Annotated in this window: 58 protein-coding genes, 1 pseudogene and 1 other annotated feature (1 of these 60 only partly in view); of the genes and pseudogenes, 26 read left to right on the top strand and 33 right to left on the bottom strand. The window is 63.3% G+C overall.

All coding sequences use genetic code 11. The features are described 5' to 3' along the window. From Q392_RS01695 to Q392_RS01665, 7 genes are all read left to right on the top strand, one after another. Positions 1-927 carry the 3' portion of a tyrosine-type recombinase/integrase gene (locus Q392_RS01695; RefSeq protein ID WP_157007717.1) on the top strand. Its footprint begins 288 nt before the window's first position, so 927 of the gene's 1,215 nt are visible here — the last part of the coding sequence; its start codon lies off the left edge, out of view; the stop codon is at positions 925-927. Positions 928-1,006: 79 nt separating this feature from the next. Then, positions 1,007-2,005, top strand: coding sequence for an AAA family ATPase (locus Q392_RS01690; protein ID WP_038200865.1), 999 nt, complete (start codon positions 1,007-1,009; stop codon positions 2,003-2,005). Positions 2,006-2,196: 191 nt separating this feature from the next. Continuing rightward, positions 2,197-4,524, top strand: a complete 2,328-nt coding sequence (locus Q392_RS01685) for a S8 family peptidase (protein WP_245610620.1) — start codon at positions 2,197-2,199, stop codon at positions 4,522-4,524. Between the two features lie 129 nt (positions 4,525-4,653). Next, on the top strand, positions 4,654-5,841 hold the full coding sequence (locus Q392_RS01680; protein ID WP_038200632.1) for a phospholipase D-like domain-containing protein: 1,188 nt from the start codon (positions 4,654-4,656) through the stop codon (positions 5,839-5,841). A 55-nt stretch (positions 5,842-5,896) separates the two neighbouring features. Next, positions 5,897-7,179, top strand: a protein-coding gene (locus Q392_RS01670) for an IS3 family transposase (protein WP_245610619.1) whose coding sequence is annotated in 2 segments (ribosomal slippage) — positions 5,897-6,233 and positions 6,233-7,179 — 1,284 coding nt in all. Because the reading frame shifts where the segments join, the coding sequence is not laid out codon by codon here. Between the two features lie 64 nt (positions 7,180-7,243). Continuing rightward, the gene (locus Q392_RS32590; protein WP_157007714.1) at positions 7,244-7,411 is read left to right on the top strand and encodes a phospholipase; all 168 of its coding nucleotides are present in this window, start codon (positions 7,244-7,246) and stop codon (positions 7,409-7,411) included. A 182-nt stretch (positions 7,412-7,593) separates the two neighbouring features. Beyond that, positions 7,594-8,172, top strand: a complete 579-nt coding sequence (locus tag Q392_RS01665) for a hypothetical protein (protein WP_057598641.1) — start codon at positions 7,594-7,596, stop codon at positions 8,170-8,172. Positions 8,173-8,241: 69 nt separating this feature from the next. Here the strand turns inward: Q392_RS01665 and Q392_RS31655 are convergent, their stop codons facing one another. The 3 genes from Q392_RS31655 to Q392_RS31645 form a co-directional block, all read right to left on the bottom strand. Next, on the bottom strand, positions 8,242-9,198 hold the full coding sequence (locus Q392_RS31655) for a deoxynucleoside kinase (RefSeq protein WP_084216779.1): 957 nt from the start codon (positions 9,196-9,198) through the stop codon (positions 8,242-8,244). Between the two features lie 4 nt (positions 9,199-9,202). Further along, on the bottom strand, positions 9,203-11,383 hold the full coding sequence (locus Q392_RS31650) for a metallophosphoesterase (protein WP_169748274.1): 2,181 nt from the start codon (positions 11,381-11,383) through the stop codon (positions 9,203-9,205). A gap of 46 nt (positions 11,384-11,429) precedes the next feature. Continuing rightward, positions 11,430-12,661, bottom strand: a protein-coding gene (locus Q392_RS31645; RefSeq protein ID WP_412179492.1) for an IS3 family transposase whose coding sequence is annotated in 2 segments (ribosomal slippage) — positions 11,430-12,370 and positions 12,370-12,661 — 1,233 coding nt in all. Because the reading frame shifts where the segments join, the coding sequence is not laid out codon by codon here. Continuing rightward, positions 12,267-12,383, bottom strand: a sequence feature (AL1L pseudoknot). Its footprint overlaps the gene before it by 117 nt. Before the next feature lie 20 nt (positions 12,662-12,681). On the opposite strand from Q392_RS31645, the gene Q392_RS32585 reads away from it, so the two are divergent. Continuing rightward, a complete protein-coding gene (locus Q392_RS32585; RefSeq protein ID WP_157007708.1) occupies positions 12,682-12,918 on the top strand; it encodes a hypothetical protein in 237 nt (78 codons plus the stop codon). A gap of 3 nt (positions 12,919-12,921) precedes the next feature. Continuing rightward, positions 12,922-13,806: an exonuclease domain-containing protein gene (locus Q392_RS01650; RefSeq protein WP_038200613.1), complete on the top strand. Its 885-nt coding sequence runs from the start codon at positions 12,922-12,924 to the stop codon at positions 13,804-13,806. Positions 13,807-14,038: 232 nt separating this feature from the next. On the opposite strand, the gene Q392_RS01645 is transcribed toward Q392_RS01650, so the two are convergent. Next, entirely contained in the window at positions 14,039-14,392 is a 354-nt protein-coding gene (locus Q392_RS01645) for a hypothetical protein (protein ID WP_038200611.1), read from the bottom strand. A 487-nt stretch (positions 14,393-14,879) separates the two neighbouring features. On the opposite strand from Q392_RS01645, the gene Q392_RS01640 reads away from it, so the two are divergent. Both Q392_RS01640 and Q392_RS01635 read left to right on the top strand, forming a co-directional pair. Then, entirely contained in the window at positions 14,880-16,058 is a 1,179-nt protein-coding gene (locus tag Q392_RS01640; protein ID WP_038200609.1) for a hypothetical protein, read from the top strand. 136 nt (positions 16,059-16,194) lie between these two features. Next, positions 16,195-17,229 (top strand): tyrosine-type recombinase/integrase, encoded by a 1,035-nt coding sequence (locus Q392_RS01635; protein ID WP_038200607.1) that lies wholly within the window; start codon positions 16,195-16,197, stop codon positions 17,227-17,229. 161 nt (positions 17,230-17,390) lie between these two features. On the opposite strand, the gene Q392_RS32580 is transcribed toward Q392_RS01635, so the two are convergent. The 13 genes from Q392_RS32580 to Q392_RS31130 form a co-directional block, all read right to left on the bottom strand. Then, positions 17,391-18,638, bottom strand: coding sequence for a hypothetical protein (locus Q392_RS32580; protein WP_211260191.1), 1,248 nt, complete (start codon positions 18,636-18,638; stop codon positions 17,391-17,393). Positions 18,639-18,686: 48 nt separating this feature from the next. Continuing rightward, complete coding sequence (locus Q392_RS31140; RefSeq protein ID WP_051952680.1) at positions 18,687-19,211, bottom strand: single-stranded DNA-binding protein; 525 nt, start codon at positions 19,209-19,211, stop codon at positions 18,687-18,689. 88 nt (positions 19,212-19,299) lie between these two features. Further along, the gene (gene virB11, locus Q392_RS01620; protein ID WP_038200604.1) at positions 19,300-20,370 is read right to left on the bottom strand and encodes a P-type DNA transfer ATPase VirB11; all 1,071 of its coding nucleotides are present in this window, start codon (positions 20,368-20,370) and stop codon (positions 19,300-19,302) included. Between the two features lie 2 nt (positions 20,371-20,372). Then, positions 20,373-21,614, bottom strand: a complete 1,242-nt coding sequence (locus tag Q392_RS31135; protein WP_051952678.1) for a TrbI/VirB10 family protein — start codon at positions 21,612-21,614, stop codon at positions 20,373-20,375. Between the two features lie 9 nt (positions 21,615-21,623). Continuing rightward, positions 21,624-22,451 (bottom strand): TrbG/VirB9 family P-type conjugative transfer protein, encoded by an 828-nt coding sequence (locus Q392_RS01610; protein WP_082322179.1) that lies wholly within the window; start codon positions 22,449-22,451, stop codon positions 21,624-21,626. Beyond that, the gene (locus Q392_RS01605; protein ID WP_038200601.1) at positions 22,448-23,269 is read right to left on the bottom strand and encodes a VirB8 family type IV secretion system protein; all 822 of its coding nucleotides are present in this window, start codon (positions 23,267-23,269) and stop codon (positions 22,448-22,450) included. The genes Q392_RS01610 and Q392_RS01605 overlap by 4 nt, the downstream gene beginning before the upstream one ends. Positions 23,270-23,411: 142 nt before the next feature. Then, positions 23,412-24,365, bottom strand: a complete 954-nt coding sequence (locus Q392_RS01600) for a TrbL/VirB6 family protein (protein WP_038200599.1) — start codon at positions 24,363-24,365, stop codon at positions 23,412-23,414. Between the two features lie 17 nt (positions 24,366-24,382). Continuing rightward, positions 24,383-24,643 carry a hypothetical protein gene (locus tag Q392_RS01595; protein WP_038200597.1) on the bottom strand — a complete coding sequence of 87 codons (261 nt, stop codon included), beginning with the start codon at positions 24,641-24,643 and terminating at the stop codon, positions 24,383-24,385. Positions 24,644-24,645: 2 nt separating this feature from the next. Next, positions 24,646-25,368 carry a type IV secretion system protein gene (locus tag Q392_RS01590; protein ID WP_169748273.1) on the bottom strand — a complete coding sequence of 241 codons (723 nt, stop codon included), beginning with the start codon at positions 25,366-25,368 and terminating at the stop codon, positions 24,646-24,648. A gap of 56 nt (positions 25,369-25,424) precedes the next feature. Then, positions 25,425-27,953, bottom strand: coding sequence for a VirB4 family type IV secretion/conjugal transfer ATPase (locus Q392_RS01585; RefSeq protein WP_038200594.1), 2,529 nt, complete (start codon positions 27,951-27,953; stop codon positions 25,425-25,427). A 12-nt stretch (positions 27,954-27,965) separates the two neighbouring features. Next, on the bottom strand, positions 27,966-28,316 hold the full coding sequence (locus Q392_RS01580; RefSeq protein WP_038200593.1) for a hypothetical protein: 351 nt from the start codon (positions 28,314-28,316) through the stop codon (positions 27,966-27,968). A gap of 24 nt (positions 28,317-28,340) precedes the next feature. Beyond that, a complete protein-coding gene (locus tag Q392_RS01575; RefSeq protein WP_038200589.1) occupies positions 28,341-28,763 on the bottom strand; it encodes a TMEM199/VMA12 family protein in 423 nt (140 codons plus the stop codon). Positions 28,764-28,806: 43 nt separating this feature from the next. Next, on the bottom strand, positions 28,807-29,451 hold the full coding sequence (locus Q392_RS31130) for a lytic transglycosylase domain-containing protein (RefSeq protein ID WP_057598279.1): 645 nt from the start codon (positions 29,449-29,451) through the stop codon (positions 28,807-28,809). A gap of 200 nt (positions 29,452-29,651) precedes the next feature. On the opposite strand from Q392_RS31130, the gene Q392_RS01565 reads away from it, so the two are divergent. Continuing rightward, a complete protein-coding gene (locus Q392_RS01565; protein WP_082322181.1) occupies positions 29,652-30,521 on the top strand; it encodes a helix-turn-helix domain-containing protein in 870 nt (289 codons plus the stop codon). Positions 30,522-30,894: 373 nt separating this feature from the next. Here Q392_RS01565 and Q392_RS01560 read toward each other — a convergent pair whose 3' ends face one another. The 9 genes from Q392_RS01560 to Q392_RS33335 all read right to left on the bottom strand — a co-directional run bounded on the left by Q392_RS01560 (position 30,895) and on the right by Q392_RS33335 (position 40,300). Further along, positions 30,895-31,599, bottom strand: coding sequence for an SDR family oxidoreductase (locus Q392_RS01560; protein WP_038200584.1), 705 nt, complete (start codon positions 31,597-31,599; stop codon positions 30,895-30,897). Then, on the bottom strand, positions 31,596-31,925 hold the full coding sequence (locus tag Q392_RS01555) for a dihydroneopterin aldolase (RefSeq protein WP_038200583.1): 330 nt from the start codon (positions 31,923-31,925) through the stop codon (positions 31,596-31,598). The genes Q392_RS01560 and Q392_RS01555 overlap by 4 nt, the downstream gene beginning before the upstream one ends. Positions 31,926-31,990: 65 nt before the next feature. Next, a complete protein-coding gene (locus tag Q392_RS01550) occupies positions 31,991-33,355 on the bottom strand; it encodes a sensor histidine kinase (protein WP_169748272.1) in 1,365 nt (454 codons plus the stop codon). 128 nt (positions 33,356-33,483) lie between these two features. Beyond that, a complete protein-coding gene (locus tag Q392_RS01545; RefSeq protein WP_057595512.1) occupies positions 33,484-34,014 on the bottom strand; it encodes a putative pterin-binding protein in 531 nt (176 codons plus the stop codon). Further along, entirely contained in the window at positions 34,011-34,466 is a 456-nt protein-coding gene (locus Q392_RS31635; RefSeq protein WP_169748271.1) for a response regulator, read from the bottom strand. Before Q392_RS31635 ends, Q392_RS01545 begins: the two co-directional genes overlap by 4 nt. Positions 34,467-34,485: 19 nt before the next feature. Then, positions 34,486-35,178, bottom strand: coding sequence for a sensor histidine kinase (locus Q392_RS33340; protein ID WP_057607221.1), 693 nt, complete (start codon positions 35,176-35,178; stop codon positions 34,486-34,488). A gap of 21 nt (positions 35,179-35,199) precedes the next feature. Then, positions 35,200-38,232 (bottom strand): MobF family relaxase, encoded by a 3,033-nt coding sequence (mobF, locus tag Q392_RS01530; RefSeq protein WP_057598707.1) that lies wholly within the window; start codon positions 38,230-38,232, stop codon positions 35,200-35,202. 12 nt (positions 38,233-38,244) lie between these two features. Continuing rightward, a complete protein-coding gene (locus Q392_RS01525) occupies positions 38,245-39,882 on the bottom strand; it encodes a type IV secretion system DNA-binding domain-containing protein (RefSeq protein ID WP_051952667.1) in 1,638 nt (545 codons plus the stop codon). Positions 39,883-39,898: 16 nt separating this feature from the next. Next, positions 39,899-40,300, bottom strand: coding sequence for a hypothetical protein (locus tag Q392_RS33335; RefSeq protein ID WP_038200578.1), 402 nt, complete (start codon positions 40,298-40,300; stop codon positions 39,899-39,901). A 379-nt stretch (positions 40,301-40,679) separates the two neighbouring features. On the opposite strand from Q392_RS33335, the gene Q392_RS32575 reads away from it, so the two are divergent. From Q392_RS32575 to Q392_RS01510, 3 genes are read left to right on the top strand one after another with little or no spacing between them, the layout of a single operon-like run. Continuing rightward, complete coding sequence (locus tag Q392_RS32575; RefSeq protein WP_157007702.1) at positions 40,680-41,123, top strand: hypothetical protein; 444 nt, start codon at positions 40,680-40,682, stop codon at positions 41,121-41,123. Then, a complete protein-coding gene (stbB, locus tag Q392_RS01515) occupies positions 41,120-41,887 on the top strand; it encodes a StbB family protein (protein WP_051952666.1) in 768 nt (255 codons plus the stop codon). The genes Q392_RS32575 and stbB overlap by 4 nt, the downstream gene beginning before the upstream one ends. After that, entirely contained in the window at positions 41,884-42,351 is a 468-nt protein-coding gene (locus Q392_RS01510) for a hypothetical protein (protein ID WP_038200577.1), read from the top strand. The genes stbB and Q392_RS01510 overlap by 4 nt, the downstream gene beginning before the upstream one ends. Positions 42,352-42,396: 45 nt before the next feature. Here Q392_RS01510 and Q392_RS01505 read toward each other — a convergent pair whose 3' ends face one another. Next, positions 42,397-44,430 carry a ParB/RepB/Spo0J family partition protein gene (locus tag Q392_RS01505; RefSeq protein WP_084216777.1) on the bottom strand — a complete coding sequence of 678 codons (2,034 nt, stop codon included), beginning with the start codon at positions 44,428-44,430 and terminating at the stop codon, positions 42,397-42,399. A 673-nt stretch (positions 44,431-45,103) separates the two neighbouring features. Here Q392_RS01505 and Q392_RS33755 point away from each other — a divergent pair. After that, positions 45,104-46,450: a phospholipase D family protein gene (locus Q392_RS33755; protein WP_051952662.1), complete on the top strand. Its 1,347-nt coding sequence runs from the start codon at positions 45,104-45,106 to the stop codon at positions 46,448-46,450. A gap of 105 nt (positions 46,451-46,555) precedes the next feature. After that, complete coding sequence (locus Q392_RS01495) at positions 46,556-46,807, top strand: hypothetical protein (protein WP_038200575.1); 252 nt, start codon at positions 46,556-46,558, stop codon at positions 46,805-46,807. Positions 46,808-47,165: 358 nt separating this feature from the next. Here Q392_RS01495 and Q392_RS01490 read toward each other — a convergent pair whose 3' ends face one another. Beyond that, positions 47,166-47,513 (bottom strand): DUF2958 domain-containing protein, encoded by a 348-nt coding sequence (locus Q392_RS01490; protein ID WP_038200573.1) that lies wholly within the window; start codon positions 47,511-47,513, stop codon positions 47,166-47,168. Positions 47,514-47,766: 253 nt separating this feature from the next. Here Q392_RS01490 and Q392_RS32570 point away from each other — a divergent pair, with 253 nt between their 5' ends. The 3 genes from Q392_RS32570 (at position 47,767) to Q392_RS01480 (ending at position 48,826) form a co-directional block, all read left to right on the top strand. Continuing rightward, a complete protein-coding gene (locus tag Q392_RS32570; protein WP_157007700.1) occupies positions 47,767-47,934 on the top strand; it encodes a hypothetical protein in 168 nt (55 codons plus the stop codon). A 221-nt stretch (positions 47,935-48,155) separates the two neighbouring features. Continuing rightward, positions 48,156-48,452: a hypothetical protein gene (locus Q392_RS01485; protein ID WP_038200571.1), complete on the top strand. Its 297-nt coding sequence runs from the start codon at positions 48,156-48,158 to the stop codon at positions 48,450-48,452. 17 nt (positions 48,453-48,469) lie between these two features. Beyond that, positions 48,470-48,826: a hypothetical protein gene (locus Q392_RS01480; protein ID WP_038200850.1), complete on the top strand. Its 357-nt coding sequence runs from the start codon at positions 48,470-48,472 to the stop codon at positions 48,824-48,826. A 364-nt stretch (positions 48,827-49,190) separates the two neighbouring features. Here the strand turns inward: Q392_RS01480 and Q392_RS01470 are convergent, their stop codons facing one another. From Q392_RS01470 to Q392_RS32565, 3 genes are all read right to left on the bottom strand, one after another. After that, on the bottom strand, positions 49,191-50,129 hold the full coding sequence (locus Q392_RS01470) for an ArdC family protein (protein ID WP_038200568.1): 939 nt from the start codon (positions 50,127-50,129) through the stop codon (positions 49,191-49,193). 576 nt (positions 50,130-50,705) lie between these two features. Further along, positions 50,706-51,299 carry a RadC family protein gene (gene radC / locus Q392_RS01465; RefSeq protein WP_051952657.1) on the bottom strand — a complete coding sequence of 198 codons (594 nt, stop codon included), beginning with the start codon at positions 51,297-51,299 and terminating at the stop codon, positions 50,706-50,708. Between the two features lie 399 nt (positions 51,300-51,698). After that, entirely contained in the window at positions 51,699-51,905 is a 207-nt protein-coding gene (locus Q392_RS32565) for a hypothetical protein (RefSeq protein ID WP_157007698.1), read from the bottom strand. Between the two features lie 188 nt (positions 51,906-52,093). Here Q392_RS32565 and Q392_RS01460 point away from each other — a divergent pair, with 188 nt between their 5' ends. Together Q392_RS01460 and Q392_RS01455 are read left to right on the top strand one after the other, a co-directional pair. Then, a complete protein-coding gene (locus Q392_RS01460; RefSeq protein ID WP_038200565.1) occupies positions 52,094-52,303 on the top strand; it encodes a hypothetical protein in 210 nt (69 codons plus the stop codon). Between the two features lie 124 nt (positions 52,304-52,427). After that, positions 52,428-52,910 carry a hypothetical protein gene (locus tag Q392_RS01455; protein ID WP_157007695.1) on the top strand — a complete coding sequence of 161 codons (483 nt, stop codon included), beginning with the start codon at positions 52,428-52,430 and terminating at the stop codon, positions 52,908-52,910. A gap of 59 nt (positions 52,911-52,969) precedes the next feature. Here Q392_RS01455 and Q392_RS32560 read toward each other — a convergent pair whose 3' ends face one another. Further along, positions 52,970-53,110 carry a hypothetical protein gene (locus Q392_RS32560; protein ID WP_157007692.1) on the bottom strand — a complete coding sequence of 47 codons (141 nt, stop codon included), beginning with the start codon at positions 53,108-53,110 and terminating at the stop codon, positions 52,970-52,972. A gap of 90 nt (positions 53,111-53,200) precedes the next feature. On the opposite strand from Q392_RS32560, the gene Q392_RS32555 reads away from it, so the two are divergent. The 4 genes and pseudogenes from Q392_RS32555 (at position 53,201) to Q392_RS01440 (ending at position 55,514) form a co-directional block, all read left to right on the top strand. Further along, a complete protein-coding gene (locus tag Q392_RS32555; protein ID WP_157007690.1) occupies positions 53,201-53,437 on the top strand; it encodes a hypothetical protein in 237 nt (78 codons plus the stop codon). Positions 53,438-53,791: 354 nt separating this feature from the next. Continuing rightward, a pseudogene (locus Q392_RS01450) lies at positions 53,792-54,307 on the top strand (IS1595 family transposase); the annotation flags it as partial. Positions 54,308-54,603: 296 nt separating this feature from the next. Then, positions 54,604-55,185: a hypothetical protein gene (locus tag Q392_RS01445; protein ID WP_157007687.1), complete on the top strand. Its 582-nt coding sequence runs from the start codon at positions 54,604-54,606 to the stop codon at positions 55,183-55,185. 38 nt (positions 55,186-55,223) lie between these two features. Next, the gene (locus Q392_RS01440) at positions 55,224-55,514 is read left to right on the top strand and encodes a hypothetical protein (RefSeq protein WP_038200560.1); all 291 of its coding nucleotides are present in this window, start codon (positions 55,224-55,226) and stop codon (positions 55,512-55,514) included. Positions 55,515-55,838: 324 nt separating this feature from the next. Here the strand turns inward: Q392_RS01440 and Q392_RS33330 are convergent. Further along, positions 55,839-56,091: hypothetical protein (locus Q392_RS33330; RefSeq protein WP_169748270.1), on the bottom strand; the 253-nt coding region annotated here is incomplete at its 5' end.

Raw genomic sequence — 56,091 nt, 5'->3', positions numbered from 1 at the left:
GCCGCTGATGCGCACGCCGGTGTTGACGGCACGAAGGCCCACAAGAGGTCCGTCGCGAAAGCGCTCAAGAAAGCGCCAAGGAAATCCGCGGCGCTGGTGTTCGACCTGCCGCCCGAGATCGACGCGCTGCTGGTCGCCCAGGGCTACAAGGGCAAATGCGGCGCCTACGCCCTGGCCACCCTGGAGCACCGCGTGGCGGTGCTGTCCAAGGCGCACCAGAACCTCAATGTGGACAACCCGTGCAACCACACCCAGGTGCGCGAGCTGATGAAAAGCGTGCGCAGCGGCCATGCCAAGCGCGGCGTCAAGCCCGACAAGAAGGACGCTCTCACCAAGGAGCCGCTGCAGGCGGTGCTGGCCACCTGCGACGACTCGCCGCGCGGCCTGCGCGATCGCGCCCTCCTCCTCTTTGGCTGGGCCAGCGGCGGGCGCCGGCGCTCGGAGATCGCCGGGGCCACCATGGAGAACCTGCGTAGCGCCGGCGCGCGCGGCTACCTCTACACGCTGGGGCACTCCAAGACCAACCAGGAAGGCGAGCTGCGGGCCGAGGACGACAAGCCGATCGCGGGCATGGCGGCGGCCGCGCTCGCACAGTGGCTGGAGCTCAGCGGCATCACCGAGGGGCCGATCTTTAGGCGCATCCTCAAAGGCGGGCGCATCCTGGAAGATGGCCTGGATCCGACGGCGGTGCGCAAGATCGTGCAGCAGCGCTGCCTGCAGGCGGGGCTGTCGGGGGACTTCTCGGCGCATTCGCTGAGGTCCGGCTTCGTCACCGAGGCCGGCCGCCGGCGCATGGACACGGCCGACGCCATGGCCATGACCGGGCACCGCAACTTCGAGACCTTCATGGGGTACTACCGGGCCGAGGATCCGCTGAATCGGGAGGCGAGCCGGATGCTCGATGTCGACCCGGTGGCTGACTCCTAAGACGGGGCGGCGAAAGAATCGTCAATGGCTGGAATGCTCACTGCGGCCCGTGGCGGCAGACTGAGCCACAATGTGCTCTATGGCAACTGGTGACCAACTCAAGGCTCTCGTGCGCTCCCATGCGCAGGGTGACGATCGCCATTTCTATTCGGTGGCGATGCAAATGGCCGCCCGCGAAGCGAAGCAGGGTCACGGCAAGCTCGCGGAAGAACTGCGGGAGTTGATCGACGCTGCCAAGGAACGCCAAGTGACACCGGGCGGCGGCGCCATCCCAATCGCTCGCCCGCGCGGCGAACTCGCCGGCTTGTTGACGGCGTCCTATCCCACCCGAAAGCTGACCGACATGGTGCTGGCGCAGCCGGTTGAGGAAAGCCTGCAGCGCGTACTCAAGGAGCAACGCCATCTGTCCAAATTGCGCAGCCACGGGTTGCATCCAAGACGCAAGCTCTTGTTGGTGGGGCCTTCTGGCACCGGCAAGACCATGACGGCGTCGGCCTTGGCGGGGGAGCTCGGGATTCCATTGTTTGTCGTTCGACTCGATGCGTTGATCACGAAGTTCATGGGCGAAACGGCGGCGAAGCTTCGCCAAGTGTTCGACGCTGCCTCCTCTACTCGAGGCGTCTATTTCTTCGATGAATTCGATGCGATTGGCAGCCATCGCGGAACCGCAAACGACGTTGGCGAGATTCGACGAATCTTGAACAGCTTCCTGCTGATGATTGAGCAGGACGAGTCGAATAGCTTGATTGTTGCCGCGACCAATCACCCCGGGATACTGGACGATGCCTTGTTTCGTCGCTTCGACGATGTCATTGAATACCACGTACCGAATCCAAAAGAGATCCAGGCGCTCCTTCGCATGCGACTGGCGCCCTACCTAAAGTCGTCCAAATCCATCAGAGAATTGGCCGCTGCGGCCGATGGCCTGAGTCATGCGGAGATCGCACGCGCGATGAACGATGCGATCAAAGAGACGGTCATGCATGACTTGGATGAGGTGTCGCCCGACATGCTTGGGGCGCTCCTCCTTTCGAGGCAAAACGTCCGACAACGCTCCGCGGCGGCTCCCGTGAAATGACCTATCTGAGTTGAATGGCCACACAAGAACCACAAAGGCGCCCTCACCTCTTTCCAAACGAGACCCGCACTACCGAAGGCTATACGGCAAAAGGTGCCGGAGGGGGAGGTCAACCCAACATTCCCGCCCTTCCACGCGTGGAGCACGCTCAGGGTCTGCGAGCACAACTGGCGCATGTCGCCGATGCACAAGTGCAACTCGTCGCGCAGCAGCAAGCAGCAGCGGTGCAGTTGGCGGTAGGCGTTCAGATCGAGTTTGAGAGCCAGGCCGGTGTTGAGCTTGCCGCAGAGAGTCTCGCGAGAGACCAGCAGGGCATTGAACTGATGAATGTCCGTGCATACGACGACCGGGTGATGGCAACCGTCTTCGTGCCGCCGGGCAAGCTCGAGCACTTCGAGAAGCTGCTGACAGCCTACGAAGAGCAGCGCACTGATTCGGCTGGACGCCCACGCGACAACCGATCCCTGATCGATGCGATTCATGCTGTACGTGTCGCTACTTTCGAGTCACTCTGGACGGACACCGCGGAGGCGCTTCCAGCTGCTGTGCAGGACGTGATTTGGTGGGAGGCGTGGCTCCCCGCCGGGGAGCATCGACTCCAGGTCGTCGACGATTTCCGAGCAGTCTGCGAAATGGCAGGCCTGATGGTTAGCGAGCAGATTCTGCATTTCCCGGAGCGCTCGGTGGTCCAAATCCAGGCCAGCCGGGAGCAGCTTTTGCATTCGCCGCTGGTACTCAACATGCTGGCGGAACTGCGCCGTGCCAAGACGACCGCCGAGTTCTTCACCGAACTGGCACATGAAGAGCAGGCGGAGTGGCTTGCCAACTTGCAGGAACGATTGACTGCGGCGCAAGATGCCAATGTTTACGTCACCTTGCTCGATACCGGCGTCAATCATGGTCACCCGCTGCTGGCGCCATTCGTCACCAACGAGGATCGCCATACAGTCAACCCGGCCTGGGGGCCGGACGACGGACACGGTCATGGGACCGAGCTTGCGGGACTTGCATTGTTGGGGGACCTTTCTGGGGCCCTGCAGGACGCGGGGCCAGTCGTCGTCGGCCATCGACTCGAGTCGGTCAAGGTGCTCAGGGGCGAGAACGACAACGAGGGCGAGTCCTACGGCGCGATTACCGCAGAGGCGACTGCGCGCGTGGAAATCTCCGATCCGGGTCGGAAGCGCGTGTTCTCCATGGCGGTTTCATCAACCGACGGACGTGACAAGGGAAGACCTTCTTCATGGTCTTCAGAGATCGATCGGCTGGCCTGTGACTATGACGGACAAGGTGAAATTCCTCGGCTGTTCGTGGTGTGTGCCGGGAACACCGCTGATCCGGCCGCCTGGGCGGCGTATCCAGACTCTCTTTCGGAGAGCCTGGTGCATGATCCGGGGCAGGCGTGGAATGCGCTGACGGTCGGGGCCTACACGCAACTCACGACCATGTCGGAGCCGCATGCGGGCCAGTATGAGCCGATCGCCACCGCCGGTGGCTTGAGCCCCTACACCTCAACATCTAACGGATGGGACAAGGGATGGCCGTTCAAGCCCGACCTTGTCATGGAGGGTGGCAACCTGGCAAAGGATGGCACGGGCTTCGTCTCCCGCATGGACAGCCTGTGCCTGCTCACCACCGGACATCAGCCGCATGAGCAGCTCTTCTCATTGACCTGGGCAACGAGCGCGGCTTCCGCCTTGGCTGCCGGCATGGCTGCGAAGATTCAAGCGGCGTATCCGCAGCTCTGGCCAGAAACGGTACGAGCAATCATGGTTCACTCGGCGCGGTGGACGCAGCCCATGCTGGACGCCTACTTGCCTGGTGGAGTTCGCAATCAGACAAGTATTCGGCGCCTGCTAAGGCATTGCGGCTACGGTGTCCCCAGCCTCGAGCGAGCGCTGTACAGCGCCAGCAACTCGCTCACTCTCATTGTCCAAGACGGCTTGCAGCCGTTCGAGAAGACTGGCTCAGGGGTGAAAACGCGGGAGATGCATCTTCACGCGCTGCCTTGGCCGATCGACCAACTGCAGGCGCTTGGCGAGACCGATGTGACGTTGCGGGTGACGCTCTCGTATTTCATCGAACCTAATCCAGGGGAGCGCGGCGGAATCGACAAATATGCCTATCAGTCTCACGCGCTGCGCTTTGCGGTTCGTAGGCCGCTGGAAACCGAGGCCGCTTTCCGCGGCCGAATCAATGCGCAAGCGGCACAGGAAGAGCACGGCTTGCCTTCCGCGACTGCGCCCGATGACCGCTGGGCGGTGGGTGAGCGGTCGCGGGCTCGAGGCTCGTTGATCTCCGACAGTTGGACAGGGTCTGCAGCAGAACTGGCAAATCGGGGGCAGCTCGCTGTCTTCCCCGCGATGGGCTGGTGGCGCAATCGCCCTGCGCATCAGCGCTACGGTCGTGCGGCGAGGTACTCACTGATCGTCTCGATCGAAGCGCCCCCCGTCGAGCAAGACCTGTACGCAGCGGTTGCTCAACAGATCGGCGTCCCGGTGGAAGTGGTCGTTGGGCACTGACGCGGCACCGTATGCGGATGGTCGAGGCTAGCGGCCCGATGACGAGTCTGTGCGAGCTCTGGGCGATTGCCTTGTGCGAGGACGCCCTGCTCAAGTGATCGATCCAATCTGCCAATGGAGAGTTGTGGGATGAAGCTTGTCGCTGGACTGGCGAACAAAGTCACATTGGAATCGCTCCATCGGCAGCACACGCCGGCCGCCGATGAAATTTTTATAGCTGTCGCATACGCCGACAACTACTTTCGTGAGTTCCTGGACCTCGCCACCGCACACGGCGTGCGGCTGCGCTTCTACGGGCGCTATGACACGTCGTTGCCGGTTGCCTTGCCTGTCGTCGAATGGTTCTTGGACAACAACTGGCGCAAGACCGTCACGGGCAGCCTGGTGCCAGATTTCTACCACCCGAAGGTCATCTGGTGGAAAGGTCGAGGGGCGTACATCGGCTCCGCAAACCTGAGCCACAGGGCTTGGCATCAGAACATCGAGATCGGAACCTTCATTGACGAGGTCGACCTCCAAGCATCAGGGATGCTGGAAGACCTCGAACTGATTTTCAATGAGATCGCTGCTCGGGCGTATCCCATCGACAGTGATCTGCGAAACAAGATGAAGGCGTTGGCGGGCGCCATCAAGAAGAATCGTGACGCCCAGAGCGAATTCGAGAATGAGTTCGAAAAGCATCGCTGGAAGCCCAAGGGAAAGCCATTTGAGTCCGGCAAGAACTCTGATCAAGACAAGCGGTTGATCAGCTTGCAGCGAAAGCGTGCGTCGGCCATCGTCTGCATGCGCCGGCTCGGGACTCTATTGGAGGCGAATCGCCCCTTCTGGATGCCTGCAAGCACTCCGTTGGTGCTGCAGGTCGACCAGTTTCTCTACGCCTACGGCGAGCAGTTCCCACCGAACAAGAGGCGCGCACCGACTGAAGTCATGGCAGCCAACGGCATCCGACATGAGGCTGCGCTGGCCGAGGCAGTCGCGTGGTGGGTGGCTGGCAACTACCGCTATCAGAAACTCCAGCGCCAAGTCGACCAGATCTACCAACTTGTCAGCACTACTTTCGCGAGGCATCGCGTTGCGAACCTGACGAAAGCGGAATTCATCGCAGCGTTCACTGAGATTCACGCCGTCGGCGAACGGGCGCGCAATCGCTCGAATGAGGACCTTGGGTTCAAGGGTCTGAAACCCAAGCAGCCAGAGCGCCTCACGCGACATGCGGAGCTGATCTGGAACACCAGATCCGAAGGTGGCAAGAGCGTCCTGCAATTGCTCGAGTTTGTGCTCTGGCTGGACGGTGCAGCTCCGCTGGATGTGAGATAGCCCCCTGATTCCCCGGTCCCGTCCTATCGCTTATCTTTGAGATAGGAATAGGACTATGAATACGACTAGGCATACGGAGTCGGTGGAGGTGATTTTGAAAGACCAGCGCCGCAGGCGCTGGTCCCTCCCTGAAAAGGCAGCGCTGGTGCGGCGCACCTACGAGCCTGGGATGAGCGTGTCGCTCGTGGCTCGACAGGAAGGCGTAGCGGCCAGCTTGTTGTTCCAGTGGCGCAAGCTCGAGCGGCAAGGCGCTTTGACTGCCGTGTCCGCTGGCGAAGCAGTGGTTCCGGCGTCTGAGCTGGCGGCTGCCCGTGCGGAAATCGCCAAGCTGCAGCGCGTGCTCGGCAAGAAGACCTTGGAGAACGAAATCCTCAAGGAAGCCGTGGAGTACGCCGCCGAAAAAAAGTGGATTGCGCGCTCGCCCTTGTTGCCCGGGGAAGACCAGTGAAGACGGTCTGCCGGACGATGGGGTTGGCGCGCTCGCATGTGTGTGAGGTGCTGGGACGCGGCGACGACTGGACGGACGGTCGAACGCATCGCACACCGAAAGGCGATGCAAGCTTGCTGGCCGAGCTGCGCCACGAGATTGCCGAGTTGCCAAGCTATGGCTATCGGCGCGCCTGCGCCCTGGTGAACCGCCAGCGCGACGCCAGGGGCGAGGCGCGGGTCAATCCCAAGCGCGTGTATCGCGTGATGGCGCACGCGGGCTTGCTATTGCCCAAGGCACCACGACGACGCCAGTCGGCCCGCACGCATGAGGGTCAGGTGTCCGTGACAAACAGCGACCTGCGCTGGTGCTCCGACGGCTTGGAAATCAAGTGCGACTCGGGCCAGACGGTGACGGCCACCTTCGCCAAGGACTGCTGCGACCGCGAGGTGATGGCCTGGCGTGCCTGGGAAGGCAAGGGACTGCCGGGCGAGCCGGTGCGCGAGATGCTCATCGAAGCGGTGGAGCGGCGCTTCGGGACCGTGGAAGCCGTCCCCGCGGGCCACCGGCTGGAGTTCCTGAGCGACAACGGCGGCGCCTACATCGCGGCGGACACGCGCGCACTGGCACGCTCGCTGGGCTTGCAGCCCATCAACACACCCGTATGCAGCCCACAGAGCAACGGCATGGCCGAGAGCTTCGTCAACACCTTCAAGCGCGACTACGTGGCGCGCATGGACCTGCGTGACGCACAGACGGTGCTGGCGCAGTTGCCGGCCGCCTTCGAGCACTTCAACGAGGTGCATCCGCACTCGTCGCTGAAAATGCGATCACCTCGGGAGTTCAGGCGGCAGCAGGCCGCCCAGGTGCGCCAAGAGTCAGTGATGGACCAGGCGCTTTATTGCGAATAGGACGGGCCCGGAAGTACGGGGGCAACATCAGGATGAGCGCATTCATCTGGGGGCTCGAAGTGCGATGTACTACATCGAGCAGATTCGGGAGAACACGCTGAGCGACATCCTGGGATGGGTACGACCCGATCAAGTCCCGCCGGTGAATGGCCGAACGTACAAGGAATTGAAAATGCTCGGATTCGATCTCGAGGGCGGCATTCTCGATGAGATAGAAGACGACGGACCTTGAAGCGTCCCGCACCGTGCTGGCGTGTTAATTTTCAACCTGAAGAGATCCTGTGCGTAAGTCATCAATAGGCAGGGTAGCCTGCAGTCTGGCCGACGTTCAAATGCCGACTCTGGGCTTCTACGAATATTTCAAGCAGCGGGCGAGTCGAGCGACGCCCGAGCGCAACGATCGGGAACTCGCACATGAGCAACCTACCGGGGCCTATTGAGCCGTGGCCCGTCAACGTGAGCCAAACGGCCAGGCTGTTTGGAATGAGCAACGCGTACGCGCAGGCCGCGGACGTCCTCACACAGGCGCTAGTGGCGGGTGACTACGATGCCGATTTCCACAATACTCGAGTCGTCCTGCATCTCTGCCATCACGCGCTGGAGCTGTTCTTAAAGGGCGCTATTCAGGTGCGATCTGGTTTACAGGCTCGTAGTAGCCATCGGCTCGACCGACTTTTGAAGGAGTATCGACTCCTGTATCCCGAAGAACATTTCGTGTTCGACACGCCTTTCGGTCGCGAACTTCTGGACTCAGACGGTGGCCTCTTCCCCGAAACGCTCACTCCGATTCAGGAACTGCATGACCAACGATACAGGTATCCGACCGATAGAGCAGGTCGGCCGTTCTTCGACGCGGAGCCTTTCGATGTCGCGAAGTATGCCGAAGCCATCCAGGAATTTCGCTTCCAGATCAACATCCGTGCGGCAGCAATCGACATGAGCTTCAGCGATGAGTTCTGGGTGAAATTTGGCCGCAGGGGACCGAGCAAATAGATGTTCTTGGCTGATCGCATTCAACGCTATCCTTTGGGCAGCGCAGCATCAAGATGCTGGGCGCTCGATTCAGCGTAGACCTGTCAGGTCGGCAATGTCGTCCACTACCGAGTCGACATCTCGGCCTTCGGTTCTGACAAGTCGCGAATTCCGATTGCGGTCGCTAAGTTCTGCAAATGACATCCGCACGCGGCGAAGCCAAGCTTCGGTCGGTACCTCTCGGTCACCGCGCGCAATCATGCGCGCTCGTAGCGTCACCTCATCCGCATCCAGATAGATGGTGACCCGCTGCTGTCGAGAACCAAGGCGACTCTCCAACGCAGCTAGTGTTGTGAGCAACTCCACATACGCATCGCGGGAGAGGAGTTCATCTTCCCGCATCAAGTGGGCATACACACGCACTTCCGCTGCTGGATCTTGATCCATAAGTAGCGTACTGGAATCATTGGACCGCTCCACAAAGTCCGCGATCTGCGCCAGAAACCAGCGTTGGCTTGCACGAGCATCAAACGAGGGTGATCGGGCGTAGACACCTTTCAGGTAGGGATTGCCAGCGACATCTTCCACATAGGTGGAGACACCGGCGGTTGCTAGTCGCTTAACGACTGACGACTTTCCGCTTCCCGATGGCCCCGCGATACATACCACACGGCCCGTCGCTTGATGATTGCGAACGGGAAATCGAAGCCAGTTGTCGCTCAACGTTGTGAGGTATGTCTCATCCAAGCTCAAGTCCAGTTCATTGGAGAGCTTCAGGAGATATGCCAGGATGCCGCCAACCTCGAGCTTCGCTCGAGCGATATGTTCGGCAGGGTCTTCTCCAAGCCAGGCCGACCGCTGTGCTTTCTTGATTTGATTGGCCAACTCCCCGACCTCACCGCACAGTGCCAAGGAAGCGAAGACGGAGCGAGCGAGATCATGTCCTGTCGCGGCGCTGGCGAATTCAAATCCGTGTTGTCGGTCGAATGCGGCCTGGATGCGTTGAAGTTGATCTAGAGTGACGGCGGCTTCAGAATCATTGGTCATTCGGTCAGCTCCCAGCTTGCGACTCGGGGAAGAAATTGGAGAGGCCGGCAAGTGCCCGGTCTACGGCTCGCTTGACCTGGCCGCGCCAGGCATGATGCTGTTGTTGGTCGGCCTTGCTATCCAAAACAGCATCGAAGTAGCCCTTGTTCGCGGCAAGTATTTGCTCCAAGGCATCGGCCAATGTTTCCAGAGAAGGACTCGAATGGTGCCGAATAAATTGCCGCAACGTATCAAGGACATAGCCAAGCCCTCGAATCGACACTGGAGCCCGCATCGGGTCACCATGTTCTTCAGGAACGAGGTTGTTGAGGAGAGATATCCACTGCGCCTTGAAGTCCGTTCGATTGGGAATGTCGGCCCAAACAAGTGCGTATACCATCGACCAAAGGGACGTCTCGTTTGCGTCAAAGATTCGATCCATCTCCGGAACAGCGACAAAGGTCGGGGCGCGCCCTGAGTGAGCAAGCGGACTGATGGTCGTTATCCTTCCAATCATCACTGGAGATTTTGCGCCGAGGCTACGCTGAACGCAGGCTTGCATCGCCGCGATCTCTGCGATGTTGACGGGCCACCAATAGGCCATCTCCTGGTGCCGAAAGTATGCGATAGCGTCTAGATACCGAGTTCGTTCTTCCGCCCGGACTACGAACTGGACAAGGCAAAATGAGGGCCAGCGTCCGCCCCGCGATTGGTCCTCAATCGGATTCAACAACGCAATCACTGCGCGTGCATTGGTATCGCCATTGCGAAGTGCGGCGACGGCGTTTTTCAGTTGGTCAACGTCACCGCCATACTTGTAGATTCGTTCACCATGTGTGAAATGCAACCGGTCCTGCCCGACCTTGGAGCCCTTCAGCTGCCACCAATCGACGATGCCCTTGAGCCACTCTTGTCGATTCGTGACTCCTGAGACTTCGGGATAGCTGGGCGGCAATTCGGCGGCGTCGCTCGGATTGTTCACTGTGCATACGATGGAGACTCGATCGCTCGAGCCCAGACCCCTGAAGGTGGCTTGAATCCTTTCGTAAGTCTCTCGAACGCTTTCGCCGTTGATCTGAACGGGCGCCGTTGAACCCGCATTCTTGGCTCCAGTCCATAGCTCGAACTCAGTCGTTGGAAATTCCTTCTCTCGAAGAACCCGTCCTGGGCTTAGGCCTGGAATATTCGCAATTCGAACTCGAGGCGCCGTTGGAAGATCAAGATCGAGTTCAACCAGGCGGCAAGCGTGGGTAGAGGATGAACCCATGCCGATGGTGCCTCCAGAAATCACCACAACCTCGTGAGACGTCTGCGAGGTCTGCAGCGCGATCGCATCGCGATATACATGGTCCACGTGCTTGTGCCCGTGCAGGAGAATGTCTACCTTGTGGTCCGCTAGGAATGAGCGCAGCAGCCCAAGGTTGACAAATGACTCATATGGCTTGACTTCCTCTTCGTCGGAGACCGGCAATAGCTGATGGTGGACAACAACGATCTTTCGGATCCCACCCGGGATCTTGGCCTCCAATGCCTTCGCGTCCAAGTGCCTGACGATCTCTGACAGATTGCCGAATTGCCAAGGCGTAATGCGAGGCATGTCGCGCAGCCTTAGCTGCCTAATAGCCTTTGCAGCAGGTCCATCGGTGTGGCCGTCCACCTTTGTCGCCCAGGCGCTCCATTGGTCATCGGTAACGTACGAGGTAGACGCTAGGCTTCCACAGTAGTTTGCCGAATTGACGGGAATAATTGCCCATCGGAGCCCCTGATCGACGACAACGTGCTTGAGCAAACTGTCGATTCCCGCAAGCGACTTGTCGACTCCATCGAGCATCGGAGTTGTATAGGCCTGTGAGCGCACATGCTGGACAAAGTTTTTGTACCTTTCGTCAGAGCTTGGCGGGGTCGTCCACGCCACATCGTGGTTTCCGGGCACCACGATGATGTTTGATGGTTCTGGGAGCGCACTGCCTAGCCTGCCGAGAACTGTGCTGAGCATCTGAAAGCCGGCTTCCTCGTTCGCCAGCGAGACGTCGCCACTTACAACCACCGCATCAAGAGTTTGACGCTGGCTGGCAAGATGCTTCCCAAGCAAATCGAGCGAGTGCTGCAACTTCTTGATACGAGACATGCGCTCGCTCAACGGAATGAGATCTTCCTTGTAGTCACCCAAAATCTGGCTCTTGTTCTCCTCGGGACCTAGGTGCAAATCGGAATGAATCGCCCCGGGATTCGCGGAGGCTGTTTGGTTTAAGTCAGGCCACCACCTCGGTGTTCTGACTGGCGAGTTGCCGGTAGTAGTTTGCCTCGGCTTCTGCTGGCGGGATATACCCGATGGATTCGAGCAGGCGATGGTGGTTGAACCACGACACCCATTCAAGCGTTGCGAGTTCCACTGCCTCCTTCGTTTTCCAGGGTGCTCGGCGATGAATGAGCTCGGCCTTGTAGAGCCCGTTGATGGTCTCGGCCAAGGCGTTGTCATAGCTGTCGCCCTTGCTGCCCACTGACGGCTCGATGCCCGCTTCTGCCAGGCGTTCGGTGTAGCGGATGCTGACGTACTGCGAGCCCCTGTCGGAATGGCAGACCAGGCTTCCATCGCGTTCGGGCTGCCGGGCATACAGAGCCTGCTCCAGTGCATCGAGCACGAAGTCGGTTCGCATCGAACTGCTCACCCGCCAGCCGACGATGCGCCTGGCAAACACATCGATGACGAAGGCCACGTACAGCCAGCCCTGCCAGGTCGAGACGTACGTGAAATCGCTGACCCACAAGTGGTTGGGCCGCTCGGCGCGAAATTGCCGATTGACCCGGTCCAGCGGGCATGGCGCCTTGGCATCGCCGACGGTGGTGCGCACGGCCTTGCCGCGCATCACACCACGAAGGCCTAGCCTGCGCATCAATCGCTCGACCGTGCAGCGGGCCACGACAACACCTTCGCGTGCCAGTTGCCGCCACACCTTGTCGGCGCCGTAGACCTGCATGTTGGCCTGCCAGACACGTTCAATCTGTGGCATCAGCATCTCGTCACGATGCGCCCGGGCGCAGCGCTTGTGGGGCTCGCGCAGCAGCGCTGCGTGTCTTCGGTATGCCGACGGGGCGACCTGCAAGACCTTGCAGAGCGGCTCGACCCCGAAGGTATCGCGATGCTTGTCGATGAAGTCCTTCAGGACTTGAGCCGGCGGTCGAGCTCCGCCTGGGCGAAAAACGCGCTGGCCAGCTTCAATATCTCATTGGCCCGGCGCAGTTCCTTGACCTCGCGCTCCAGCTCCTTCATCCGCTGGGCCTCGCTGGTCGTGATGCCTTCACGAACGCCGGTGTCGACCTCGGCGCGCTTGACCCATTCGTTCAAGGTCTGCGGGACACATCCAATCTTCGGCGCGATGGACTCGATGGCCGCCCACAGCGACGGGTACTCCCCCCGGTGCTCCTGCACCATCCTCACCGCGCGCTCACGCACCTCGGGCGAGAACTTGTTTGACTTGCTCATGGCTCAATCCTCTCAGAGTGTTGAGCCTCCTCAAAACCCGGGGCGATTCATGGAAAGGCGGCTCAGATAAGGCGTTGAAGTCCGGCAAGCGAATCGGCTCGCTGAACTACCTCGCGACATGGCAAGGCCTGCGGGGAGACGATCTCGACATTGACCCGGACGCTGCCCCTGCTCTGACCTGCACCCGCTTCCAAACCAAGGTCACATTCACCGGCGACGTTCAAGCACTGGCGCTGGCGCCATCCGAGGAAGGGTAGCCGATGGCACGATTCGTAGCGATTGACGTCGAGACGGCCAATGCCCGGCGCGCATCGATCTGCCAGATTGGCCTTGTCGTCTTCGAGAACAGACGGATCGTCGAGGAGTGGACGACGCTTATCAACCCGGAGGACGAGTTCAATGTCATCAACGTTGGAATTCACGGCATTGGCCAAAAGGCGGTCCAATCAGCGCCAACGCTGCCTGAAGTTTTCATTGAGATTCAAAGGCGGGTTGCCGGGGCGTGCGTTGCGAGTTACGGGGACTTCGACCGCAGCGCCTTCTCTCAAGCTGCCACTCGGTACCACCTCCCCGCAATAGAAGGGCAGTGGCTTGATCTGCAACATGTGGTCAGGCGGGCTTGGCCCGCAGAGTGCCGCACAGGCGGCTGGGCGCTGAAGAAGGTGTGCGCGCACCTTGGGATAGAACTAGCGAATCACCACGATGCGTTGGCTGATGCGGGTGCGGCCGGGCACGTGTTCGTCAAGGCGCAACAGGCGACCGGGACGTGGGCGCGCGATTGGATCGGCTTACAGAGCCTGGCGGTCGGCGGTGAGAGCAGGGTCGAGCCAGAGAAGCCTGCGCCGTTGGTACCGAACTCCGCTGGTCCGTTGGCGGGTACCCGGATTGTCTTTACCGGCGAACTTTCCGTGCCGCGCGGTGTTGCGGAGGCAAAAGCAGCTTCGCTTGGTTGTCAGTGCACGAGCAGTGTCTCCAAGAAGACCGACTTCGTGGTCGTCGGAGATCAGGATCTATCTCTGGTCGGGGAAGATGGAATGAGCACGAAGCAGCGCAAAGCCATGCAATTGAAGGAGGCCGGCGCACAGATCAAGATCATGGATGCCACGGAATTCGAGGCGTTCCTGCGGCGGCACGGGCAGATGTAGTTCCCATTTGCGAGCCTGCCGCAGACAACGCGCGGAGCCGCTGCTGCCCCCGACCGCCTAGGGATTTGAAACTGTGGCGAGGATCGGCCCCTACTGAGCCGGCTACCCGCCGGCATGGAACATCCATCGGGGCAATGGGTGGTTGGCCGGCGGCGGCGCACCACCGCCCGTTGCGGGGCGCCAAAGTCCCCCCAGCGTTTCTTCTTCCCCAGGGCCCCCACCCTCCCCCCGGCTACCCCACCCAAAGCACCGCCGAGTTGGCGGCTGGTTCTTCTTCGTGGGCCTTCTCCAGTGCGTGTATGACCCCGCGCAGCCGCTCGCATTCGTTTTCCAGTGAGGCAACCCAGGCGCGGGCGTGGCGAGCTTCGTTGAAGGCGCGTTCATGCAAGGCAGACGCTCCCCAACGGCTCTCGAACCAGAGGGCCAGGTAGACGGCGCGCGGTGCGTTGCCGGAGGCCTGGTAGCGCTGGAGGGTGCGCAGGCTGAGGCCGAGGTGCCTGGCAACTTTCTTGCGCGGCTCGACCTGGTCGGCCAACAAAAAAGCCAAGGGCGGCAGCCGCGCCGCGGACGGTGCAAGAAACGGCATGGGGGACTCCCTGCAGAGCAAGCAATGCATTGCAAAGCAAGGCAGGCAGGCGGTCCGGGCGGCGGAGCCACGCCTTGCCAAGCGGTCTTCAGGACCGGGGCGGCGGGACGGCCGTGCCGCGACAATCTGTCATGGGGGTCCACGCGCCCTCGTTGGCCCTGTTTTCTCCTTGCAGAGCTGTCTTTTTCAGGCGGTGCGAGGGGCACTGAACATAATCCTTGGCCGGACCCCAGGGAGCGCGGGGGCCGACAGCGCGGTCAAACGCTGTCATTCACTGAGGAGAGCTTTGCCGGCGTGTGCGCGGCTTGCGCGCGCGACTCGCTTCCCACTACACTTATTTGAGGTGCCCACCTTGCTTGCACACGAGCAGAAACAGGCGTCCCTCCCCTGACCTTTACTTCATGCGACCACTTCCTCCGGGGCGTTGTCGGGCCTTAAACGTGTGCGCGTTCCCGACGCCTGCGCCCCTTTGTTGGAAAGGTTGAACATGAACGTGAAGATCCTGGCCTATGGCCTTCAACAGGACCTGCGGCAAGCTGCCGGTCTCTCCGTCAATCGCTCTCATATCTACGAGCTGATCGCCGCTGCGTTGGGGGCCGGTTCGTATGCGGCGCTCGTCGTCGAAGGACTGGTCCTGAAGTTGCCGACACACATGGCGGCCCAGCGGTCCCTCGACGTGGAAGGAATCGTTGCCAGGGCCCGTGCACTGAATCAGGCACCGTTGGCGGCGGGCGCTATTGCGAAGGCCGTGCGTTCGGGGCTTGAACAGGCTTCGGTCGGCCTCGTTCCATTGGATCTGATGCTCGAGCGCTTGCTGGACGAAAGGTATGAACTCTTTGAGGATGACCTCATGGTCAGGGCCGTCGGCGAGAAGCACGACGACCTGGACGAACTCGACGAAGAGGGGTGGCGCGAGAGGTGGCAAGCGCAGGAAGAAGCGCTGGACCTGAGCGCCACCGAGGTTCGCGAGGCGCTGGGAGCAGCGGCTGAACGTGGTGACGGCCGGGCTCATCTGGCGCTCGCTCTTCTGGAAGGCATGGTGCTGCTGGAAGACATCGAGGGCGGGAACTCGGGTGCCGACGGCCGGTACTGGTATGAGCGCCAGCAAAAGGGCGAGGTTTTCACGGGCGTTGAAAAGGAGTGGGCCGACGGCTATGCGTCACGACGCAGCGGACGGCAGTCTGCCGAGCAGCACCTCGCCGCGGCGGCCGATTTGGGTCAGCACGATGCGCTGCTCCTTCTCGCCGCACGCACCGGGGATGCGCGCTTCTTCGACCTGCCAGACCCGCAAGTCCACGCGGATCCCTACGAGGTGGCCACCCTGGCGGATCGCATGGGCCAGCACGATGCGGCACTCATGTGGCTGGAGGCTGCCGCCATGGCCGGGGACCTACAGGCCATGCGAGAGCTGATCGAGGACCGCCAGACGGGCGATCCCCTGAAATGCTGGACCTGGTTCCACCTGGCCAAGCTCCATGGCAAGGACTTGACACTGGACGACTACCACGCCGTACATGAAGACGGATCTGCCTACGACGATGATGTGGGCGGCAACATGTTCGCCGTTGGGGAAGACGGCGTTGAGCTGCCGTCTGCAAGCGAGGAGCTACAGGCGCAGGCGCGACGTCTTGCGAAAAGCATTTACGAAAGATATTCCACGGCCTGAGAGGCCGGCCCCCCGCGGCCATCGAAGGCTATAAATACGTTAACGGGCAACCGATCTTTTCCAAAATCGGCACCGCCCTCGCCATCCCTGGTCTGCAATACTATTGCGTTGCGCGTTAACGTATTTTTGAAGTCTGATGAACTCGAGCCTCTCCTTGTTCGACGATTCGCCCTCCGCCGGGGGCACGGCAGCGGGCTTTCGCGATGCGTTCGCGGCCTGGTTGGCCGACCAGCGCGGCACGGGCACGCTGCGCCGGCCCGGCGCAGCCGAGGTCTACCAGGCCATGTGGGACAGCTTCGCCCTCTGGTGCCTTGGGCAGTCCCCGCGCGTCACGCTGGACACCCTGGGCCTGGCTGAACTGCAGGCCTACCAGGCCGAGCGCTTCGGGCGCAAAGCCTCGGATCGCTCTCTCTCCCCTCGCTATGTGCTGCGGCTGATGCGCCTTATCGATCGGGTGCTGCGCCATCACGCAGCTCGCACCGATTCAACGCTCAATACGGCGGCCCCCGAATGGGTCTTGGCCAATCCCGATGTGCGCTATGCCGATGCCGAGCGCGAAGACCCGCTGCCGGAATACCTCTCCGTGGCCGAGGCGCGGCAGCTGATTGCGCACTTGTCCTCAGCCCGGCCTCGCCCTGGGCGGGATCGCAATGCGCTGGCGGCCATGAGTTGGCAGGAGGTGCGCAATCGCGCTTCGGTGGCATTGCAGCTGGGTGCGGGGATCACACCGGGCGACGTGCGGGCCCTGACGCTGGATTCGCCCGTGGCGGCCGGCTCGCGCATTCGGGGCCGGCCCTGGAAGCTGCAGGTGCCGGGCAATGGCACCTCGCAGCCGCGCGAAACGCCCATCGCGCCCTGGGCAGCAGAGTTGCTCCAGTACTGGCTGCAGGTGCGCGAGGAGGCACGGGTGGCGGGTGGGTTCCTGTTCCCTTCCACCCGCACCGGCAAGCCCTGGGGTGCGGAGTCGCAGTACGTGAGCGCCCGGCAAGTGCTCGAGGACGCGGGCATGGCATCCATGGCCGGAGGCTCGTTCCGGCTGCGCCATACCTTCGCGATCCGGCAGATGCGGCGCGGCACGGACCCCGAGCAGATCGCCCGCTGGTTGGGCGTCGAGCCACGCGAGATGAAGCGCTATGAGCACTTGCTGCCCGCGATGGTGGAGGTTGCCTGAGACCAACGCGGGCCGCGACTTGGAAGTAGCAGCGCTGATACGGTGAAGTGAACGCGGACGCAGTCAGGCCCCACGCGTCTCTCAAGGAGCCACCGATTGAAGGCACAGCTGCTCATCCGTAACCGTCATAAGCCCAGCGGAAGAACAGATATCAGTTGCCATCAGCGTCCGCGGCGCGGCCCAGAAGGCGCAGTTTGCGCCTGTTGAGGTTGCACGGTTGGGGCGGGGGTGACGCGTGCTGAGGGTATTGCGGCAGTCATCGACTTGCCCGCTGCATATGGCGTGGACTCCGTCAGCTTCGCCGGCTGCGGCGCAGAAGGTTGCGGGCGGCTCGCTGCCTGAGTCAAAGCCTGTGATTCGAGCGGGTGCATGACGCGCGACCCGGAGATAGCGGCCTCGGCGTGATTGACCGTGGCGTGCTCCCGACTACGAACCTCGTTGACCACGCTTTGCGCATCCGGTGGTTGCCAAACGGGACGGTCACGAGTGTCGCCATATGCCAGGTGATCACCGCCATGGACAACTTGCAGACGCTCGACAACCGGGTCACGCCCAAACCTCGGCTGATCGGACACCTGACTCCTAGAGAGACTCGAAATAGCTTCGCCATGGCCGCGCTCTTGGCGCTGCGCTTCCTCGGCAGCCAGCGCAGGCTGGCCATATTTCAGCGCGTAGTCCTGAATGGCAAGCGCGAGGGCCCGCGTTAGCAACTCCAAGTCCTCGGATGCCTTTTCATCATCATGAGGCCCGCCATACCTGAGGCCATCACGAATGGTCGCCACACGGCCGCCAGGGAAAACATCGGTGTAGATGTTGGTGCGGTAGCCTTGGCGGTCGTAGTAGCTGATTTCGTAGTTGGACGCATCGAACGGCAGGGCGATGTGAGCACCAAATCCATGACGCGCGGCCTCGGCTTTCATCGCCAGCCAACTATTGAGCATCGAATGACCGTCAGCAGTGCTGGCATGTTCCTTTTGCAGAGCAGCAAGCACTTCAGCTGTCACTTCCGGAACAGGATGGCGCGCCACCGGTAGCGCATCGCGGATGTCGGCGGGGATGGCATCGCGAAACCGCTGCACGAGGTTCGGATACTCGGCCAGCACGTTCGCCGGCGGAAGGCTGCTGGTTGGCAGGTTGGCTTGTCTCGCGCCTGGGATATTGCAGTACAGGGCGTTGTTCACGGCTACGTAGTGAAACCCCGCAATGGCCTCTTTGGCCGTGGCGGCGTCGGAGAAGCTGTGATTGCCCGGGTAGCTGACTTGCCACTTCCGGCGGTGGTTCGTCAACTCTTCTACGGTGGCCTTTGCCGCGAACTCTGCCAACGTCATTTCATGCGGCAGCTTGGCTTGGCCTTCCCGTGCAACGTCACTCGACCGCACGCTGCTATCGACCGTTTCGCTGCTGTGCACATGCTCGCTCTTCACTGCATGACCTTGCGCAACGCGCTTGCCAGCGTGTCAGCGGATCGCGGCCGCCGCTGGTTCGCGCTCATCGATCGGGCACGTTTCCTGGTCGCCAACCAGGCTGGAGCGCAAAGCGGACAGCATGCCTGCCACGTCAACAAGCGACACGTCTTGGCGCTGGCCGGCAGCCACGCCGCGCAGCAACGTCTCTACCGAGGCGAGCCCCTTCGCCACGTGCGGCATCGGTTCCCCCTGCGGTGCGCGCTTCAGCATCTTCAGATCGTCCAACCGCACCTCAACGCCGTGTTGCTCACGACCGTCCTTGTCGGTCCATTGCGTCGAACGCTGGCGGCCTTCCACATAGATCTCGCTGCCCTTGCCAAGATACGCCATCGCGAACTCGGCCAGCCGGTCGTAGCAGACGATGTTGTGCCACTCGGTGTGCTCGCGCCGCTCACCGGTAACACGATCCGTCCAGTACTCGTGCGTCGCCAGGCTGAAACTCGCATAAGGCCCCTTGGGCGCCTGGCCGCCCTCGGGATCGCGGCCGAGCCTGCCAATCAACTGAATCCGGTTCATGGTGCTTCCTTTCTCGGTTTCGCAGGCTGCGCCGGCTCGCCGAACTTGAACTGCGCTGATCCTTGCTCTCCTCACCTTCTCCCCTGCCCTACTTCACGACCGACAGCGCATACATCGGGTCGTAGTAGATCGCCGGCACATGGCGGCCCTGGTCCCGGTCGAATACAAGTTGGACCACCACATGCACCAAGGTGTGCAAGAGGCGCAGGATCTCGTCGAGCGCCAAGCTTCTTCCTTCTTCCGAGGCCTTGATGAGTAGCGCCACGCGCACGAAAGCCTCCTGCGGCGAGTTCGCATGTACGGTCGTGATGCCGCCCGGGTGACCCGAGTTCAGGACGTTCTGCACGTAGTAGAAGGTCTCGTCGCCGCGCAGTTCCGCCAGCAGCACCCGGTTCGGCGTCTTGCGCATCACCGCCTGCAGCACCTGCTTGGCCGTGGCGCCGACCACGCGCTCGCCAGCATGCCCATCGCGCCGATAGAACAGCGCCTGAGAATTCGGATGGTTGCGCAGCGGCATCTCCGGCGTGTCCTCCACCGTGATCAAGCGCTCCCAGGCAGGAATGAGCTCGATCAGCGCGCGAATGAAAGACGTCTTGCCACTGCCCGTCGCGCCGGACACCAGGATGTTCTGGCTGCCGCCCACGGCCCGCGTGAGAAACTGCGGCCAATCGCCTGCGCGTGCCAGATCCCAGAGCAGCCGCTGCGCGGGCTCCACCTGATCGCGCAAACGCGCTCGCTCATCTTCGCTCAACGATGGCGAGTACATGTGTCGAACGCGCTTGAAGTAGCCCTGCTCAACAAACTGAGCAAGCTCGAACGACTGGCTGGTGTGCTTGCGCAAATTCAGATAGATCATCCCGCGCGGCGCCGTCGGCGGCATCGTCATCTCGATGCGCTCCCCGCCAGGCAGGTAGGCCGAAAGGATCGGATCGCCCTCGTCGAAGGGCTTTAGCGACAGGTTCGCAAGGAAATTGCCCAGCGCCTGCAGGTATTCGAAGTGGATGACCGGTGCATCGACCTGTTCCCAGACGCCGCCCTTCCAGAGCTGAACGATGCCCGGTGCGTTGACCGCGATCTCGTTGACCCGGGGATCATCCAGCCAGCCTTGCAGCGCGCGAAGGTGCGCAAGGATCGAGACGTACTTGTCCGACGAGCCCATGCTCAACGCCCTGATGTCGGGCGCAGTTCGTAGACCGTCGAGAAGTCCACATCCCGCGCCACGAAGATCTTGATGATCTCGCCCTGGTTCTTGTAAAGGCTCGGGCGCAGCTGGCGACCCTGCGTCAGCATCTCCTCGACCACGGCTCTAGCGGTACTGTCCGTATTGCTCATCTGTGAGTACAGACCCTGCGTGCCGATGTTGTAGGTATCGCTACCATCGGCCGAGGCCCGCGATGCCGCGCGCGCGTTGTCGCGGGCGATGTAGATGTCCTTGGCATCCTCCAGCAGCGAGAAGAAGATGGCGCCGGCGAAGCGCTCGAACCACTTGTTGTCGACGTAGCCGGAGGTGCCCGCACGGCCCAGTGCATCGGTGCCCGGGGAATTGAGCTGCACCGTCACGAAGTGGGGCGTCACGGCGCGGGTCCAAAGCGTAAAGATCGCCTGCTGGCCCAACTGCACGCCTTGCGCGTATTCGCCCTCCATCGTCGTGCCCGTCTCCATCAGCACCACCTTGCCGTCCATCGACATCACGGGCGCGCTCAAGATGCATTTGAGAAAACCAGGCTGGTCGGTGAGGATGGCCGTGAGCAAGGTGCAGTCCGGCAGCGTCCCCTTCGCCAACGTCATGGAGGGGTTGCGGAAGATTCCGGCGCTCGTGCCCGGGGTGCTGGTCGCCGAGAGTGCGCTGGCCAGCGCGTTGGCGGCGGCGCCAGCCGACGACGAGGCCCCGGGCAGACTGGCGGTGGCAGCGACACCCGCATTCGTGCCCAACTGCCCCGCCGCAGCGGACACCGGCATGGCTGCGCTGAACGCGATGCCGCTCTTGCGACGGCGGTCTCGGATGCGGTCCTCCTCGGACTGCCCCGGTTGCCCCGCCTGTGCTGACTCTTCCTTCTTCGCCGCTGGCTCGGGGCAATTCAGGCCGATCGGCAGACGCACGCCGTTGGGGCACTCGACATAGTTCTGGGTCTGCAGCGCGGGACCGAGCGCCAAGGGCACCTTGACCTCCGGCGCCGCCAAAGGCCGGACCTGCGCGTCGTCCTTGGGCTTGGGCGCGGACGCCGCGCCGAAGAGGCCGAAGTAGTGGTTGCGGCTGGCAATGCCAAAGAGGATCAGCAGCGCCGCCGCCGAGGCGGTAGCGACCAGGATGAGTTTCTGACCCGGGGCCGCGGTCCGTCGGCGCTCCACCAGCCCTTCACGCTCCACTTCAGCGACCGGCGCTTCCTGCTTCATCTCGATCATGGGCGCACCTCAGTTGGCTGGCTCGCGGATCGCGCGTTGCACCTTGCCGCTGGCAGTCCCCGTGGGCGCAGACTCAATCGGCAGCGAGGGCGAGCGGTTGGTGATGCCTGCCACCAGGCCGCCACGGCGCAGCAGGAGGCGCTGCACGACCCGGTGCAGCACCATCGTGTCGGCTTCGACGTGGTAGTCCACCAGGCTCTCCGTGCCGTCCGGCTCGATCACGAAGGCCGCGGGCATCGGGTTCGCGGCGCTGAAGAGCAAGAAAGTCTGGCGGCCGTTGTCGTGCATGGCCAGAGGCTGCAACTCCTGGGGGCCCACGATCCAGTAGTCGTAGTTGAGCGTGCCTTCCTGGCCTGAGGCCTGGAGATCTGCCTTGACTTGGCGCCGCTCGGCTTCCAACTTGGCCAGGGCAACGGCCTCGGGGGTGCCGGCTTCCTGCTCCGGGTATTGGAGCCGCACCCAGTACGCGACGTTGCGGGCGGTACGCGAGGTGGTGCGCAGCTGAAAGAGATAGGCGCGCTTGTTGGTGAAGATGGTCAGATTGGTGTCTGCCCTCACGTCCTTGGGCTTGAGCACGAACAGGTTGCCGTTGATGGCAGCGTGCCAGGCATCCCGATCGCCCATGGCGAAATCCTTGATCTCTTCCTTCCTGCTGAATTCGATCGTGGTGACGACACCCTCGGCCGCGACGATGCGAATCACGTTGTCGCCGGTGTAGCGCACCGTCTGGATCCGAGCGTCGCTAGACGAAGGAATGGTTCCGACCTCGGCCCACGCCGGCCCGACAGACCCGACGCATGCCAACCCGGCCGCGAACGCCACGCCAATCAGCCTCATCGGGGCGCTCCCTGGACCATCCCGAAGTTCGCAGGAGTGACGGTGCTGGAACCGCCGGAGCCAGAACCTGCCGCGCCCGCACTACCCGTCGGCGGCGGAGCACTTCCCGGTTGGCCAAGCACTTGCGGCACCCCCTCCTGATCGCGGCGATAGTTCAAGGCGCAGAAACCGAAGGCATTGACGTACAGGTCCTTCAGCTGCGAAGGAATGTTTCCTTGGTCGTAGCGGATGGTGAGCGTCGAGATATAGCGCGTGCGCACTGGCGGCGAGACCCCGCGCGTGACGGTCTTGTCGAAGCGCACCTGCGCCACGCGCAGATCGTCCTGCTCCGTGGGCAGGAAGGTGATGCTCTGGATCTCGGCGCGCTCCGAATCCGTGGGGGTCATGGTTTTGACCGGTGACTGCGGGTTGATCTCGGGGTTGAAGTAGTTCTCCCAATCGGTGCGCACGGGTCCGCAGGACATCAGGTAGGCGGTCTTGTAGTTGGACTCGGCCTCGCCGCGCGTGAAGCCTTCCCGCGCCAGGACATAGCGCGCCACGTCCGACAGGACAATCTTCTGGTCACGCGGGCGGCCGATCTGCACGGTCTCGCCTGGCGCCTGCACGTCATAGGCACCGGTGGCGTTGTCCACGCGAATGACGGCCGGCACGATCTGCTTGAGCGGCAGCAGGAAGGTGACACTCAAGACACTGAGCCCGCACAGGATGCCGCAGGCCCACGCGATCCTGACGCTGCGCGACGCCCTGCGCTCCAGGGCCAGGCGCTGCTGGCTGTCCCAGTCCAGCGCCTGCGCGAAGTAGGCCTGCTTCTCATTCATCGAACCGCCTTGCCTGGCTGCTGCGCATTGATGGGCCGTTCCTCACCGGCGGGCCAACCTGGGGGCTTGGGTGCGCCACAAGCCGACAACAAGCCAGCAGCCAAGACACACACGGCCAGCAGAACTCGCATGTAACCTCTCCCTACTTCGACCGGATGCGCCCGAGCATCGAACGGAAATGGACCGCGCTGGTCAGGCCACTTCCGAAAGATCCGCCACTACCACCAGTCAACGATGAGCAGATGACCCCAATCTGCATGAACATGAAGAGCATCGAGATCGAAATCAGGAGGATCGGGATCGTGATTGCGGCCACGTTCAAGCCTGCCCCGCGAACACCCAACAGGTTGGCCACCATGTTCATCACGCCCGCGCCCGATGTCGCTCCGCCCAACTGAGCATTGAGCGTGCCGACGTAGCTGTTCACGATTCCGATGAACATGAAGATGAACAGCGTGGTGAACACGTGATAGAAGACGTAATACAAGCACGTGTTGATCCATGAGTAAAACAGGTAGCGCGTCTGGGTAAGCACGAGGGCAAGCAAGAAGAACGGCCCCACGGCGAGCAACAGACTCAGTCCAAGCTTCGTGTAGATGATCGCGAAGAGGGCCACGCCTACAAGCAGGTACACGGCCACGATGACGAGGACGCCCATCAAGAAGAGCGTGATGGCGGGACCGAATGCCAGTTCCTTGATAAGGTCGCTGCCAGCCGTGAACATGGCTGAGACAAGGTTCATGACTTTCTCGTTCACCTGGCCCAGTAAGTCAGGGGCGTCGACGGACGTACGGCTCATAGCCATGGTCAACTCAGACGGAAGCGCGAAGATCGGCTTGGCGACCCAGCTGAGATAGCCGCCGCCCATGATGTGCAGGACAACCATGAACCCGATGAATTTGAGAAGCCAATCCGTGATGGGCGTGGTGATCTTCCCTTCCATCATCAGGTAGCACCAGATGAGCATGCATATCCCAAGAAGGATCCAGGCAATTGGAATGACATAGTCCGAGATCCCCATCGCGGCGCCCTCATAGAAGCCGTTCAGCGCTGTCTCGAACTTGGCGTAGATGTCACCAATGACGGTGTCGGCCATGATCCTTCTCCGCGAAGTTAGAAGCGAATGTTCAGGGGCTTCCGCAACCCGCCGACTTCGTCTTGCGCACTGCACGCGCCCCCTCGAGCACCAGTGCGTTGCACCTCAGCTGAACATGCGGAATTCAGCTTCTTGAGGGGCTCCAAGTTGCCCTTGTCCGCCTCGGCGGCGATGTATTTGGGATCGAACGCCGGCGACTCAGCCGCCTCCTGCTTGCCGCAGCCGACTATGCTCAGCGCCGCCAACGCATAGGTGACGAGGGTGTAGAGGTACTGCATGGCTAGAACCTGATCCCGCCGGCGGCGCCGCGCGCCATGCCCGCATTGAAGTTGTCGATCGCGGTCTGCTGCTGCAGCCGCCGGTCCGCCTCTTCCATCGCCTGGATGGTGGAGAGCTTGATCTGCTCGTTCTGCATCCGGACGGTCTCCACCTGGATCCGGGCCTGGATCTCGTTGATGGCCTTCACGTCGGTCGAGCCGTTGATTGACTGCACGTAGGTCTGCAGGTTTCGGATGTTCTCGGACGCTTTGCGGTAGCCCATGTCGCCGATCTGCTTTTGCAGAGCCAGTTGCTGCCACTGCTGATTGCATGCCGTGCGCATCGCGGTGTCCGAGTTCAGTTCCGCGCAGCTTCGCAGCTGATTGGCACGTACGATGTCGGTCAGCGACCCGGAGATGCCCGCGAATGCCCCGCCACTGCCGCTCTTCAACGCATGGGCCGCGGCCACGTAGTCCTGCGGCAGATACTGGTTGTTCAGATCGTTGTTCAAGAGGCTGCCGAAGTTGCGCGAGCCCTGCAGCGTGTTGTAGACATCGCGCATCTGGTCGAGCTGCTGCTGCATCGATCTCAGCTGCTCGGTCCATTTGAGGATCGTCTCAACGTGATTCATGGTGGCCGGCGCATCCGCCACCACCGCCACCGCCCATTGCGCGGATGCACCGGTCGACAGACCCAGGCCAAGGGCCAGCGCGGTGACCGCAAGTCGGCGCCTGGACTTGGTCAAGTGGCCTCTCGGATGGACTACCAGCTCATCGGTTCTCGCAATGCACAGGCTCTTCATCACACTCTCCTTCGCAGAAACAAGGGCAGCCAGTCCCGGGGGGCGTCACCCACCTCTTCGATGGCCGCATGCATGACCTCGACGTTGTCCAGGCTCGCCGAGAGCACCGCCAGCATGTCGTCCAGGCCGCTCAGGTCCATGTTCACCATCACCGACTCGGCGCCTTTCTTGAGCAGGAACTTGCCGGCGTTCTCCTCGGTGTTCTTGACCAGGTGGAACTCGCGCGGCGTGAGCTTCAGCCCCTCGATGTAGTCGTCCTGCTCGGCCTGGCCATTGGGCAGGATGATCTGGGTGGGGAACTGCGACAGCAGCGTGCTGCCCAGCGGGGACTTGCTGATGTCGCCCGGCTCCTGGGTGTCCAGTCCCATGATCCCGTCCTCCTTGCGAATCGTGCGACCCTTGTTCTCGATGAAGACCTGCATCGAAGGATCCTTCAGGGCCTTCCACGCCTCGGCGATGTCGATGATGTGAGGGGCACCCGAAGCCTCCCGACCGATCTTGTGAATGAGGTAGCGCAGGATCGGGGTGCGCGCCTCCTCGATATCCAGGAAGTTCGTCATGTCGAAGCCGAAGGTGTCGGCCCCTGTCAAGTCGAAGCGGTCGGCGTCGTTGTCCAGCACCCAGGCGAAAGCGCCGCCGTCGCACCAGCGTCCAAGCGCGTGATAGAGGCTGTTCTCGCGGTGCGTCGGCAACGAATCCCTCACGCGCGCGTAGCGCCGATATCGGGGTTCGAGTTCGTAGACCTGCCGGATCGCGCGCAGCAGGTCTTCCTCGTCCTTGTGCGTCATGGCGTACCGACCGTCGAACTGCGCATTCCAGGAAAGAATGCTCAGGATGACCGACAAGTTCTCAGGCGTGGGCGGCAGCGAGAACGGATTCATTCCGGTCGGCTCACCGCCAGCGATGCGGAAGTAGCGCCCGCCCATGGCGCGGATGCAGATCTCCTCGCCGTAGTCCTTGTCGAAGCTGAAGATCTTCAGGGGCTTTTCCTGCACGTGACGCTGCTGCCGTGCCAGCAGGCGCAGAGCGAGTTTGAGCACCGTCTTGCCCCCGCCGGAGCGGCCGACGATCTTGTAGTTGCCCAACTCCTTGCGATGGGCCCGCGGCTTATCAGCGTCGTCATTGGCGGCCACCCCTTCTTCCCGCTCCGCGTTGCCGCTGCTTGGCTCTTCTTCATAGTCCAGCCGAATGCCTTGCTCCAGCAGCCGGTTGCGGCTGACGTGGTAATTGAAGAAATAGGGCCCACCCGCCACGGTTTTCAGCAGCGCAATGGGTGCCCCCCACTGGCTGCCCTGCGCATTGCCCTGCGGGTGGTTGTGCATCGGAAAGAACTTGGAGAAGTTCTTGCTGCTGATGGGCATGGCGCGGATGCGCCCGTACTTGAAGTTGCCTGGCAACACGCTGAAGTAGGTGCAGATGAGCGCCCCACCGCGCTCGCGCGAGGTGTTCATGCTCTTCTGGTCCAGCAGCGTCACCGCTGCGTTGACGTTCTGGTTCAGCGCCTTGACGGTGTCGCCGTAGACGATCAGGACCAGTTCGTGGTCGAACATGGAGAAGCGCCCGGCCTGCAGCTGGGTGCGAGCGGCCGCGACTTCTTCCATCTGCTGCGCGTTGTCGCTGGTGGACTTAATCTTGTTGTACTGGGTGCGCAGCAAGGCATCGGCCTTGTCAAAGGCCATCACGGTGACGGATTGGCTGAGCACGAACTCGAAGGGTGCCGACAGCAGGCCCTCGAAGACCTTGGCATCGAGCTGCTCGGCGCGGTACGGGGCGACCAGCGAGAGGACTGCGGCAAATCGCGATCCCGCCGGTCCCTGAATCTCCACGGTCTCGGCGCCGAAGTTCAGGGCCGCGGACTGCAGGCCGTGGCTGAGTTCGTAGGCCCCGAGGTTGATGTGCCGATCGGTATTGTTGAGCAGGCGGGCGTAGAAGCCGGCCGTGCGCGAGCAGAGTTGACCACCTTGGCCTTCCTGCCCCCCTTGCCAGTACGTGCCCAGGCGCCGCGGGTGGTAGCGCTTGAGGCTGGCCAGCAATTGCGAAGAAATCTTTGCGAGCTCGTCACGCGCTCGTAGGCGAAGCTCTGCCATGCCCTCGCTGGTACGGTTTGACAGTCGGATGCTCACCTTGTCCGCCTTGTTGCCGGCCAGGCGGTACACGGGCGAGAGGAACAGACGATTGGTGAACTGCGCCTCGTCGCCAAACTTGCCGGCGTACTGGCGGGCGAACTCGGTGGACAGGTCGTTGTCGTACGCGACGCCGGAGAAATCGAAGCGCACGCGCTGACGCTCTAGGTGAGTCCACAGGGCCACGTTCGGGCTGCGCGCGACGTTGTTGATGGCCGAGAACCATTGCTGGTTCAGGCTGTCCAGTTCCCTGTGGCCGATGGTCTCGTAGGACAGGCCATGCACGGCAATCGTCTCTGTGAGGTCTCCCTCGTAGGTGATCACCGTGTGCTCGTCGATCTGCTGCGAGTACGGCAGGCAGCTCGCCACGTTTCGCTCGGCCTGAAGCTTGGGGACGGCAGACATGACTTCGTCCTCTCAACGCCCCAGGTCGCGGGCCAGGTTCGCCCGGCTCATGTGCGGACTGAAGCTCACGACGCCGTGTCCATGCGTGTTCCTGTTGTCGGCGAACCACCGGAACCGGTAGTAGGCGATCAGGTCGCGCACCCAATATGGATTCTCGTTGGTCTGCATGACCAGCAGCAGGTGCAGCGGGAGCAAAAGCAGCGCCCAGAAGGCGAACAGGCGCATGCACAGCAGCAGGAGCATGCACTCGAGGCCGAAGATCGGCAGAGGCACGTAGGCATGCAGCACCGGCGCCTGCGCAGCCCGGTAGATCACCGCACGCTCCAGCGCCGGCTCGTCGTGGCGGGTATCAGCCTCTGACATGGGGTCCTGCCTTCGCGAACAGCGTCAGAGGTTGGAGATCCCGGAGGACGTGCTGCCCACGGTTTCCTTGATGAACTGGATGATCGCCACGATGGCGAAGGCCAGCGCCGTGGCGAACAGGACCTGCAGGAACAGGCGCTTCGGATCCTCGCGCCCCAGCCAGTTGCCGGTGGTCCAATTGAGCAGCGTGAGCAGACCCATGATGGCTCCCACCACCCCGACGATGCCGTAGAGCATGTTGAAGACGTTCACGCCTGTCTGCCGCAGCGTCTGCGCGAATGCGGGGCTGGCGGCGCACGCCACAGAGAGGCCCACAAGCCCGAGCCGGGCACCGATCGCGAGCCAGCTGGTCGCGCGACGGGTGCGCGCGTGATCAACCGCAGGAGCGACCACATGGGCGAGCGCGAGGACGGATGCGACAGTCGGGACGATGAGCTTGTTGGCCATGGGTACCTCATGAAGAGTGAGCGAATGGGAAAGGCGGTGCGGCTCAGAAACCGGCTTTGGCGCCGGGCTTCTCGAAAAGGTCCAGGGATTCGCCGGGTCGGCGCTGGGGGCTTGCCGCGTTGTCTGCCGGGGCGATCGACGCAACGTCAACCTTGACCGCTGAACTCGGTGCTGCGGTGAGAGGTGACGCGCTCGCCATAGCGATGCCCCGACCGAGTTGCACCAGCGGCGGCGCGCTGCTCATGTAGGCAAAGATGCGGCTGGCATAGTCGTCACTGATCGTGCGATCAGCGCCGCCGGAGTTGTAGCCGCGCAGCGCCGCCCAGATCGCCGCCACCCCGGTGTAGCCCGACGCCGTGGCGCGGTGAAAGAAGTTCCACAGGATCTTCTGGCCCACGGTCAGGTTCTGGCAGGCGTCGAAGGCCTGCTCCCAACTCATGCCGTACAGGCTCACGTTGCTGACGTGGATCTGGGCAAGCCCCACGGAGAACTTGCGGCCGGCGGCAGCCAGGCCTTTCGCCATGGCGACCGCCTCCTCCAGCGTTTGCGGCTGCTTCACGCTTCCTTGCGCGCGGTCCATGCCGATGGCCAGCGGCCGGCCTCCCGATTCAGTGCGTACCAGCGCCTGCATCAGCACCGGCGACACTTGCGGGGCACATTGTTCGATCAGGGCTGCCGATGGGAACATCGTGACTTTCCGATGAAATCAGCCGCGCAAGTTTTGCGAAGCTGAATACTTTCCTGGTACATTCGAGTCGAAATAAAGAAACGCTTTACACTTTTATCCATCCGTCTGGATAAAGTGTTTGTTTGTAGTGTTTTTCAAGACTCTGCGCCTGATTCGTGTCCTGGACAACTGCGTTTACAAATGGAGATAGGTCCCGCCCCATGAGCAAGTCGCCCGCCCCCGAAGAAGGCCCTCTTTCTTTGGCCGCGCACATGGTTCGTGCGCTACTGGAACGGCACGGCATCGCAAAACACCGCCATGCCGCGTTCGTGGGCGAGTTCTTCAATTTGTCTCGTGCGGCCGCACACCAGCGTGTGAACCGGAGTGCGGCCTGGACGCTGGAGGAGCTTTCTTCCTTAGCCCAGAATTTCGGGGAGACGCTCTCGGGCATCGTGGCCGCACACGCAACTTCCACATCGAAGCGCGCCACCTTGCGCATGGGCGGCGCGAACGTCGACTGCATGATCTGGCTGGCCGACGGAACACCCGACTCCAAGGTGGACACTTTCGTGGCCGTGGACAACGGGGGCACCTATCTGGTCGTGCCAATCACCACGATGTCCTCGCCCACAGCACCGGCAAATGTGCAGCGCATCGCGCGCATGGAGGTCACGTTGCAGCGCCAACCCGAGGCGACGATGCGCATCGCGGTGCTGGACGATGAGGACGACGTCGCGCATGCCCTTTGCGACCAGTTGCGCACGGCGGGCCTGAAGGCCGTGCCTTTCTCAAGATCGGCCGACCTGATCCAGGCGATGGCCAGCAGCCCCTATGACGGCTACGTGTTGGATTGGCTGCTGGCCGAAGGCAATGCGACGCCGCTCTTGGCCACCCTGCGCGCACAAGCTCGACCCCCAGCCGTGGTGCTGCTGTCGGGCAAGCTGCGCAGCGGCTCCGCCGATCCTGTCGATGTGGCCTCAGCGGCCACGACCTATCGCGTGCAGGTCATCGAGAAGCCCACGCACCTGCCGCTACTGCTCTCCGCTCTGGAGAACGACGGCCTGCATAGGGTGCGCGAGACCCGAAGATAAGTCGTCATGGCAATCACGAATTCCTCGCCATCCAAAGTTATCGAGCGCCGCTGACCCGAATGAATGTTCGACAGTTGGGGTCGACGTAGCGTCTCTGGGTCACTCTGGTCAGCGAGATTCCGTTCTGGAACATAACGGGGCTCGCCGAACTCCATCCGCCCGCGTTTGAACGTGACCACCCGCCTCGCCTCTATCTGCAGTTTGCGGCCATCGGCGTTGTGCACCCAGAGATAGCGATCGGCAAGCGCCCGAAAAGGCATAGCTACATCGTATTGAAGCCGGGAAATCCGGTGTACTCCGACGCCTGATTCGTTGTCATCAATGTCGTCCCCGTACGGAAATCCTGGCCGCTATTCAGCGCTTTTCTGAATTCCTAATTGCGCAGCCAACGGCTGCGCCCGCCATCGACGGCGAGCACCTGACCAGTCACATAGGGTGCGTCCAACAACACCCATTTCACTGCTGAGGCGAGATCCTCGAAACCGCCGAGGCGGCCCAGCGGAATGGATCGTTCGATCGCCTCCGCACGCCCTTCATCGGTCCAGGCTTCGGGCAGCGGCAATGCGCCGGGCGCCACCACGTTGCAGCGAATCCGCGGTGCCCACTCCATCGCCAGCGTAAGAACCAGCGACTGCAGCGCCGCCTTGGCCACCGTGTACCAGAGATAGCCTGCGGCGGGCCGGTCCACGTGGATGTCCGTCACCGCCACCACCGAACACAGGCTCGGCTCCAAGCTCTTCAAGATGGCAGCGTGCGCGTTGAGATGCACCGCCATGTCTAACGACTCCCGCGCGCTGTCAGCCAGGGTACTTGGCTGATAGACGCTGGCATTGCACACGCAAAACTCGGGCGTCAATTCGATGAGCCAACCCGGCACGTCCACCGGCTGGCTCAGATCGGCCTCCCAGGTGAGCGCGCAGCCAGCGCGCAGGCTTTCCAACTCGGCGCACAGGGACGCAGCCCGATCACCGGAGCGTGGCGAGTGATGGATCACCACATTCAGCCCGGCACCCTGCATGGCCCGCACGATGGCTTCTCCACCGCGCGCCGTGCCGCCAGTGACGAGCACCCAGCTCATCGCGTCAGGGTCAGGCGTGGCACATCCGCCCAGGCGTGATGCTTGGTGATGCTCACGCGCGCCGAGGTCACGTGCTTCAGATCACGGATGCGGTCGCGAATGGCCGTGGTCACCTGCTCCAGCAAATCCCAGCGGCGCTCTGCGAACACCTGATGCACGATCTGCCGCAGCTTGCCGTAGTCAAGCGTCTCGCTGATCTTGCCCTCGCGCGCGGCCGCATCCGAGTGCCGATCATCGACCTCAACGAGCAGTCCCACGGTCAGCGCCTGCTCCCTGCCCTGCTCGGACGGCGCGATCCCGATCTCGGTGCGCACCTCGATTTGCATTTCAATGGTTGCCATAGTCGTCAGAGGTTACTTGCCCAACGAAGATGCCGGGCGGATTGATATTTTCAACCAGACCGGCCGACCTCGCTCGCCTGGGTTGCATCGGGCGGCACCAGCGGGAAGCGCACAAAGAAGGTCGCCCCGCTTCCTGGGCCTGCGGTGCCATTGCCCGCGGCGCTGGCCACGCCCACCTCCCAGCCGACGGAGTCGGCCAGTAGGCGAACCACGGCCAGCCCCAGACCATTCCCTTGGGAGCGGCCTTGGCCGCGCCGCCCACGCACGAAAGGCTCCCAGATGGCTGCGAAGTCCGAGTCGGAAATCCCGGGTCCATGATCGGTTACGCGCACGATGGCCGCCTCCACCGCCACGGCCCGACCCGAGGCACTCCCGTCCTCCAACTGCGCCGACACCAAAATGACGTCCGGGCCGCCGTACTTGATCGCGTTGGACAGGAAGTTGTTGATGACCTGATGCAACCGGATCGGGTCACCGACCACCGACAGATCGTCGGGAATGGAAGTCTCCAGCGCGAGTTGCTGGCCGGGCTGCACGGACGCCAGATGCTCGCCCAGGACGCGCTGAAGCATGGGCACCAGCGCGAAGCGTTCCCGGCGCGCCTCGTAGGTCCCGCTGACCATCCGCGTGTACTGTGCGATGTCATCCAATTGACCCGAGATGAGGCCAATGTTGCGCTCGAGGCTGTCCACCGCGCGTTGGCCGGCACGTGGCGCCGTCGTGTCCGCCAAGACTTCCACGTCCGCAAGCATGGTCTGCAGGGGCGTTCGCAGTTCATGCGACACCATGCCAAGCAGCGCTACCCGCGCCTGCGCGCTGCGCTGCGCCTCTGCACGGGCCTCCGCTTCCTTACGAAGGGCTTGGTCCTCCTTGCGAAGAATCTGCACATGCGTGATGAGCCCCAGTCCCAGCATCGCCAACAGTGCCAGGCCGACCTCCTGGTAGGTGAGGGTTGCCTGGCGCTGGGCCTCAAAGGCGGCCTCGAAACTTGTCAATTCTGCGACCCTCAAGTCGTTGGCCATGCTCACCACCCTCTGGCTCAGCGGCTCGACCTGCGCATCGAACTGACGATAGCCCTGCGGCGAAGCGAGGGCCTCATCGACCATGGTGTCCAGTTCGCTGTTCATCCGAGTCAAAGGTTCGATCGAACCCCGAAAGCCTTCCACGGCCTGAAGAAAGGGCCTCAATTCCGGCGATTCCATGAGGATCGCGTACTTCGCGTGGAGCACATCCCGCAGAACGAGCGAATCCCGTCGAAGCGCAGCTCGGGCCTCGGGGTCGATGGCCAGGTGATAGCGCGCCATCTCCAGGCGCAGCGCCTGCAAGCCCAACTGATACTGCACGCCCGCGAAGTAGTAGCCCTCGGTCGGCCAGGAATCGGAGGATGGATTGCGCGAGTTGGCCGCGCGGTGCAACAGGACCGTTCCAAGGAGTGCCAATAGGACCAGTGCCACTCCCACCGGCCGACCGAACCTCAGAATCCAGCGAACCAGGGGACCGTGCGCACGCATTCGTGGCGTCGCATCCACATGCGGGACCCGATTCATTTGACAACGATCTTGCACACCATCCAGACAAACTGCGCCTGGCCTTTGATGGCGGTGAGTTCCGGGTACTGGTCACGCGGATAGACGAGGAAGACCGGGCCGCGGGTGGCCACCATCAGCCGCTCGCCATTTTGCGTGTGGGCCATGACCGGCCGGTACTTGACCAGGTCGGTGGTTGGGATGGTGATCTCATAGGCGTCGATCGCATAGAAGCGCATCTCCTTGGCCGTGGCGGGCACGCCTGCGGCTTCGAGCACTGTCGAGAGCTCCGGGCCGATGAACTCGCTGCGCGGCGTCCAAGCTGTCGCCGTGGTCAGCTTGACCGCCTTGAGATTGAGAAGGTCCTTTTCACTGAAGAGGAAGGAGCCGCGCGGCGAATTGGGCTTGACCGCCCCGGCGATCTCCAGGAGCGCGTCGTTCGGGCAAGCGTTGGGCGCGGCAGCGGCGCCTGCGCCAACCCCGAGCGCCGCGATCAACCCCGCGATCGACGCCGCCGTTCGCAAGCCAAATGGGATGAACCGTGTCATGGGCTACCTCCTTCGTATGCCATGCAAATGTCGCGCGCGAGTTGCCGCGTGGAAAACGGCTTGGCGCGATAGAAGAGCCGGTGTTCGGCGATCGCCGCCGCCAACACCGGATCGGTGGGGACCCCGCCGAGGGCCAAGTTTCCTGAAAGCAAAAAGATCGGCACCGCTTCGTTGGCGGCGTCCGCGCGCAGCTGGACCACGATGTCCAGCGCCGTGACGTCACCCAGCAGCCAGTCCAGCACGTAGGCATCGAAAACGCGCTCACGGATCGCCAGGGACAGCTCGGCCGGGTCAGTGAATTCCTGGACCGCCAAGCCCTGCCGCCGCAGGACCTCGCCGATGGCCGCCACCACATCTGCGTCGTCGTCCAGGATTGCCACGCGAAGAGCGGCATGCGTCGCCGCCCGCGTGGACATGGGCCCCGGCAAGCAATTGGAGGGTTTGGACGTCATGGCGATCTCTACTGTGCGCTCAGGCATGCCCCAAGGGCCCCGTCGCACTTTGCCCGTCCAGTGCGTCCTCGAGCCGTGCTGGAAGAGTGAGGACCACCGATGAGTGCTCTTTGACGTCCAATTCGCCGCCCAAGGCCTCAGCCATGACCCGCACAGGAAGAAGTCGCTGCCCGAAGCCTTGGGGCCAAGGCACATCCTTGGCGCACTGCAGGACAAGGCTCAATGAGGAATCCCCGGGACCTGCCTCTCGAACCGACACGGTGATGGCGCCCGCACCCGAGAGTTTGCCGAACGCATGCGCCAGGCGAAGCAGCATGGCGCGAATCAGGAGGGGATCCGCCACTGCAAAGACGGGGTCGACCGGCTTTTGCGCCAACACGCAAACTCCCGCACGCGCCGAGAGCTCTCCGACTTCTTCCAACAAGGCGCCGACTTCAAAGGCGACCGCACGCTCGACGTGAGCACCCGTTTGGATCAGCATCAGCGTGGCCAAGTCCCCGAGGTGGGCGTCCAAGGCAAGTGCCGAGCGATGCAGTCGGCCCACGCCACGCTTGGCCGCGGCATCCATCGAGGCGTCGTCCAATACATCGAGCGACGAAAGGATCGCCTGCATCGGCGAGCGCATGTCGTGCATCAGCGCGCGAATCGCCTTCGATACATCGGCCGCGTCGTCCGCGCTCGCCTGCGTTTCTGTTCGTGCTCTCTCGCTCATACGCTCATCCATATGCTGTTTTCAACGCCCTCGCGAGATCGCGCCGCTCGCGCGTTGCGGATCGGAGGTGCGTGCGGCCATCGGCCCTGCCGCCCCTTGGCTCCTGCCTGCCTTGCGCAGCGTCTGCGCGAGGATCGCCTGTCGCGAGCGCGTCGTCTTGGCTTCCAACACAACCCTCTCGTTCTTTGCGTCGCGTAACTCCAGGGCCGCGTACTTCTTAAGTTCCCGGCTCATGGCGGCCGCCAGGTTCGACGCATCATCCGTGAAAAGCGTGATGTCGTGCCTGGGCCGGCTAATCGCCACATAGAAGACTGCACGGTTGCTAGTGAGGCTTTTAGTATTCGCTTCCACCAGAACGCGGTTCTTTGTGAGGCCTTGCGCCGAGTGGATCGTGCTGGCGTAGCCGTGCTGCAGATGCAGCGGACGGCTTCGATCCAGCATGACGTTCGCTTCGCCGCCTTTGAGGGTGACGTTCTTCGCGTCGACCGCCAGCACCTCGTAGCGCTCGCCGTTGAAGATGCCCAGGCTCCGGTTGTTCGACGTCACGCGCACCCAGTCGCCCGGCGCGAGGTCGACCACGTCACGCTCGTACAGGCGCAGCATCGTGTTCACCATAGGATCGAACCGGACTTGCTGGCCGTTCTCGCGCTGCACCGCGAGCGTGTTGGTACGAACGTCATGCGAGACGACGGTGAGCTGCTCGTCCTTGATGAGGGAGGCGCCGTAGGTGCGTTGAGGTATCACGATCTGTCCCGCCTCGTAGCTTTGCGCGGACTTCAACTCGGCGCGGGTCATATCCACGTTGTTGAGCACCTCCACCTGGTGGCCGTTGGGCAAGGCGAGCCCCTCGCGCACGAGCGCGTTGATGGCGCGCCGGGCATCGTTGGTCCCAGCCACGATGAGGGTTTCGCGGCGCTCGGCCTGCGGCAGCTGCACGTAGGTGCGCGCTAGGCGCTCGTAGCGCATCAGGTCGTGCCGGACCTCGACCACCTGGGGCTTAAGAACCTCCACGGCCTTAGGCACTTCGTTGTTGGCGGCGTGCACCACGGCGGCCTTGATCGCCTCGTTCTTCTGGCGCTTGATCTCCGTGAGGAAGGCCTTGGTCATGCCCGCATCCTGCAGCTGCTCGAAAGGCTTGCCGGCCTCCACCGCGTGCGTCTGCCTGCGGTCGCCACACAGGACCAGCCGCGCGCCCTGACGCTCGACAATCGCCATGAGGTTCTCTAGCTGGTGGGCAGGCACCACACCGGCTTCGTCTAGGAAGACGATCGACTTGGCATCCAGGCTCCTGTGCTGGCCCACGCGCGCAAGGAAGGAAGCCAGCGTCTGCGACTCCATGCCGAGCAGCGCGAGAGCCTCGTTCTGCGAGGCGTAGGGCGCCAGGCCGATGACGCGGTAGCCTCGCGGGCCCGACAGGCGCGTCGTCTCCGCCTTGATGCCCTCGACAGCCTTCGCGAGCATGTGACTCTTACCGGTACCGGCCAGGCCCTGGATGCCTACGAATCGATCCCGCGCGGTCAACACCATGCTCACTGCATCGCGCTGCCCGGCGTTGAGGTTGCTCGCCGCCAGCATGGCCGTCACGTTGTCGATTGACGCCACCGCAGGCACCGTTCCTCGACCCGCCTTCTCGATGCCCAGGATCCGGATCTCGCTGCGCCGCGCCTGCGGCGTCGCGAAGCGCGGCTCCGAGGGCACCAACGCTCCCCGTGCAATGGCGGCGTCCACCACCGCCCCGGCCTGGGCCTGCGGCTGCCCGCGCGTGGTCATGGTCAGAGCGATCCAGGAGGCGCGCGTCAACTTCTCGAAGTCGTCGTGTCCCTTGAACTGGTTGGCCTTGGGGTCGCGGGCCAGCTCGCCGGCGCTGATGTTCAGGGACCGTGCCGTCTGATACAGCGGCAACTCCGGCAGCAGGCGACCATCCGTCTTGGCCGCATCCAATGCCGCGCGAACTTCCACCGTTGTGGTGCGCGTGGCCGCCCGGCCGTAGGCCACTTCCAGCAGTTCGGCGCGAGAGAAGATGCCCTGGCGCTCGGCCAGGTGAGCAATGGCGAAGTCGATGGCGTCATTAGCCGCGCGGCGCGTCGTGCTCGAGCCGGTGAGCTTCTCGCGGACCGCGCGTACAAGACGAGCCGCCGAGGACGGCGTGGGCAGCACGTCGCCCTGCAAGGGACCCCGCGCCTGCAGGTCCAGACCCGCCTCCCGCGCGGTTTGACGCCAATGCTCGCGCAGCCACGCCCGGTCGTTTTCTGTCTTCTTGCGCCGCGTGGCCAGCGTGATGACCTGCTTCTGAGCGGTGGTCGCCGTCTCCCTCGCCTGGCCGCGCGAAGCTAGCAAGTCTTCGATCTCGCGGCTGCGCTGGCTGAAGTGGCGGATCACCGCGTCGGAGATGTGCGCGAGCTCCCACCCACCTTTGCGCGTCTCGCGCAGCTCGAATCCGATCTTCTTGAGCTCCTCGGCGAGCGTCGCGCGGTAGAACGCGCCCACCATCTTGACGTTGCGCAGCAGATCCTCGTTCGAAAGGGCCCGCCATTGGCCATCGGAGCGTCGCGTCATGTTCATCACGATGGCGTGCGTGTGCAACTGAGGGTCCTGCGCACGGGACAACTCATGCCGGAAGGTCGCCGCCACCAAATTCCCGGTTCGTTCGCGAAAAGACAGGCCCCGCTCCTTCTTGCGCGTGGCCGCAAACTCCTGCATGAGCTCCAGGCTCTTTTTCACGGCCGTGTCGTGCGCCACGATGATGCGCGCGTCTTCCTGCACCAAGGCCTGGATGCTCACGGACTTCGGCGCACTGAAGGTGAAGTCGATGCCCTTGCGGTCCGCGCTTGCGTGCGTGCGATTCACTCGCAGCTGCTTGCCGTCGGGCAAGCGTCCTTCCAGCAGGTCCTGGAAAACCGCACGCTCGACGGCCGTTGCACCCTCGAGTCCGAGTGACACCACGGCACTCCCGATCCAGTCCCCGCGGTGCCCCTCCTTGCCGTAGTAGTCGTCCGAGGACTCGAAGTAGTGGCCAGCGCGCGTGGCATCAGCGACGAACTTGAAGGACAGCATGCCGAGTTCCAATCAGGTTGAGGACCGCATGGACGTTGCCGCCGCAGCCACTGCTTGCGTTTGTGCCGTCGCAGAGAACAGCAAGTTCGTCTGCTGCGGTCGGTCGTTGAAGCCCTCGGCCATCAGCATGGGCGGCGCCACGAGCGGCCGCTGGCAGTACTTCATCGACACCCGCGAGATCGGGTAGTCGCCCGCCAGCTTCACATAGCCCGTGAGGTTGGGCAGCAGGTGGAATTCAGCCGGCGACACCAGACGCTCCGTGTCCTGGCGGTGCGACAGCGTGCCCTTGCCGCCGGCGGTGCCCACCGAGACGCTGGGCGCACGGCGCAGCACCGTGTGTTCACCCAAGCCCCGCGAGAACTCCTCGGCCGTGTAGGTGTCGAGTTCGCCGATGCCGCACAACAAGGAGCTTCGGAAGCAGTTGCGCAAGGTGAGCGCATCGTCCCTGCCGTAGATGTCGTTGAGCTGCGCGAGCGACTGCACGCCCGCCACGATCCTCAGCCCCTTCTTGCGCCCCTTGGTTGCCGCGTCGATCAGGTAGTTCAGTTTTTCCAGGGAATCAAGTTCGTCGCAGATGAGGTGCATGCGCCGGTTCGCATCCTCGGGCATGGACAGCACGCTCGCACAGGTGACGTCCGTCCAGCAGGAGATCAGGGGCTTGAGCGCCTGCAGCATGTCCTCGCGCCAGGTGATCCACAGGCTTCCCTTCCCGTTGTCCAGCCAATCCCGAAACGAGAAATCGCCCGAGGGCAGGTACTTGTGCGGCGTGATGTATTGCGTGAGCACGGTGCGAATGCTGGCCAGGGTCTCGGGCGCGCCATGGAAGCAACCGGCCGCGGGCGTGCCAGCCAGCAGGGCCTTGAGGTCGTCGTTGCTGGCGGTGGTGAGCCAGTGCACCAGGCGCTCGGTAGTGCCAGCGCCCTGGCGCAGCAGCACCGTGAGGGTTTCACTCACGATGGTGCGCCCCATGCTGTTCCACGTCTCCTGCTCGGTGGAGGGGCTGCGCGGGATCAGGCTGATGGCGTACTGCTCGCAGTCGAAGCTCGTGCGAATCTCATTGAAGATGCTCCAGCCCTGGCTGCGCCGGTCGAAGGGATTGAGGACCATGTCGCCCGGGCGCCAGAAGTAGCGCATGGAGGCGCCGTCGGGGTCGACGCAGATGATGCGGTCCTCGCGCGCCATCGCGCTGCCAACGTACTCACTGATGCACACGCTCTTGCCGGTACCGGTGGAGCCACCCACGAAGAACTGCGTGTTCTCCACTTCTCGCGGAATCGGGATGCCCGCAAAACGCAGCGCATGCTGGCCGGCGCGCCCGCGCGTTGTGCCGGCTAACAGCGCCTGGCTCACCATACGCGGGCCACGCAGGCGGCTCACGAACACCGAGCCACCGAAGTGGTTGGCGTAGCGCCGCACGCAGAAGATGAACGCGCCTACCCCCACCACCAGGCCAATGGTGGGACCGATCCACAGCCAGGGCAGGAAGGGAGTCTGCTTGGCGGCATGCCAGAGGCCCTGGGCGAACAAGTTCAAGGGCACGCGGAAGTACAGGGCCACGTTGGCCACCCAGCCGGCCAGGATCACCACGACCACGCCCAGAGCCAACCACGAGCGCAGCGTGTTGTCGGGCGTGCGGTGATTGACGTACATGGCCTCGCGCCCTTCGCTACCGACCCTTGAGGTAGCTCTCAATGGCCGAGATCTCCAGCACCTGGTCGGCCTGCGCCCGGATACTGTCGCCCACCGACTTGCGCACCATGACGTAGAGGCCGCACAAGATGCTGAGCAGGAGGTCGGTGTCGTCGTCCCGCCCTGATCCCCGGATCCCTCTGCCCACGGCCCCCCGCTCGGCCGCCTCGGCCTGATGTTCGCGCAGGCGCTCCACATTCGCTGCGATGCGATCCAGGTCACCCCGAATCCCCTGCAGCACGTCCACCTGCAGCCGGACGGCGTCGAAGTACACCTGCTTGATGTGCGAGCTCAGGCCCGGCACGCCGGACGCCGCATGGGCACGGCCGAGGATCTCGGTTTCCTCGTCGTTGAACTTGATCGAGACGATGCTGGCCATGGTCCTACCTGCTCAGCCAGCAACCACGCGGGTTTGCGTGTCCGAAGTCATACCGCGCAAAGGGTCGGTCATACCGGACTTTCCAGCATCCATGCGGGTTCCCGCGCACTTGGTAAGTGCGTATGGTGTATCGCCCTAGGCGAGTCGGCGAATCCCGCGCCGTCCGCCAGAACGCGACCTTCGTTGAGGAAAACAGGTCGGTCGAGCCGAAGGATCGGCCGAGAGCGTGACAGCAGGCCGAAGGCCAACTGCGTCCAAACTGTGCTCAAGATGTACTCCTGCTGCGTCTTCGATGTACTCACGATGCATCCTGCAGTACAAGACAATACGCGATTGGTACGGCACAATGTAGCGTCGAATCGTACGTTTAGCCAGCAGCATGGCCAATCAGAACATCCTCGATCTTGTTCAACAACGCGCGGAAAGCCTGGTCGCGGAGAACCTGCGAAGCAGCTCGATCGCCATTTCCCGGCTTCGCGAGCTGATCGCCGAGGCGAATCGGTTGGGCCACAGCCATTCGGCCATCCATGCGCGCCTTCAGGCTGGCGGGCTCCGCACCAGCTGGAACAACTACCGAGTCAGCCTGGTGAGAGCCCGGAAAACTGCCACGGGAATTGCTGACCGGGGCGCGGGCACCGCAGCGCCTCCCAAGCCGGTTTCGACGGCCGAGGTCATCAATCCTGTCGGCCAAAACGCGTTTGTCGCCGCCGCCCCACCTCTCTCCCCCACACGCGTGCTCGACGCACTGGCCGGAGCCAAGCAAGTGGCCTCGCGCGACTACGCGCAAGTCGCCAGAGACCTCCATCGGAAGACCCGCAAATGAAGATCTGTGTCCTCAACCTCTCAGGCAACGTCGGCAAGAGCACGCTTGCCGTCCATCTGCTCGCCGCTTTCGCGCCCGGCTCCAAGATCATCAGCGTCGAGTCCATCAATGCCAGCAACGTCAACGACGTGGAGGCATTGGATGTCGAGGAGCTGAGTGCCAGTCGGTTCAAGGAGATCTTCCGGGAAATCATGTTCAACGACGAAGTGATCGTCGACGTGGGCGCCTCGAACGTGGCGGCATTCATGACCGAGATGACGCGCTTCAAGAGCGCCGTCGGCGAGTTCGACCTGGTGCTGGTGCCGACCGTGCCCGCCGACAAGCAGCAGCGCGACACCATCGCGACCATCGATTGGTTGCACAAGCTCGGCATCGACGGCAAGAAGGTGCGGGTGCTCTTCAACCAGTACGCCACCGCAAGCCTGGAGCCGGTCGAGCTGGTCTACGCACAAGTAGCCGGCTACGGCGCGACAGACGGCAAAGGCAAGGCAGTGTTCGAGCCATTTGCGGTCGTCATGCTGAACGAGGTCTATGAGCTGGCGAAGTCCAGCAAGAAGACCATCATGGAGCTGGCGCAGGACAGTACTGACTGGAAGGCCGCACGTGGCGATGCGAAGCGAGCCGGTGATCTGGTCGCAATGGAGCGCGCGATGGCAGCTCAGATGACGCACGACCTGGCTGCAACCGCGCACGAGAACTTGTCTCAGGTGCACGGCATGCTGTTTCCGGCGGCAGCTGCGTCGGCGAAGGCCCGAAGGGCATGAGCCCGACCAGCGCCCAGCATGCGGCGCTACGGATCCTGCTGGAGGATGTCGAGCCTTTGCTGAAGCAGGCCGAGCAGGTGACGACGACGCTGAAGACGGTGCGCGAGGAACTGAACGCGGATCTGCAAACACTCGGCTCGCTGGTCCAGCGAACCGTGGACGCCCAGCCGGCGCTCCTCGAAGCAGCCCGAAAACTGAATGGCTCGGCCGCCCGCATCGAAGCCTCGATGGAGAGCGAGGGTGCAGGATCGGCAGCGAAGCCGCCGCAACAGCGACGCTGGCCGGCATTGCTAGCCACCTCGGTGGGAAGCGCGTTGCTGTCCGCCGCGCTTGTGAGCGCCCTTCTATGCTTCATCGGGCGCGATCTTCTTGAGCAGGCGCGCATCGGGCGTGCGCTCCAGTCCGCGTGGTCGTCGCTCGACGCCGGCACCCGCACCAAGGTGCACGACGTGATCGGCAAATAAAAAAGCCGACGAAGCTTGCCTCGTCGGCTTGGATGTTTGCAGGACTCACTCTTCGGAAGCGTCGCGCGTTGCCCCTGCGGGATCTTCATCGTCGGGGTTGGCTGCACGAAGCGGCGACGGCAGCCACCGCGTCCCTTCCAGCTTCGCGGCGCAGTACGCCACGAGGTCACCCTTCTTCATGCCAATGGTCGCCTGCGCAGGTTCGCCGCCAATGGCCTCCTTCACAGCTTCCAATGCCTTCGATTTGCTCACACTGTCGAGGTAGCGGCGTTTGGTGGGAAGCCACCAGTCGGCCATATCGACACCCAGCGCTTCGACGAGCGCATCGCTGTGGTTACGGCCGCGCGGCCGACTGGCTACCGCATTGATGCTGCGCGCGGTGCAGTAGGCGAGCAGTTCAAGCAACGTCTCGTGAGACTGCGCCAAGAGCCACTGGAACAAGGCAGCAGGCGTTCCAGGCAGGCGGTCGTCCCACTCCGCCTCCGCGACGCCGAGAACCGTCGCCGCGGGGCTCTCCGAGTACTCGCTCGCCTCCTGCGCGAGTGCGCTGTCTCCCATCAACCGAAGCGACACCTTCACGATGTCGTCGCCCGATCCGTAGAGGCCGAACACTGTCTCTGCCATGCGGTGCACCAGCGTCACGAGCGCAACGCGCGGGTTCTGCACCAGCGCCGCCTGGATCGCCGCGGTCCGGTGCGAAGTCAGGTCGCGCATGAGCTTTTCGCTGAACTCGGCTTTGACTCTCGTTGGGCTGCTCGCTTCGTCGCGCGGCTGGCCTTCGTCATCCATGCTTCCCGCCTGGTTCTCTGCCTTCCTGTCTTCTGGCCTCACCAAGCCACGTTCGACCAGCACACCGCCTCGGGTGTCGATGCGCAGGATCGCGCCCGCGATGGCCAAGCGTTCCGCGCCCCAGTGCCACCGGTCCTCGTTGACTTCCTCCAGCTTCCGGTCGACGGCCTCAAGCGCTTCGGCCAGTTCCTGCTCTACCCGATCAAAATCATTGGCATCCGGATCGCCTTCGTCCTGATGCCGGTCGTAGGCATCGGCGCAGGCGCGTTGCTCGGCAGACAGCGCCTCGATCACCTGCGCTTCCTCGGCGGAGGGCTCGCGCTGTTCCATGTCCACCCGACCATATCCACGAAACGCAGTCGTGTCCGTATCGAGCGAGCACTCGACCCATGACCAGCCCTCCTCCTTGATCGACGCGGCCATGCCGCGCAGCTTCTCCATGGCGAGCGTCTGCAGCAGTTCGGGGTTGTCGAGGAAGATGCCTGACAGGTCGTCAGCCGACGAAAAGAGATCGCGGCGCACTGTGCCGCCCTTGGCCTCGTAGTGATCCAGTCCGACGAAACGTGCGAGCCGGCTGTCGGCGCAGCACGCCTCGGACGTGATGACGCTACGGATGCGCCAGGCGCTGCGGTCATAGACGCTCAGGCCGTCCCAAACGGCCTCCTGCGCCGCGTGCTCGTCGATCAACGCGAGCGCCTGGAGTTGTTCGGGCTCAATCTCGTCGGCGCGGTACAGATCCAGAAAACGCGGCGCGAGTCGTGCCAGCTTGAGCCTGCGTTCCACCGTTAGAGGCGAAACGCCGAACCGGCCCGCAACCTGGGCGGCCGTCAGGCCTTCGTCAATCAACCGCTTGAAGGCTTCCATCTGGTCGGCTGGGTGCATGCTCTCGCGGCCAGAGTTCTCCGCGAGCGACACCTGCACGGCTTGGTCTTCGTCGTACAGCTTGCACTCGATGGGCTGAGACGCTTGCCACCGCCCGTTCGCAACCAGAATTTGCATCGCACGCAGTCGCCTTCCCCCCGCCACCACGGCAAAGCGCCCCTCGGGATGTGCCACCACGCTCAGGCGCTGCAGTAGCCCTTGCGCCTCGATCAGCGCAGCCAGTTCGATCAAACCTTCTTCGTGGTGCACCTTGCGCACGTTGGCCTCGCCGACGAACAGCTTGTCGAGCGGTACCAGCACATCGCGCCCCATGGGTTCGACATTTGCAGGCGTTGCAGCTTCAGCCATCGCAGCTGGCTTGCGCGCTCGCGATGCAACGATCTTCCTTGGCTTGGCAATGACAGTCATTTCGGTTTCCTTTGCAGTTGAAGTTGATGAAGAGATGCCGGGTTCCTAGATTCAGAGCCCTTCCATGAAGGGTTCCGGTTCGCATCGGCCTCCTACCCGGAGCTGGCCGCCGTTTTCCTGAGTTCTTCGCCCGGTGAACGACAGCGACGGCGGGGACGGGGGAGCAAGGGGGAAGCATTCGTAACGCGCACGCGTTATGAACACCCCCTTGCAGGCGCGAGCCGGTCGCCCGGCAGCGCGGGCGCAGAGTCACCGGACAAAGCGAAGGACTCTGGAAAACGGCAGCACTGCAGGAGGGCGACGCGCACCGGAACGCCGCGCGGCGAGCGCCTCTACCGGCCGAAGGCCGGTCTGATCAATGGAAGTTCAGGGGACGGACGTCCCCTTGCCTCCGCGCCAGGGATGCGCAAGGCTGGCCAACAGGCCAGTCCCCGTGAGGGGATGAGCGCGACAGCGCGAACCTGGAGCAGCCCGACAGCGGCGAAGCCGGTGGGACGCCCTCCCCTCCCCGATCCGGCCAAGTCCATCAGGAAATGAACCGCAGCGTGAAACCCGCCACAACCTTGCCGGGTTCCGCCGGTTCCATCCGCAGCCGATTGCGCCTGCAGCCAAGAGAATGCGCCAGCGTCGGAGCTACGCTGGCGCCCCTTTAGTCACAACGAGACGGACACCCGTGGAACTCATCGCCGGCGCCATCAACAAGGGATGGCTGCACAACCTCGTCGCTCGCCACACGCCCGAGTGCACCGAGGTGCGCGCAGCGATCGCCTACGCCGACAAGGACAACCTGATCCTGCTGGAGACCTGCAAAAGCCTGGCCAGGCCCCTGACCTACTACGGCCGCTACGACCACACGGTCCCGGTGCACCCGGCCGTGGTGCGCTGGTTCCTCGATCAGAAGAGCCCGAGCTTCACCTGCCGCATGGTGCCGGACATCCTCCACGCGAAGGTGATCTGGTGGGTGGGCGTGGGTGCCTACATCGGTTCCGCCAACATGACCAACCGGGCCTGGGTGTCGAATATCGAAGCTGGTGCCTTCCTGCGTGAGGAGGACATGGAAAGGACGTCGATGATGGAGGAGCTGCGCACCTTCTTCGATGTCGTCGACGCGCGCGCCGAGGTCATCGACGAGGCCTTCTACAAACATCTCCTGGAACTCCAGAAGCTCGGCACGGCAGCCGACGCGGCCGCCTATGAACTTGAGAAGACCGCCCCGCGCTTCTTCCCGCCAGGCGCTGGCCTGGCCAGCGTCGACAAGCAAAGTGTTGTCGAGCGCGGCTACCAGGAATTCGAGCGCCGCTGGCGCGAGTCGCTGCAGGTGCTGCGCGACATCGCCGACCAGCTCGTGCTCGGCAGCAACCGCCCCGCGTGGATCCCTGCCGGCACGCCGCCTGGCGCGCAAGCCGACCAGTTCGTCCACGCCTACTACTACCAGGTTGTCGAAGGTCACAAGGGCGGCCACCACGTCGAGACGGCCTTCACGAAGAACAGGATCGACCCCGCAGCGGCATTGAAGGAGGCGCTCGCCTGGTGGAAGCGGGCCGACTTCGACCACGAAGGCGAGCGCAACACCTTGCTCGACTGGGCCCCGAAGCTCCGCACCCTTCTGGCAAGAGACAGGCTGCCGACCCTTACGCGCGATGAGTTTGCGACGGCCATGTCGATGGTGCATGCCTTCAACGACTATGCGAGCAAGCGGGACAACCTGGAGCTCGGCCTGTCCGCAGAACGACAGGATCGACATATCAAAGCCCTTGCGCACGCAGGACAGATCTGGGAAGCCCGCACCGAGACGAATCGGACGCCCCTGGAAGTATTCGAGTACGTCATCTGGGGTCCCGGCCCGGTCGAGCGTCGCATCTGGAACGCGGCACGCTCGCCGGAGTGGCGGTTGCCATGGCTGCAATTCAGCACCTGGGGCGAAGTCGTCGGCTGGGCGCGCCCGGACGACTACCCGCCGCGCAACGACCGTACGCTCAAGGGTCTGCGGGCCCTGGGCTACCCCGTCCGGGGCGTCTGACCGCATGTGGCATGGAAGCGCCGAGCTTGGCGGACCCTGCCGACCTGTCGTGCGTGTTGGCTCATTTATTCTCGGCGGAGCCATGCAACGACGTAACCACCGAAGATGAACCTGTACCCCTTGGAATCGACCGATCCCGCTGCACCACTCGCGCCTGCCGACTGGACCATGGACCTCGGTGCGGACGCAAAAGGCGACAACTACTACTTCGCCGACGTGAAGCGCAGGGGGAAACATGTGTGCAGGTTGTCGCTGGCGGGTGCTGTCAGCTCTGAGGATGAGGCCAGGAGGCTCCTGGCGACCAAGGCGCGCTCTTGGATTCACGACTACCTATCGCGACCGGTCAGCGGCGATTGACGTCCTGACCGTCATCGCTGGGGCATTGTTGCGCCCGCTCACCCCTCAGGATGCCCTCATCTCCACCGTCAGTCCACATGGGGGACGAACAGGGCAACGGGATCGCGCCTTCCTGAACTCGGCTTCTCCACCATAGGGCATCGCAACGTTCGCGTGAACCACTGCTCGCCGCTCCATGCCATAGGCTGAAGAACAGGCAACGCGCTCATCCTGGCTTGCGGGATCAGGACAGCAAGGCAGGGTCGCGGTCAGCCGCTTATTGTTGGTCCGACGTGTGACCGTAGATCCGGCCGTCTCCCCGGCTGCCGGGGCCGAAGGAACGGCACCGGCCGTGCGCGATGACCGGTGCCTCTGGCGTCTACGCCACGATGCGCCCCGCCATCCGCGCTTCACGCGCGTACGCGCTCAGGCGTTTGTCGGCGTTGAAGTGCAGATCGCGCTCCACCGGAAGCCCGAAGCGGCCACGCAGAGCGGTCAGCTCCGCCAGGCTCACATAGCCGATTTCGGGGAAGCCGAGCCCCAGGTCGCAGAGGCCGAATGCCCTGTCGTGGTCATCGGGGTCGATCGCGACGATCAGCCACGTCGCGCCCGCATCGGGCGTGAACAGCTTGACCGAAGGAACGGGATCGAAGTCTGGATCTTCGAGGTACCGACGGCCATTGGCCAGAAGATGCGCGCGAAGAGCGCCGGTGAGGAAGTGCGTCATGGTCTTTCCTTGGAAGGATGCAGGGCGGGATTGCCCGAGACCGCAAGAGGCACGGCGCAGCGCAGCCGTCAGGGTTCGAAGACGGCCGCAGGACGCAAGCGCACGGAGTGCGCGCAGACCTTGACGGCGAGAACGCCGTGCAACGATGAAGGGAACAGCAAGCAAGCCCACCCTCCCACCGCTTCCTGGATCGCTTGCCATCCGCCGGAGGTGGACGGCGCTCGAGCTAGCGTGGCTGCCAGGAGAACCGGACATGGCACTGCTGGCGCTCAGAGCCCATCGAGTTTTCGTCGATCACGCTAGCCATCGATACACCCACGGCGGGCGGGTCGAGTTGCATGCATGGCTGAGCTTTTCTGCGAAAGCGCAAGGCTGGCGCGACCAGTCCAGACTGGGGATGAGCGCGAAGGCGCGAGCCTAGAGCAGCCCGGCACCGGCGCAGCCGGGGGGCGCCCGCATCAGGCATCACTGCAGGAATGGCACAGCCCTTGCGTTTGGCCGCATCGACCCTCACCTCTCAAATGGCCGGATCTGAACGCACTGCCGAGCAGCGCGCAGAGCCGGCAATGATGTAGATCAAGAAATCACTGATGGCGCGCGTTTCCAGACATAAGGCTGGAACGGCGCTTGCAGGAGACACGCATGCTGACAACAGACCAGAAAGAGACCATCCTTCGCAAGGCTGGCGTTGCCGTTCCAGCCTTCCCCACCCGGCCGCTCCGGGCCAAGGATCACGATCAGCCCGAACACGCCGGAGCTTCCACGAAGGATCTCGGCGAAGACGCCGCAAAGCGGGCGGCGGCGGCCGAATGGGGCAAGATCATCGACACGCTCTACGTCGAGTATTCGGCTGCACGCGCCGCCAAGAGCCTGAGGGACGCAGAAGAAGCGCAGCGCCTCGGCGAATTGCGCCAGGCGTCGGCGCGCTCGAACGGATGACAGGTCCCCACGGCACCTTGGCCTCAACCGAGCAATACCCGCTCACGCCCGACGGGCGCTACATCGTCGCGCGCGGGCGTCTCTGGCGCGCTGCCAACCCTGGGCTGACCCGCGAGGAGCGCCAGCGCCTCGTCGAGCGGCTGATGGATGCCCGCCGCGCGATGGCGATCGCGCGGCGCGGCGGCGAAGCCGCTGCGCCTCGTCAAGCCCGAAGCCAGATACACGCCGCCAGGATCGCCTTAGGCGGGCACGGCCCGCCCTGGTGGACCGACGGCGCGCCGGACCTTGATCGCCACTTGGTGCGCGACAGCCCCTACGCGCAGTGGTTCGCCGATCGGCAAGCTAGAAATCCGCCGGATGACGCGCAGCGCTAAGCTGCGCGAACATAGACAAGGAGTAGTCGATGGGCATGGGCTTCCTCTCCAGCATCGTCTCCGAGCAGGTGGAAGACGAGGATGCCGACCCGGTCGGCATGGCGCGCGACCCCATCGCGCGCTTCACAGCGGCAGCCGTCGAAGTCGGCCTGATCCGCCCGGGCGACAAGCTCGACCGGAACATGGTCGAGTTGTGCCTGCAGGTCGTCGAGATGGCCGCCGCGATCGGCGACGGATACCCCGCAGCCGGTTGCCGGAGTACACCGCGGGTGCCCACATCCGGGCTGAGCTCGAGGAGTAGGACGAGCGCTGGCCCTGCCGGCGGCGAGACCGGGTCGGCGACAGCCGGCACGGACACCGCAAGTCATGCCTGTATTGGAAGCTCAGGCGACCGGTCCCCCTCCGGCAATCCCTTCGACAGGATGAACTCGAAGGCCGCCCCAGCATGGCGCGCCGCCGTGAAGATGGCGGTGCGATCGTTCTTCAGGACCTGCAGCCAGCTGTCCAGGTACGCCGCATGCCCTTCGATCGTGGCGTCCACCAGTCCGCAGTGGCCGAGCACGAAGGCCGAACCGAGTTCGGCCACCAGCTCCTCGAACGCATAGGCTGCATCGCCGAAGCGCCGGCCGAATTGCCGGTTCAGCCGGCTCGCGTGCCCGGTCCAATGCACCAGCTCGTGCAGCGTCGTCGCGCAGTACGCCTCGGGACCGCTGAAGCGCCGTGGCCATGGCAACCGGATCTCGTCCAACTCGGGCATGTACATGGCTCGCTCGAAGCCATGCCGAATCTCGGCGCAGCTCCCTGCCACCAGCCGCAATGCCGCCTCCACCGATGGGCAGGACGGGCCCGGCGGATAGCAATGACCGTCGATGAGCTCCAGCGGAAGGCCATCGATCTGCGCCACGTTGAACACCCAGAACGGCCTGCACAACAGCACGCCGCGCTGCCCGCCCTCCTCCGTACGGTCTTCGCCATCAGCGGCTGATCTGTCAACGTCGCCCTGATCACGTCCCTTGACCGGGCGCCGCTCGAAATGCGCGCAAAGCACGGCTTTTTCCCCGCGCCGCACCTGCGCGCCGAGACCGGCTGCCTGCTTGTACGTCATCCAGACATTCGAGCCATAACCCTGCTCGATCGCCTCGTCCCAGAGCAGCAGCACATTGGCGCCGTGATAGGGCTCGCCGGTCTTGCCGTTGCGCGCCACGCCACGCGCGGCCGCCCGCGTCCAGCGCTCCCGGAACACGTTGCCGCCCTTCTCGAGCATGCCGATGATGCGGTCCGTGATGACCTGCCGGACATCCATCCGGCCGCTGCTGCGGCTCGTCCGGGCTTCGCCTTCAACCTGGCCTGCTTTTGGTGAGCCCTCGGGGGGTACGGGGGGAACGCCCGTGGCTGTTCGGTTGTCCGCATTGCGTTGACGGGTGGAAGAAGTTGCATGCATGGCTGAGCCTTTCTGCGGGGTGTGCCGCGGTGGTTGAACATCTGCTTTCGGAGCCGCCTCGACGCATGAAGAGCGAGCGCAAAGGGCCGATGTCCAGGGACCGCCCGGAGGCCGCAGCCGAGCGAAGAGAGGACCGGGTGAGGACGGTGGCAAAGCCCGAGCCCTGGACAGCGGCCCGGGCGAGCTATGCGTCGGCCAAGAGGCGGCTTCGAAGGCAGATCCACCGCGGCGCACGACGCCGGCACGCCGCATCCACCCACCCGTCGGTGTCTGCAAGCGGCCAGCAGGCCGCGCCCTCCTCAGCGCGCGGGCGCAGAGGCTCCAGGAGGCATGTTTTCTTGCGCTGCAAGTGGCCGCGCTCCAGCGGCCACTCACGTGCAAGGCTTCGAAGCCGCGCCATGCGGCGGAGCCAGCAGAAAGGGCCGAAGCCCCATGGCGCTACATCAGCCCGCGCTGTGCGAGCGACGTCGCCTGGTTGCCGGCGATGACCAGGTGATCGAGCACGCGAACGTCGAGCAGCGACAGCGACGCCTTCAGCGCGCTCGTCAGCGCTTCATCCGCACGCGACGGCTCGGCTGCACCGCTTGGGTGGTTGTGCGCCACGATCAGCGCCGCCGCGTTGTGAAGGAGGGCCCTGCGCGCGATCTCGCGCGGGTACACGCTGGCCTGGGCGAGCGTGCCGCGAAAGAGGTCTTCGATCGCGATCAGCCGATGCTGCGCGTCGAGGTACATGACCACGAAGCTCTCGTAGGGCTGCCCCGCAAAGTGCAGCTTCAGGAAATCGCTCACCGCCGTCGGCGAGTCGAACACCGGCCCGGCAATCATCTCCTCGGCGAGCAGCTCCTGCGCCAGCGCCAGGCTGGTCGCCAGGCGTCGGCAACCGGGCATCGACGAGTCACGGGCGAAGCCGGCCAGCTTGTGCAGCGAACGGCCGTGGGCCTCGTACAGCGCGTCGGCCTCCGCGCCAAGGATGGGGCGCAAGGCATCGACGATGCGGCGTTGCTGGGTGGTGAGATCGAGAGATGCGGTCATGGTGAGCTCCTGTGGATGACACAGGCGGGATTGCCTGCGTGACCCCGGACCACCCCGCCGCAGCGCAGCGCTCAAGGTCGCCGCAGGCGCGCGGGACGCGCCGAGCACGCGAAGCGCGCGCAGGGCCTTGAACGCGAGAACGGTGGGGTACGCTGAGGACACACAGGCAAGCCCCTCCCCCACCCTCACCAACCTCGGATGCAACCCGCTTCCGATCCCGCGCCAGGGATGCACAAGGCGGGCCAGCAGGCCCGTCCCCGTGAGGGGATGAGCGCGACCGCGCGAACCTGGAGCAGCCCGGCACCGGCGTGCAGCCGGTGGGCGCCCGGCCTGCAACTCATTCGTTCAAGCATCCCTTTGAGGTAGAGACGGCATCGGCAAGGCCGTTCATTCAAGCCTTCAGGCAAGGTATTCGCTCTTGACGCCCTCGATCTTGCGAGTGATCTCGGCGATGTCTTCCTTTGTGGCGAGGTTCTTGCCCTTCTCGGCCAGGTAGCTGGACACGAAGAACTTGAGCACGAGCCAGGTAAGGCCAATTCCGATCAGGCCGCCAATGCCGAGGCCGGCGGCAATTTCCCACAGGAGACGAGCATCTTCTGGGCTCATGAGAGTGCGCCCCATGTGGTCAAAGATTCTCCAGTATTGGGATGTCGAGGCTGATCTCAGTGGATGCGCCCTGTCTTCACAGCGCCGATTGAGAGTGGTGCGCACTAGATTGCGAAGCGCAATTAGGCCGCAGTCACCATAGCTTCGCTAGCGGGCAAACTGCCCGGGTCATCACCCAAGGAACCGAAATGCACCTCCTGCGCAAGATCGCCGCGACCGGCAACCTCCACGAGCTTCTATCCAGCGATGAGATCGCCCAGGCTGAGACCTATGAGGCGAAGGGATGGGTGGTCCTGCGCCGCACGCCGATGTCGAAGGGCCGCGAGACCTACGGGCAGCGCACGGTCTATGCGCAGATCACGGATGCAGGCAGGAAGGCGATCGAGCTGATCCCCTGAAATGACAACGGGCTCCTAAGTGCCCTCCGGCGGAAGGGCTCCGCCCTACCTGCAACCTCAGAACGGAGTATTGACACAAAGCTCCAGCGGAGGATTCGTAGCCCACTTCAATGAGGAGAAGCGCATGCGAAGTTTTTTTATGGCGGCCGCGATCATCGGTCTCGCCATCGCAACAACCGGCTGCTGCATGTTCCGCCCGCCGGCGGAAAAGCCGCAAGTACTGGGCAACATGCACGAGGTGCTCGGCACAGTGCGGGACGAACTGCTCAAGCTCAAGACCGAGAAGCCTGACGCAGAAAAGATCGGGCTTGGCATCACGAAACTGACCGGCACTTTCAAGGTCATCGGCGTGGACACGAAGGGCGGGAGCCTTACCCTCGGCATTACCGCGCCAGCGGGCGAAGCCGGCGTTACGGCGTCGAACGTGTCGACGATCGAAAACACCATTGTGGTCGAGTTTTCGCCGCCCGCTGCCACGGTGGAAAAGTGCGCCGCCACCGGCAAGGACTCATCCGGTCGAGCTTGCCAACCTGGTCAGACCGTCGCGGTTCCGGGAGCCGGGGCAGATAACGTGATCTTGCGAGTGCTTCCTCAAAATCTTCGGTAGAAGGCCGGCTGCGCGGCGGATAAGTATGCGCGCCCGGCCGGCGCAGACAGTCAGATCACTCATGCCTCCATCACCGCTTCGGCCTTCGCATAGCGGATCCGGGCTTCGGCATTGGAGAAGTCGAAGTAAAAGACTAGTAGGGGCCCGATCGCGTTGCGAATCGCTGAGCGCGCTTGAGCCGCTCCGACGGCATCGCCCATCTCCCTACCAATTCTGGTAGTGGCACATGGCTGCCACACGCGCCAGAGTCTCGATCACGAAGCACGTCGCTTCGTCCGATGGAGAAAGCCATGGCAGTCGGTCCCCAATGGTTGAAGACCTGGAAGCGGCTTTACGCGCGCTGGAATGAAGCGGATCAGCGAGCCCGCAAAGCGCGCGGAGAGACGACAGTCGCCTTCATGGAGTGCATCAACGGCGAGGGCAGCGCCCCCACGCCTGCGCAGTTGGACAAGGTCAATCAGTTGGAGCGCGCCGCCGACTGGCTGCGCATCGAAATGGACGCGCAGATCCTCGGGGCGTTCACCTAAGCACACGCTGCGTAACCCGCGACAGTCGCCGGCATCGAGGAACCGCCCTTGACGGGCGAGCGCCGAAGCAACCTCTACCAGCGCCGGCAGACTGTCTGCTTGAAGCATAGTCCGCGACGATGAAAATTGCGTTACGCAAAGGCGCCGAGGAGCGGTAGGCCTTTCCCCCCGCCTTCGGCCTAGCGCCCTAGAACAGTGTCGGCTGCTCGGGTGGCTGCTTAGGCTTGGCCCGCTCAGCCTTGGGCCTGGGCTCCTTCGGCGGCAGCGGCTCGGGCGTCATCATCAGATGCTCGGCCGGATACTGGTTAAGGAAATCCCGCGAGCGCTCGACGGGTGCGTCAAGCCATTCCTCGAGTCGAAGTGGACGAGACCTACTTGGCGCTGACCGACCGCCAGGAGCCGCTGACTGCGGCGGGCCGCAAGAGCAGCACGGCCAAGGTGCTGGTCGTCATGGCGGTGGAGACACTGCAGCCCAAGGGGTTTGGGCGCATCCGGCTGCGCCGCATTGCCAATGACTCGGCCTCCAGTGTAATTCCATGCGTGCAAGAGGCCGTCGAGCCCGGCGCCTAGGTGTGCACCGATGATTCGGCCGCCTACCGGGCGTTGAAGGAACTGGATTACGACCATCAGCGCACGGTCATGCTCGGCTCGCAGGTGCCCCGCTCATGCGTCCATGGCCGGCGTGCATCGGTTGGCCTGGCTGATCAAGCGCTGGATTCTGGGCACGCACCATGGCTCGGTGCAGCCCGAGCACCTAGACGCCTACGTGGACGAGTTCGTCTTCCACTTCAACGCCGCACCTCGGGCTCACGCGGCGTGCTGTTCTATCGGTTGCTCAAGCAGGCCGTGCTCACCGAACCGGTGACTTACGATTTACACAGTTTTCGCCCTGCCCCACCGAACTTTATTTGGCGCTGTGACGGCCCCATAGCTTTTCCCGCAGAACGCGCGGGCTCTTCTCGGAACAGCGAACGAACGTTCGAATTTCGAACCGGTGCGACGATGATCAGCGGGGATCGGGCTTGTCCCGGCTATCCTCAGCCGCCTTCACCGTTTCTCTCCGCCGACCTCCCTTGCCTTCAGCCTCTGTCAAAGCGATCCAAAGAATCCCGCGTGCGCGCCCTGGCATAGGCGTGGTCGACTGCGTCGTCCAGGAGGCCGGCTTCATGGAGCTGGGAAATTGGCAGCGATTGATCCACGAGCCGTTCATCGCAACCGATCCGACCCGGCTGGACCAGAGCTGGAATTGGCCGCGCTACTTGACGGCTTCGTACCTGTTGAACGATGTGCACGGCCGATTGACCGAGGCTTTTCAGATCGTCATCTCGTCACCGACCGGACGGGCGGTTCCGCTTGGTCTTGCGATGCTGGTTCACGGCTATCCGTACCCTGGCGAACCTGGCGAGATGAGCACATTCGTCTGGTTCCTGACCTCCACGCCCGCATCGGCCCTGCGCGCCTTTGGTGTCACGGATCGCTTCGTGGTGATGCCCCTGCTGCTGGACACGGCCGTCCAGGCAAGTCGCTGGCAAGGGCTGCAGGGCCGTGTCGCGCTGCATGCTGACCATCGCGGCACACGCAAGCAGCAGGACGATCTGGTCAAGCGCTATCTCGCCTACGGCCTGATCCGGCGGAACCATCTGAAAGGCTCGCTGCTCTCACTTTTCAGGAGGATGGACGACCGGTATTTTGTCTATGACATGGCCTCGGCGCATGCCTGTACCCTCAAGTGGGAACACCTGCGCTGAAGCTATTGCAGTATAGTTTTCAGGCAACGACCAAGCATATGGGCTCTCTCTTCGTACACCCTGAGTTCCCCGAACTCGAACTTTCTCCGCAGCCAGCCGAGCGGAAGGTGCAGGTGCGCGTGCTCGAGAATGTGCTGGCAGTCATCGAGCGCCGGCATCTCGAGGGCCGCGTCATGGGCTGGACCACCCTGCCCCGTTTCGCCGAGACGCCGGCCGTTGCCGAAGCCACTGATGCGCACATGGCCCGCCTCCCCGTAGACCACGACTTCGGATCGTTCGACGATTTGAAGTCGCGCCGTGACGCCAGTGGCGTTGTGCGGCTTCGCTAAGTACCTCTGCAAAAGTACAGTCAGCTGCGCCAGGCTGGCGCAGCATCAAAGTAAGCGTTCACTCATGCGAGTGAGGCGCTCAGACTGACGCCTGCGCCAAGCATCATTTTCCGGATTCGGATGTATGAGCCCAAAAGCAGCTCCTGACCACAGACCCAGCGGCGTCACGCGATTCAGATGTGAAAGCAAGCCATTGATTTAATTGAGCTTTCCGTCTCTTCCGGTTTCGCGGAGGAAACCGAGAGAGGTTCTCAGCTGCTCCTGATCGAAGTTAGCAACGCTCTCGTTCACTCGTGTGATCAGGCCTGCAGCCGCGAGGCAATGTCACGCGGTCGGGGCTGCTGCAATGGTAAGCAGCTCCTTGTCGGTGGGCTTGTTCCAATTCGGGCCATAGGCGCCAGCGGCGTAGAAGCTGACCATCTCATGGCGCACCATCGGATGGGTCCAGCCCTTCCCTACCAATCGCTGAATCACGGCGGGGTGCGCATTTCGACGCACCAGATCCTCCTGGAGTCCTTGCACCAGCTCGGCCTGACGTTCGGAAGGCAGTGCTGCCAGTTCGGCAGCCAACAGTTCG

The sequence above is a fragment of the Xenophilus azovorans DSM 13620 genome (assembly GCF_000745855.1).
GTDB lineage: Bacteria > Pseudomonadota > Gammaproteobacteria > Burkholderiales > Burkholderiaceae_C > Xenophilus > Xenophilus azovorans.
The sequence above is the reverse complement of the archived record's forward strand: the minus strand, read 5'-3'. Positions and strand labels throughout refer to the sequence as shown.

Bases quoted from the DNA above. Each gene is read 5' to 3' on its own strand.
- Q392_RS01610 (WP_082322179.1), bottom strand. From the start codon at position 22,451: ATGAGGCTGATTGGCGTGGCGTTCGCGGCCGGGTTGGCATGCGTCGGG.
- Q392_RS01600 (WP_038200599.1), bottom strand. From the start codon at position 24,365: ATGGCCGACACCGTCATTGGTGACATCTACGCCAAGTTCGAGACAGCG.
- Q392_RS01640 (WP_038200609.1), top strand. From the start codon at position 14,880: ATGAACGTGAAGATCCTGGCCTATGGCCTTCAACAGGACCTGCGGCAA.
- Q392_RS01645 (WP_038200611.1), bottom strand. From the start codon at position 14,392: ATGCCGTTTCTTGCACCGTCCGCGGCGCGGCTGCCGCCCTTGGCTTTT.
- Q392_RS01510 (WP_038200577.1), top strand. From the start codon at position 41,884: ATGAGCCCGACCAGCGCCCAGCATGCGGCGCTACGGATCCTGCTGGAG.
- Q392_RS01580 (WP_038200593.1), bottom strand. From the start codon at position 28,316: ATGTCAGAGGCTGATACCCGCCACGACGAGCCGGCGCTGGAGCGTGCG.
- Q392_RS31135 (WP_051952678.1), bottom strand. From the start codon at position 21,614: ATGATCGAGATGAAGCAGGAAGCGCCGGTCGCTGAAGTGGAGCGTGAA.
- Q392_RS31140 (WP_051952680.1), bottom strand. From the start codon at position 19,211: ATGAACCGGATTCAGTTGATTGGCAGGCTCGGCCGCGATCCCGAGGGC.
- Q392_RS32555 (WP_157007690.1), top strand. From the start codon at position 53,201: ATGGCAGTCGGTCCCCAATGGTTGAAGACCTGGAAGCGGCTTTACGCG.
- Q392_RS31130 (WP_057598279.1), bottom strand. From the start codon at position 29,451: ATGTTCCCATCGGCAGCCCTGATCGAACAATGTGCCCCGCAAGTGTCG.
- Q392_RS01665 (WP_057598641.1), top strand. From the start codon at position 7,594: ATGAGCAACCTACCGGGGCCTATTGAGCCGTGGCCCGTCAACGTGAGC.
- Q392_RS01525 (WP_051952667.1), bottom strand. From the start codon at position 39,882: ATGTACGTCAATCACCGCACGCCCGACAACACGCTGCGCTCGTGGTTG.
- Q392_RS01605 (WP_038200601.1), bottom strand. From the start codon at position 23,269: ATGAATGAGAAGCAGGCCTACTTCGCGCAGGCGCTGGACTGGGACAGC.
- Q392_RS01495 (WP_038200575.1), top strand. From the start codon at position 46,556: ATGAACCTGTACCCCTTGGAATCGACCGATCCCGCTGCACCACTCGCG.
- Q392_RS01585 (WP_038200594.1), bottom strand. From the start codon at position 27,953: ATGTCTGCCGTCCCCAAGCTTCAGGCCGAGCGAAACGTGGCGAGCTGC.
- Q392_RS01485 (WP_038200571.1), top strand. From the start codon at position 48,156: ATGCTGACAACAGACCAGAAAGAGACCATCCTTCGCAAGGCTGGCGTT.
- Q392_RS01595 (WP_038200597.1), bottom strand. From the start codon at position 24,643: ATGCAGTACCTCTACACCCTCGTCACCTATGCGTTGGCGGCGCTGAGC.
- virB11 (WP_038200604.1), bottom strand. From the start codon at position 20,370: ATGGGCTCGTCGGACAAGTACGTCTCGATCCTTGCGCACCTTCGCGCG.
- Q392_RS31635 (WP_169748271.1), bottom strand. From the start codon at position 34,466: ATGACGTCCAAACCCTCCAATTGCTTGCCGGGGCCCATGTCCACGCGG.
- Q392_RS01470 (WP_038200568.1), bottom strand. From the start codon at position 50,129: ATGGATGTCCGGCAGGTCATCACGGACCGCATCATCGGCATGCTCGAG.
- Q392_RS01565 (WP_082322181.1), top strand. From the start codon at position 29,652: ATGAGCAAGTCGCCCGCCCCCGAAGAAGGCCCTCTTTCTTTGGCCGCG.
- Q392_RS33340 (WP_057607221.1), bottom strand. From the start codon at position 35,178: ATGAGCGAGAGAGCACGAACAGAAACGCAGGCGAGCGCGGACGACGCG.
- Q392_RS33335 (WP_038200578.1), bottom strand. From the start codon at position 40,300: ATGGCCAGCATCGTCTCGATCAAGTTCAACGACGAGGAAACCGAGATC.
- Q392_RS31655 (WP_084216779.1), bottom strand. From the start codon at position 9,198: ATGACCAATGATTCTGAAGCCGCCGTCACTCTAGATCAACTTCAACGC.
- Q392_RS01490 (WP_038200573.1), bottom strand. From the start codon at position 47,513: ATGACGCACTTCCTCACCGGCGCTCTTCGCGCGCATCTTCTGGCCAAT.
- Q392_RS32575 (WP_157007702.1), top strand. From the start codon at position 40,680: ATGGCCAATCAGAACATCCTCGATCTTGTTCAACAACGCGCGGAAAGC.
- Q392_RS32570 (WP_157007700.1), top strand. From the start codon at position 47,767: ATGGCACTGCTGGCGCTCAGAGCCCATCGAGTTTTCGTCGATCACGCT.
- Q392_RS01560 (WP_038200584.1), bottom strand. From the start codon at position 31,599: ATGAGCTGGGTGCTCGTCACTGGCGGCACGGCGCGCGGTGGAGAAGCC.
- mobF (WP_057598707.1), bottom strand. From the start codon at position 38,232: ATGCTGTCCTTCAAGTTCGTCGCTGATGCCACGCGCGCTGGCCACTAC.
- Q392_RS32565 (WP_157007698.1), bottom strand. From the start codon at position 51,905: ATGAGCCCAGAAGATGCTCGTCTCCTGTGGGAAATTGCCGCCGGCCTC.
- Q392_RS01440 (WP_038200560.1), top strand. From the start codon at position 55,224: ATGGGCTCTCTCTTCGTACACCCTGAGTTCCCCGAACTCGAACTTTCT.
- Q392_RS01545 (WP_057595512.1), bottom strand. From the start codon at position 34,014: ATGACACGGTTCATCCCATTTGGCTTGCGAACGGCGGCGTCGATCGCG.
- Q392_RS01680 (WP_038200632.1), top strand. From the start codon at position 4,654: ATGAAGCTTGTCGCTGGACTGGCGAACAAAGTCACATTGGAATCGCTC.
- Q392_RS32590 (WP_157007714.1), top strand. From the start codon at position 7,244: ATGTACTACATCGAGCAGATTCGGGAGAACACGCTGAGCGACATCCTG.
- Q392_RS01505 (WP_084216777.1), bottom strand. From the start codon at position 44,430: ATGACTGTCATTGCCAAGCCAAGGAAGATCGTTGCATCGCGAGCGCGC.
- Q392_RS01575 (WP_038200589.1), bottom strand. From the start codon at position 28,763: ATGGCCAACAAGCTCATCGTCCCGACTGTCGCATCCGTCCTCGCGCTC.
- Q392_RS01455 (WP_157007695.1), top strand. From the start codon at position 52,428: ATGCGAAGTTTTTTTATGGCGGCCGCGATCATCGGTCTCGCCATCGCA.
- Q392_RS01690 (WP_038200865.1), top strand. From the start codon at position 1,007: ATGGCAACTGGTGACCAACTCAAGGCTCTCGTGCGCTCCCATGCGCAG.
- Q392_RS01460 (WP_038200565.1), top strand. From the start codon at position 52,094: ATGCACCTCCTGCGCAAGATCGCCGCGACCGGCAACCTCCACGAGCTT.
- Q392_RS32560 (WP_157007692.1), bottom strand. From the start codon at position 53,110: ATGGGCGATGCCGTCGGAGCGGCTCAAGCGCGCTCAGCGATTCGCAAC.
- Q392_RS01650 (WP_038200613.1), top strand. From the start codon at position 12,922: ATGGCACGATTCGTAGCGATTGACGTCGAGACGGCCAATGCCCGGCGC.
- radC (WP_051952657.1), bottom strand. From the start codon at position 51,299: ATGACCGCATCTCTCGATCTCACCACCCAGCAACGCCGCATCGTCGAT.
- Q392_RS01635 (WP_038200607.1), top strand. From the start codon at position 16,195: ATGAACTCGAGCCTCTCCTTGTTCGACGATTCGCCCTCCGCCGGGGGC.
- Q392_RS01445 (WP_157007687.1), top strand. From the start codon at position 54,604: ATGGAGCTGGGAAATTGGCAGCGATTGATCCACGAGCCGTTCATCGCA.
- Q392_RS01555 (WP_038200583.1), bottom strand. From the start codon at position 31,925: ATGCAAATCGAGGTGCGCACCGAGATCGGGATCGCGCCGTCCGAGCAG.
- stbB (WP_051952666.1), top strand. From the start codon at position 41,120: ATGAAGATCTGTGTCCTCAACCTCTCAGGCAACGTCGGCAAGAGCACG.